Origin of the sequence: Pseudomonas sp. HB05 (assembly GCF_016756915.1) — a bacterium.
Taxonomy (GTDB): domain Bacteria; phylum Pseudomonadota; class Gammaproteobacteria; order Pseudomonadales; family Pseudomonadaceae; genus Aquipseudomonas; species Aquipseudomonas alvandae.
In genome coordinates, this window is the sequence record NZ_JAESPG010000016.1 from 113260 (window position 1) to 170670 (window position 57411).

Annotated in this window: 51 protein-coding genes (2 of these 51 cut by a window edge); 20 read left to right on the top strand and 31 right to left on the bottom strand. The window is 62.5% G+C overall.

Annotated features, from left to right (window positions below):
* Positions 1-350: the 3' portion of an MFS transporter gene (locus JMN22_RS15455; RefSeq protein ID WP_080628528.1), read on the top strand. 934 nt of this gene lie to the left of the window's left edge; 350 of the gene's 1284 nt are visible here — the last part of the coding sequence; its start codon lies beyond the left edge, outside the window; its stop codon occupies positions 348-350.
* On the opposite strand, the gene JMN22_RS15460 is transcribed toward JMN22_RS15455, so the two are convergent.
* The 7 genes from JMN22_RS15460 to JMN22_RS15490 form a co-directional block, all read right to left on the bottom strand.
* Complete coding sequence (locus JMN22_RS15460) at positions 247-678, bottom strand: DUF1810 domain-containing protein (protein WP_198796473.1); 432 nt, start codon at positions 676-678, stop codon at positions 247-249. The genes JMN22_RS15455 and JMN22_RS15460 overlap by 104 nt on opposite strands.
* Positions 679-747: 69 nt before the next feature.
* Positions 748-1440, bottom strand: coding sequence for a type 1 glutamine amidotransferase domain-containing protein (locus tag JMN22_RS15465; protein WP_030138911.1), 693 nt, complete (start codon positions 1438-1440; stop codon positions 748-750).
* Positions 1441-1719: 279 nt separating this feature from the next.
* Positions 1720-3042: an NTP/NDP exchange transporter gene (locus JMN22_RS15470; protein ID WP_030138912.1), complete on the bottom strand. Its 1323-nt coding sequence runs from the start codon at positions 3040-3042 to the stop codon at positions 1720-1722.
* Positions 3043-3104: 62 nt separating this feature from the next.
* Positions 3105-4055, bottom strand: a complete 951-nt coding sequence (locus tag JMN22_RS15475; RefSeq protein WP_407683746.1) for an SDR family oxidoreductase — start codon at positions 4053-4055, stop codon at positions 3105-3107.
* A 148-nt stretch (positions 4056-4203) separates the two neighbouring features.
* Positions 4204-4464: a DUF2790 domain-containing protein gene (locus JMN22_RS15480; protein ID WP_030138914.1), complete on the bottom strand. Its 261-nt coding sequence runs from the start codon at positions 4462-4464 to the stop codon at positions 4204-4206.
* 438 nt (positions 4465-4902) lie between these two features.
* Complete coding sequence (locus JMN22_RS15485; protein ID WP_198796472.1) at positions 4903-6276, bottom strand: heavy metal sensor histidine kinase; 1374 nt, start codon at positions 6274-6276, stop codon at positions 4903-4905.
* Positions 6276-6980, bottom strand: coding sequence for a heavy metal response regulator transcription factor (locus JMN22_RS15490; RefSeq protein ID WP_030138917.1), 705 nt, complete (start codon positions 6978-6980; stop codon positions 6276-6278). The genes JMN22_RS15485 and JMN22_RS15490 overlap by 1 nt, the downstream gene beginning before the upstream one ends.
* Positions 6981-7159: 179 nt before the next feature.
* Here JMN22_RS15490 and JMN22_RS15495 point away from each other — a divergent pair, with 179 nt between their 5' ends.
* A complete protein-coding gene (locus tag JMN22_RS15495) occupies positions 7160-7945 on the top strand; it encodes an SDR family NAD(P)-dependent oxidoreductase (protein ID WP_030138918.1) in 786 nt (261 codons plus the stop codon).
* A gap of 12 nt (positions 7946-7957) precedes the next feature.
* Here JMN22_RS15495 and JMN22_RS15500 read toward each other — a convergent pair whose 3' ends face one another.
* From JMN22_RS15500 to gabT, 3 genes are all read right to left on the bottom strand, one after another.
* Positions 7958-8446, bottom strand: a complete 489-nt coding sequence (locus JMN22_RS15500; protein WP_008146530.1) for an Lrp/AsnC family transcriptional regulator — start codon at positions 8444-8446, stop codon at positions 7958-7960.
* Positions 8447-8491: 45 nt separating this feature from the next.
* Positions 8492-9148: an HAD family hydrolase gene (locus JMN22_RS15505; RefSeq protein ID WP_198796471.1), complete on the bottom strand. Its 657-nt coding sequence runs from the start codon at positions 9146-9148 to the stop codon at positions 8492-8494.
* A 74-nt stretch (positions 9149-9222) separates the two neighbouring features.
* Positions 9223-10515, bottom strand: coding sequence for a 4-aminobutyrate--2-oxoglutarate transaminase (gene gabT, locus JMN22_RS15510; RefSeq protein WP_198796470.1), 1293 nt, complete (start codon positions 10513-10515; stop codon positions 9223-9225).
* A gap of 286 nt (positions 10516-10801) precedes the next feature.
* Here gabT and JMN22_RS15515 point away from each other — a divergent pair, with 286 nt between their 5' ends.
* The 3 genes from JMN22_RS15515 to JMN22_RS15525 all read left to right on the top strand — a co-directional run bounded on the left by JMN22_RS15515 (position 10802) and on the right by JMN22_RS15525 (position 13543).
* Positions 10802-11728 carry a 2-hydroxyacid dehydrogenase gene (locus JMN22_RS15515; RefSeq protein WP_198796469.1) on the top strand — a complete coding sequence of 309 codons (927 nt, stop codon included), beginning with the start codon at positions 10802-10804 and terminating at the stop codon, positions 11726-11728.
* Positions 11729-11938: 210 nt separating this feature from the next.
* Positions 11939-12796 carry a GNAT family N-acetyltransferase gene (locus JMN22_RS15520; protein WP_198796468.1) on the top strand — a complete coding sequence of 286 codons (858 nt, stop codon included), beginning with the start codon at positions 11939-11941 and terminating at the stop codon, positions 12794-12796.
* A 39-nt stretch (positions 12797-12835) separates the two neighbouring features.
* Complete coding sequence (locus tag JMN22_RS15525; RefSeq protein WP_198796467.1) at positions 12836-13543, top strand: cupin domain-containing protein; 708 nt, start codon at positions 12836-12838, stop codon at positions 13541-13543.
* A 569-nt stretch (positions 13544-14112) separates the two neighbouring features.
* Here the strand turns inward: JMN22_RS15525 and JMN22_RS15530 are convergent.
* The 6 genes from JMN22_RS15530 to JMN22_RS15555 all read right to left on the bottom strand — a co-directional run bounded on the left by JMN22_RS15530 (position 14113) and on the right by JMN22_RS15555 (position 23157).
* Positions 14113-16533 (bottom strand): efflux RND transporter permease subunit, encoded by a 2421-nt coding sequence (locus JMN22_RS15530; RefSeq protein WP_198796466.1) that lies wholly within the window; start codon positions 16531-16533, stop codon positions 14113-14115.
* A gap of 52 nt (positions 16534-16585) precedes the next feature.
* Positions 16586-17689, bottom strand: coding sequence for a WD40/YVTN/BNR-like repeat-containing protein (locus JMN22_RS15535; RefSeq protein WP_198796465.1), 1104 nt, complete (start codon positions 17687-17689; stop codon positions 16586-16588).
* A 67-nt stretch (positions 17690-17756) separates the two neighbouring features.
* The gene (locus JMN22_RS15540; RefSeq protein ID WP_030138926.1) at positions 17757-19118 is read right to left on the bottom strand and encodes a DUF1329 domain-containing protein; all 1362 of its coding nucleotides are present in this window, start codon (positions 19116-19118) and stop codon (positions 17757-17759) included.
* Positions 19119-19133: 15 nt separating this feature from the next.
* Complete coding sequence (locus JMN22_RS15545) at positions 19134-20783, bottom strand: DUF1302 domain-containing protein (protein ID WP_030138927.1); 1650 nt, start codon at positions 20781-20783, stop codon at positions 19134-19136.
* Positions 20784-20846: 63 nt separating this feature from the next.
* Positions 20847-21614, bottom strand: coding sequence for a coniferyl-alcohol dehydrogenase (locus JMN22_RS15550; RefSeq protein ID WP_198796464.1), 768 nt, complete (start codon positions 21612-21614; stop codon positions 20847-20849).
* A gap of 70 nt (positions 21615-21684) precedes the next feature.
* Positions 21685-23157, bottom strand: a complete 1473-nt coding sequence (locus tag JMN22_RS15555; protein ID WP_198796463.1) for a benzaldehyde dehydrogenase — start codon at positions 23155-23157, stop codon at positions 21685-21687.
* 285 nt (positions 23158-23442) lie between these two features.
* Here JMN22_RS15555 and JMN22_RS15560 point away from each other — a divergent pair, with 285 nt between their 5' ends.
* Positions 23443-25218, top strand: coding sequence for a sigma-54-dependent Fis family transcriptional regulator (locus JMN22_RS15560; RefSeq protein WP_030138930.1), 1776 nt, complete (start codon positions 23443-23445; stop codon positions 25216-25218).
* A 58-nt stretch (positions 25219-25276) separates the two neighbouring features.
* On the opposite strand, the gene JMN22_RS15565 is transcribed toward JMN22_RS15560, so the two are convergent.
* A complete protein-coding gene (locus JMN22_RS15565) occupies positions 25277-26188 on the bottom strand; it encodes an AraC family transcriptional regulator (RefSeq protein WP_030138931.1) in 912 nt (303 codons plus the stop codon).
* Positions 26189-26450: 262 nt separating this feature from the next.
* Between JMN22_RS15565 and JMN22_RS15570 the strand changes: the two genes are divergently transcribed.
* From JMN22_RS15570 to JMN22_RS15580, 3 genes are all read left to right on the top strand, one after another.
* Positions 26451-27764 (top strand): ABC transporter substrate-binding protein, encoded by a 1314-nt coding sequence (locus JMN22_RS15570; protein WP_198796462.1) that lies wholly within the window; start codon positions 26451-26453, stop codon positions 27762-27764.
* Positions 27765-27855: 91 nt separating this feature from the next.
* Positions 27856-28629 (top strand): L-iditol 2-dehydrogenase, encoded by a 774-nt coding sequence (locus JMN22_RS15575; RefSeq protein ID WP_030138933.1) that lies wholly within the window; start codon positions 27856-27858, stop codon positions 28627-28629.
* Positions 28630-28824: 195 nt separating this feature from the next.
* Complete coding sequence (locus JMN22_RS15580) at positions 28825-29676, top strand: CAP domain-containing protein (RefSeq protein ID WP_198796461.1); 852 nt, start codon at positions 28825-28827, stop codon at positions 29674-29676.
* A gap of 104 nt (positions 29677-29780) precedes the next feature.
* On the opposite strand, the gene JMN22_RS15585 is transcribed toward JMN22_RS15580, so the two are convergent.
* The gene (locus JMN22_RS15585; protein WP_030138935.1) at positions 29781-30647 is read right to left on the bottom strand and encodes a LysR family transcriptional regulator; all 867 of its coding nucleotides are present in this window, start codon (positions 30645-30647) and stop codon (positions 29781-29783) included.
* Positions 30648-30748: 101 nt separating this feature from the next.
* Here JMN22_RS15585 and JMN22_RS15590 point away from each other — a divergent pair, with 101 nt between their 5' ends.
* From JMN22_RS15590 to JMN22_RS15600, 3 genes are read left to right on the top strand one after another with little or no spacing between them, the layout of a single operon-like run.
* A complete protein-coding gene (locus tag JMN22_RS15590; protein ID WP_030138936.1) occupies positions 30749-32098 on the top strand; it encodes an acyclic terpene utilization AtuA family protein in 1350 nt (449 codons plus the stop codon).
* Positions 32098-32421 carry an AtuA-related protein gene (locus JMN22_RS15595; protein ID WP_030138937.1) on the top strand — a complete coding sequence of 108 codons (324 nt, stop codon included), beginning with the start codon at positions 32098-32100 and terminating at the stop codon, positions 32419-32421. Before JMN22_RS15590 ends, JMN22_RS15595 begins: the two co-directional genes overlap by 1 nt.
* Positions 32422-32472: 51 nt before the next feature.
* On the top strand, positions 32473-33780 hold the full coding sequence (locus JMN22_RS15600) for a CitMHS family transporter (RefSeq protein ID WP_198796460.1): 1308 nt from the start codon (positions 32473-32475) through the stop codon (positions 33778-33780).
* Between the two features lie 168 nt (positions 33781-33948).
* Here JMN22_RS15600 and mqo read toward each other — a convergent pair whose 3' ends face one another.
* The 10 genes from mqo to pedF form a co-directional block, all read right to left on the bottom strand.
* Complete coding sequence (gene mqo, locus JMN22_RS15605; protein WP_030138941.1) at positions 33949-35592, bottom strand: malate dehydrogenase (quinone); 1644 nt, start codon at positions 35590-35592, stop codon at positions 33949-33951.
* 432 nt (positions 35593-36024) lie between these two features.
* The gene (locus JMN22_RS15610) at positions 36025-37395 is read right to left on the bottom strand and encodes an ATP-binding response regulator (RefSeq protein ID WP_030138942.1); all 1371 of its coding nucleotides are present in this window, start codon (positions 37393-37395) and stop codon (positions 36025-36027) included.
* Entirely contained in the window at positions 37379-38536 is a 1158-nt protein-coding gene (gene ercA / locus JMN22_RS15615; RefSeq protein ID WP_030138943.1) for an alcohol dehydrogenase-like regulatory protein ErcA, read from the bottom strand. The genes JMN22_RS15610 and ercA overlap by 17 nt, the downstream gene beginning before the upstream one ends.
* 133 nt (positions 38537-38669) lie before the next feature.
* A complete protein-coding gene (gene pqqA / locus JMN22_RS15620) occupies positions 38670-38741 on the bottom strand; it encodes a pyrroloquinoline quinone precursor peptide PqqA (protein WP_003243383.1) in 72 nt (23 codons plus the stop codon).
* Between the two features lie 277 nt (positions 38742-39018).
* On the bottom strand, positions 39019-40539 hold the full coding sequence (exaC, locus tag JMN22_RS15625; protein WP_030138944.1) for an acetaldehyde dehydrogenase ExaC: 1521 nt from the start codon (positions 40537-40539) through the stop codon (positions 39019-39021).
* Between the two features lie 283 nt (positions 40540-40822).
* On the bottom strand, positions 40823-42598 hold the full coding sequence (locus JMN22_RS15630; protein ID WP_030138945.1) for a PQQ-dependent methanol/ethanol family dehydrogenase: 1776 nt from the start codon (positions 42596-42598) through the stop codon (positions 40823-40825).
* 284 nt (positions 42599-42882) lie between these two features.
* Entirely contained in the window at positions 42883-43821 is a 939-nt protein-coding gene (locus JMN22_RS15635) for a quinoprotein relay system zinc metallohydrolase 1 (RefSeq protein ID WP_198796459.1), read from the bottom strand.
* 15 nt (positions 43822-43836) lie between these two features.
* The gene (locus tag JMN22_RS15640) at positions 43837-44592 is read right to left on the bottom strand and encodes a quinoprotein dehydrogenase-associated SoxYZ-like carrier (RefSeq protein WP_198796458.1); all 756 of its coding nucleotides are present in this window, start codon (positions 44590-44592) and stop codon (positions 43837-43839) included.
* 9 nt (positions 44593-44601) lie between these two features.
* On the bottom strand, positions 44602-45477 hold the full coding sequence (locus JMN22_RS15645; protein WP_030140757.1) for a substrate-binding periplasmic protein: 876 nt from the start codon (positions 45475-45477) through the stop codon (positions 44602-44604).
* Between the two features lie 5 nt (positions 45478-45482).
* Positions 45483-45944, bottom strand: coding sequence for a cytochrome c-550 PedF (gene pedF / locus JMN22_RS15650; RefSeq protein ID WP_030140756.1), 462 nt, complete (start codon positions 45942-45944; stop codon positions 45483-45485).
* A gap of 252 nt (positions 45945-46196) precedes the next feature.
* Between pedF and exaA the strand changes: the two genes are divergently transcribed.
* Positions 46197-48053, top strand: a complete 1857-nt coding sequence (gene exaA / locus JMN22_RS15655; RefSeq protein WP_030140755.1) for a quinoprotein ethanol dehydrogenase — start codon at positions 46197-46199, stop codon at positions 48051-48053.
* A 149-nt stretch (positions 48054-48202) separates the two neighbouring features.
* Positions 48203-48847, top strand: coding sequence for a pentapeptide repeat-containing protein (locus JMN22_RS15660; protein ID WP_198796457.1), 645 nt, complete (start codon positions 48203-48205; stop codon positions 48845-48847).
* A 146-nt stretch (positions 48848-48993) separates the two neighbouring features.
* Here JMN22_RS15660 and JMN22_RS15665 read toward each other — a convergent pair whose 3' ends face one another.
* Positions 48994-49632, bottom strand: a complete 639-nt coding sequence (locus JMN22_RS15665) for a response regulator (protein WP_030140753.1) — start codon at positions 49630-49632, stop codon at positions 48994-48996.
* On the bottom strand, positions 49629-50885 hold the full coding sequence (locus JMN22_RS15670) for a HAMP domain-containing sensor histidine kinase (protein WP_198796456.1): 1257 nt from the start codon (positions 50883-50885) through the stop codon (positions 49629-49631). Before JMN22_RS15670 ends, JMN22_RS15665 begins: the two co-directional genes overlap by 4 nt.
* Positions 50886-51247: 362 nt before the next feature.
* Between JMN22_RS15670 and JMN22_RS15675 the strand changes: the two genes are divergently transcribed.
* The 6 genes from JMN22_RS15675 to JMN22_RS15700 all read left to right on the top strand — a co-directional run bounded on the left by JMN22_RS15675 (position 51248) and on the right by JMN22_RS15700 (position 56433).
* The gene (locus tag JMN22_RS15675) at positions 51248-52414 is read left to right on the top strand and encodes an ABC transporter substrate-binding protein (protein WP_198796455.1); all 1167 of its coding nucleotides are present in this window, start codon (positions 51248-51250) and stop codon (positions 52412-52414) included.
* 26 nt (positions 52415-52440) lie between these two features.
* A complete protein-coding gene (locus tag JMN22_RS15680) occupies positions 52441-53430 on the top strand; it encodes a YVTN family beta-propeller repeat protein (RefSeq protein ID WP_198796454.1) in 990 nt (329 codons plus the stop codon).
* The gene (locus tag JMN22_RS15685; protein WP_198796453.1) at positions 53427-54158 is read left to right on the top strand and encodes an ABC transporter ATP-binding protein; all 732 of its coding nucleotides are present in this window, start codon (positions 53427-53429) and stop codon (positions 54156-54158) included. Before JMN22_RS15680 ends, JMN22_RS15685 begins: the two co-directional genes overlap by 4 nt.
* The gene (locus JMN22_RS15690; protein ID WP_198796452.1) at positions 54155-54946 is read left to right on the top strand and encodes an ABC transporter permease; all 792 of its coding nucleotides are present in this window, start codon (positions 54155-54157) and stop codon (positions 54944-54946) included. Before JMN22_RS15685 ends, JMN22_RS15690 begins: the two co-directional genes overlap by 4 nt.
* Positions 54947-55179: 233 nt before the next feature.
* Positions 55180-55713: a PQQ-dependent catabolism-associated CXXCW motif protein gene (locus JMN22_RS15695; RefSeq protein ID WP_030140746.1), complete on the top strand. Its 534-nt coding sequence runs from the start codon at positions 55180-55182 to the stop codon at positions 55711-55713.
* A gap of 54 nt (positions 55714-55767) precedes the next feature.
* A complete protein-coding gene (locus JMN22_RS15700; RefSeq protein ID WP_039588789.1) occupies positions 55768-56433 on the top strand; it encodes a response regulator transcription factor in 666 nt (221 codons plus the stop codon).
* Between the two features lie 170 nt (positions 56434-56603).
* On the opposite strand, the gene nahK is transcribed toward JMN22_RS15700, so the two are convergent.
* Positions 56604-57411 carry the 3' end of a hybrid sensor histidine kinase/response regulator NahK/ErcS' gene (gene nahK / locus JMN22_RS15705; RefSeq protein WP_236010297.1) on the bottom strand. It continues 1835 nt past the right edge of the window, so 808 of the gene's 2643 nt are visible here — the last part of the coding sequence; its start codon lies beyond the right edge, outside the window — the gene reads right to left on this strand; its stop codon occupies positions 56604-56606.

Here is a 57411-nt window from a genome sequence, read left to right on the forward strand (position 1 = left end):
TCGGTTTCGACAAGATGTTCAACGTCTACATGCGCACCATTCGCCAACGGGTCATTCCGCCCCAGGACTTCGGCAAGACCGTCGGGGTGATCACGTTGCTCAACAACCTGTCGCAGCCACTGGCCGGTTTGCTGGTGGCCCTGCTGGCGGCGCCATTGGGGACGCAGCAGGTCATCCTGGTCCTGGCTGGACTGACAGTCCTTCTGGGAGTGGCCGCCCTGTGGTGGTTTGCGAACGTGGACCGCTTCATACCTGCCGAGCAAGCAGGTCGAGCGTCCGCCGATCTGGCTCGCCCGAATAAAACCGATCGAGCGCCTGTTGATACAGGGGAGATCCCGACTGGGCGCTGATAAACAGCGTAAGACAGGAGCGAAACTTCAAATCATCGGGTGAGCCAAATATCCGCTCGGCGCTGGTCCCGCTGTGCTGCAAGACCGTCATCACGGTCTCCTCCAGTCGGGGTCCGAGCACATCGTGTTGCAGGTATGCGCGAGCCTCGGCAAGGCCGGAAATCCCGAAGAGGCTGGCCATTTCGGAACGACCGAGCCCTTGCAGTTGCGGAAAGATGAACCACATCCAGTGACTCGTCTTCCGCCCGGCGCGCAGTTCGTCCATGACGCGACTGAATACCGGACGCTGCGCCTCGACGAAGCGCGCCAGGTTGAAAGGGTCTTGCATGATCGATCCTCCCCCGTCGTTGAGCGCGCTGGCAAAGGGCGAACCGGCTGGCCGCCCCACAAAGTCGCCTCAAGCGCTCAGTTCCTGCTTCAGCCGCTTGAGCAGCGCCTTGGCCGCCGCTTCCGACGAGGCAGGGTTCTGGCCGGTGATCAGGTGACCATCCTCGACGACGTAACTGCCCCAGTCCGCGCCTTTGGAATATTCGCCGCCTTTGGCCTTGAGCATGTCCTCCACCAGGAACGGCACCACCTGCGTGAGGCCCACCGCCTCTTCCTCGGAGTTGGTGAAGCCGGTGACTTTCTTGCCTTTCACCACGGGCTGGCCATCCGGTGCGTTGACGTTCTTGAACACTCCCGGCGCGTGACAGACGGCGGCGATGGGTTTGTTCGCGGCATAAAAGGCTTCGATAAGCGTCTTGGAGTCGGTGTCCTCGGCCAAGTCCCACAGGGGGCCATGGCCGCCCGGATAGAACACGGCATCGAAGTCATAGGGATCAACCTCGCCCAACGGCACCGTGCTTGCCAATGCGGCTTGAGCCTGGGTATCCGTGGCAAAGCGGCGCGTTGCGTCGGTCTGGGCACTCTCCTCGTCGCTCTTGGGGTCCAGTGGTGGCTGCCCGCCCTTTGGAGACGCAAGCGTGACCGTCGCCTTGGCGTCGACAAACACGTAGTACGGAGCGGCGAACTCTTCCAGCCAGAACCCCGTCTTCTTGCCGGTGTCGCCCAACTGATCGTGGGATGTAAGCACCATTAGAATCTTCATGTGAACTTGTCCTCCGAGCGGGAATGGGCGACGTGCGCTCGCCCTGCATTAGGGTTTGTACGAAAAGTCGCCGAGCGGCGATCAGGCAAGGCGAAAACAGGCGAGGAAGCGGAGTTGACTGGTTGTCAATGAGCATTCCGAGCCTGTTTTCAACGCAGCATGATCGTCGCGCAGGCACTTTTCGTACAAAGCCTAGTGTCAGAGGCTGCGCTGGTCCATACGTTCAAATGAGCGTAGCGAGCGTGAGGAAAATCATTCAGATGACGTTCTTCACGTTCTTCACGCTCTTGCCGAAATAGCCGCCAGGCGTAGCTCCCTTGAAGCGGCATAATCCGCCTGTCGTCCGAGTTGCCAACCCAGGTATCCCCACAACAACGCGCAGCACGCCCCCACCATCGCCGCCACGCCTGCACCTTGGCCGATCTGATCGAGCAGGCTCTTGGCCCAGCCACTCACGGCATCGCCGGCGCGATAGACCACGGTGTCGATGAAGTTCTTGGCTTTGTATTTGCTCTCGGCATCCAGGGGCGCAAATAACATTTCCCTGCCGGGCCGGACAAACGCGTACTCGCCGATTCGTCGCACGATCATCAAGGTTGCAAGCAGCGCAAAGCCCGGCGCCAGGGCGAGGCCCAGGAAACCGACGCACATGAGCAACGGCACGACCGCCAGCAAAGCACGCACGCCCAACCTCGGCGCGATACGACCGGTGATGAACAATTGGGACAGCAATGCGCCGGCCTGCACGATGATATCGAGGGTGCTGAAGATACGAACCTGCGATGCCCGGTCCGGGTAGTGCTCGGCTACCAGGCGCGCCTGCTCGAAATAGAGAAACGTGCTGACCGTCGCCAGCAGCACCACGAAGCCGGCGATTCCCACCAGATAAGGCGATCTGAACACCGCGACCATCCCGCTGAACGGATTGCCGGCCAGTGGCTGCCGCGGGTTTTGCGTGGGTGCTGCACCAGGTCGCCCCGCCCCGCCCTGTCCGCGCCAGCTCATCAAGGTCCGTTTCAACACCAGCGTGGCACCGAGCAACACAGCCGCGAGCAGCATCAAGCCTGACGCTCCCACCGCGTTGATCAACAGCGCGCTCAGCGCGGGCCCCAGCAGGCCGCCGACGCTGGCGCCGGCGGCGATGAATGCAAACAGGCGCTTGGCCTGCTCACTGTCGAACACATCCGCCATCAAGCTCCACGCCACCGAAACGACGAACAGGTTGTAAACCGATATCCAGACGTAAAACACCCGGGCGAGCCAGACACTGTCTGGAAGGAACTGGAAAAACTCGACGAACATCAGCAGATTGATGCCAAAGAAGCCATACACCCAATCGATCAGGCGCAGCCGCGGCACTCGGGAACTGAGCCAGGCGAATAACGGAACGGCTGCCAGCATCACCAGGAAAGTCGCGGTGAATAGCCATTGCAGGTTTTCCACGCCCGCCGCAATGCCCATCGACTCACGGATCGGGCGCAGCATGAAGTAACCGGTAAACAGGCAAAGAAACAGCAGGAAGCCACACAGCGCCGGACGCAGTTCACCGTCATGGGCGTTAAGGGCAAGGCTCAGCCGCTGTACGAACGTCATCGTACTCATGGGAACTCCAGAAAGAAGGCTACGGGACGGGCGCGAGGCCGATGCCCGCGCCCTGGATAGGATCAGCGATAGGTAACGCCGGTCAGGCGCTCGGAGGTCGCCCAGAGTCGTTCGGCATCCGCTTCGTTGGTCGCGGCCGGTGGCGTCTTGGCGAACCCCAGCGGACCGCGTTTTTCGTCATCGCCGGTCGGCCCGTAATAGGCGCCGCCAACGGCCTGCTCGGCAGTCGCCGCATACAAGGTGGGCAGCGCGCCTTGAGCCGCAGAGTGGTAGGCATCGCGATCCTTCGCCCAGCGCTGGCCGAACTCGCTGTTGACGCCCGGCCCCCGGGCGATCAGTTCAGTGACGGCCACGCCAGGATGTGCGGCGATGCTGCGGATCCCCCATTTCTGTTCGTCACTGCGCCGTTGCAACGCGAACGACCACTGCAAGATGGCCAGTTTCGACTGGGCGTAGGCGGCATAAGGGTCGTATTTCTGCTCGGACTGCAGGTCGTCGAAATTCACTGCGCCGCGCGTGGCCGCGATGCTGGAAAGGCTCACCACCCGGGCATCGTCGCTTTGCCGCAGGAGCGGAACCAGCAGGCCGGTCAGCGCGAAATGTCCGAGGTAGTTGGTTGCCAGCTGAAGCTCGAAGCCATCGGCGGAGGTGCCCCGCTCAGGCGGCGCCATGATGGCTGCATTGTTGATCAACACGTCCAGGCGCGGCAGCCGCTGGTTGAGACGCTCGGCCAGGCCGCGCACCGAAGACAGGTTGGCCAGGTCCACGGACTCGAACTGCAACTTGGCGTCGGGTACGGCCTCACGGATACGCTTGATGGCGTCCGCACCCCGCTCCGGGTTGCGCGCCGCGATGATGACCTCGGCCCCCGCCCGCGCAAGTGCCAGGGCGTCCTCATAGCCCATACCGCTGGTGCCGCCGGTTACCAGGGCAATCCGGCCCTTCTGTGAAGGCATGTCGTGGGTCGACCAGTCGGGTTTGGGCACCGCCCGGTCCGATGCTTCGGTGCTCATCGCACTGAGGAGTGCGACGCCGGCCGTCAACGTTCGGGTCCGCCTCATGAGCTGGCTGATGGTGTATAGAAAGCCGCCTGCGGGGGTGATTGCTCTGTTCCACATGATTTGAGTTCCTTGGTTGGATGGCAAACTGGTGCGACCGGGCTTACTGAATGGCGCAGGCGTCTGTCTGTTGAAGGAAGGTGACGTGACGAATCTGCCCGTGCGTGTCGACGTAAGTCATCGTTGCTTGCCCGACTTCGCATACGGTTGATTTCGGCTCATCGATACGAACCGCCTGCGCAATGTCCAGCGGCATACCGTATTCATAGGCCGGAGCCTGGGTCTGTTCCTTGGCAAACAGAGGCGAACCGCTCAACGTGATCACTGCCAGCAGGCTGGCGACCGAAAAGTTTTGAATATTCATGGTGTACTCCACTGTCCTGACCGGGATGGTGGTTGCACTCTAGGAGGGGGACGCTGACGTCAAGGTGACGGGTGACTGACAGGAACATGTCAAACGCGAGCGCGATGGCCAAGTGTGGGAGCGAGCTCGCTCGCGATGGTGGAGTTCCAGTTGAGGAAGATGTTGAATGTGCCGGCGTCTTCGCGAGCAAGCTCGCTCCCACAGGGGGTTGTGGCGGGCATGGGTTGCAGGTTCGCTGAAGAACCAGTGTGGGGGCGGGCTTGCTCGCGAAAGCGGTGGCTCTGTCACATCAATGCCGAATGTGCCGGCGTCTTCGCGAGCAAGCTCGCTCCCACAGGGGGTTGTGGCGGGCATGGGTTTCAGGTTCGCTGGAGATCCAATGTGGGAGCGGGCTTGCTCGCGAAAGCGGCGGTCCGGCCAGCGGGGACGCTGAGTTGATTAACGCGCTGGCTGGCTCGTCAGAGAGAACCCGAAGGTGTTGACCCCGTCCTTGCTATGGGCGAACACCCGCCCGCCGTGCATGGAGGCTACCGCCCGCACGATGGAAAGCCCCAGGCCATGATGTGCGTCACTCCTGGCCCTCGCGGCATCGGCTCGGTAGAAACGCTCGAACAGACGTTCCAGATGCACGTTTTCAATGGGCTCACCGGCATTGGAGACGCTGACCTTGGCCTGCATGCCATGGCTGACCAGGCTCACCGTGATCGTGCTGGTCGGCACAGCGTATCGCGCGGCGTTCTGGATCAGATTGGCCAGGGATCGATGGAACAGGCGTCGGTCAATACGCACCCGCATGTCGCCTTGGATCACCACGTTCAGTTGCTTGTCGTGCAAGACCGGTTCCAGGTATTCCACGGTCTTCGACGCCTCCTCGCAGAGCGAAACGTCGCTGAGTTCAGTGGCCCGCTGCCCGCTTTCCGCGCCCGCCAGGAACAGCATGTCATTGACAATGGTGCCCATCCGTTCCAGCTCTTCAAGGTTCGATTGCAGCAAGTCCTGAAGCTCATTCACGTCTCGTCCGTGGGCCAGCGCGACCTGGGTCTGGCCGATCAGGTTGGTCAAGGGCGTGCGCAGTTCATGGGCAACATTGGCGTTGAACCCTTCGAGCTGGCACCAGGCGGCTTCCTGGCGCGCCAGGGCACCGTTGAACGACACCGCCAGTTCCTGCAATTCCCCAGGCAGCGCCTCGGTGTCCAAGCGTTGTTTCGAATCCCCCGGCGGCAGGCTGTTGGCCTGGCGGCTCAAGCGCCGGACGGGTGCCAGGCCAAAACGCGCGATCCAATAGCCCAGCAGTGCGACCAGCACTACGCCTAGCGCCGACGTGAGGATCAATGTCTTGGTGAAATGATCCAGGGTCTTCATGAACGGCGTTGAGTCGAGCCCCACGATAAAACGCAACTCCGGGCGGCTTCCCATGGCGGCAATGGTCTCGACCAGCAGGACCATGGGGCGGTCCCGGCCAGGTATGGTGACGCTGGAAAATCCATCCGGGCGCGTCGACCAGTCCCGGCCATCCGGCATCGCACCGCCATAGCTGTACGTCGGATTGTCCACCAGGACCCAATAGCGCACGCGTTCGTCGGCGGGCGTCAGGCCGTCGAGCTTCTGCCGCAGCCCCACCCAGAATTCCGGAGAGTCATATTTCGCCAGCACCGGGTCGAGAACCGAGTGGCGCAGGGTCAGCTCGTTTTGCATCTGGTCTTCGAGCGATTGTTTCAAGGAACAGCGCAACAACGTCGCGCAGACGGCGGTGATGAGCATGACCGCGAGGGCAAACATCAGGGCGAGCCGCTTGGAGATCGAGCTTTTCATCACAGCGCACCGACTTGCCTGTCACTTGCTTCGCGGCTCTCCAGCACATAACCCATCCCCCGGACGGTATGTAGCAATTTGCGCGGATACGGCGCATCAACCTTGGCGCGCACACGCTTGATCGCCACTTCGACCACGTTGGCGTCGCTGTCGAAATTCATGTCCCAGACCTGCTCGGCAATCATCAATTTGGAAAGAATCTCGCCCTGGTGCCGGGCCAGCAGGCTCAACAGACAGAACTCCTTGGCCGTCAGGTCCAACCGCAACCCGGCACGTGTGACCTTGCGAGCCTGCAGGTCGACCTCCAGGTCGTCGATGCGCAGGTGCGTGGGATCGACCGCGTCATCGGCGCGCCGCCGGATCAATGCCTGGACGCGCGCGACCAGTTCGGCAAAGGAAAAGGGCTTGGCCAGGTAGTCATCGGCGCCCTCTCGCAACCCCCGGACGCGATCGTCTACCGTGCCCCTTGCCGACAACATGATGACCGGGGTTTTCTTGCGCAGGCGCAGCCCCTGCAACACGCCGTAGCCGTCCTTGCCCGGCAACATGACATCCAGGATCACCACGTCGTATTCCATTTCCAACGCACAGTGCAGGCCATCGATGCCATTCGTCGCGACATCGACAATGTAGCCGAGCTCGCTCAAGCCACGGTGAACATAGGAAGAGGTTTTTTCTTCGTCCTCGACAATGAGCAAGCGCATCAGGTATCTCCTCTCCGGAAGCGGGGCAACCTAAAGAGTCTAGACAGTGAAGGTGTCCGGAGACTGACCGCTGCCTGACATTCTTGTCAGAAATCGTTTCCGAGATGCCATACTGGCCGGCGGCTCTTGTCACCCGCTGCCTTGCTCCGTAGCCCTCACAAAAACAACTGGGAAATGCCATGCCAGACACACCCGGAAAGAACCCCGTGGCACTGATCAGCGGGGTTGGCAGCGAGATGGGAATCGGTATGGCGATTGCACGGAGGCTGGGCGCCGCCGGTGCCAGGCTGATCGTCACCGCCAGCAGCGCGCGCACTGCGCTACGTGTCGAAGAGCTACGGGGCGAAGGCTTTGAAGTCGAAGGACGGGCCCTTGACCTCACCGATGAACGACAAGTGCGTGAGTTCGGCCTGTGGGCCGAGTCAGTGTGGGGGCGCATCGATGTGCTGGTGAACAACGCGGGCATGGCCATGCAAGGCAGCCCGGAGTCGTTTGCCGAGGTGGCGACTTTGGACCTGGAAACGTGGAACCTGTCCCTGGCCCGAAACGTCACGACAGCGTTCCTACTGACCCGTGCCGTCCTGCCCGGCATGCAGACGCGCAATTACGGACGCATCGTCAATATCAGCTCCACCACTGGCACGCGGTGCAGCAACCCCGGCGAGGCCTCCTATAGCGCCGCGAAGGCGGCCATGGTCGGCATGAGCATGGGCCTGGCGCTGGAAGTGGCCCGCCAGGGAATCACGGTCAACTGCGTCGCGCCCGGCTGGATCGCTACCGGCTCGACCACCGCCGAAGAAGCCCATGCAGCGGGCTATACGCCAATGGGCCGGGCGGGACGCCCCGAAGAAGTCGCCGCCTTGGTGGCTTTCCTGGCATCCGCTGAGTCCAGCTACATCACCGGTGAGGTCATGGTGGTGGATGGCGGCAACTGTCTGGTGGAGAACAAGGCGCCCGGGCGCTGATTCACAAGCGAATCAGTGGCGCAATAGCCTGCGCAGCGGCACCCCGTCCTTGAGCACCGGGGATTTGATGACGATGTAACTGAAGTACTTGGAAATACCGATGTTCTTGTCCAGCAGCCCTTCGATCACTTCCTGATAATGCTGGATGCTGCATGTCATGAAACGCACCAGGTAATCGTAGCCACCGCTGATCAAATGGCACTCAAGTACCTCGTCGACCAGGCGAATGTTGGATTCAAACTTGGCGAAGTCTTCGCGTTTATGGTCGCTGAGGGTGATTTCGGTGAAGACCGTCACCGAATCGGTGATCTTGGCCAGGTTCAGGTGCGCTCTGTACCCGGAAATGTAGCCGGCCGACTCAAGGCGCTTGACCCGCTGCAGGCAAGGGCTGGAGGACAGCCCCACGGCATCGGCAAGGCTGACGTTGGTCATTCGACCGTCCTTCTGAAGTTCGACAAGGATACTGATATCAATTCGGTCTAGTTTGATTAAACCTTCCATCGGGTACCCCATTATTGCCGTTCAGTGACAGTGGTTTTAGCAAATTCAACGTCGCAAAGATAGCTGATGCTGGGCCACCAGATCCGCCATGCTGGTGATGTGGAAATCGGCGGATTGTTCTTCGGTGGGTTGTTCCGGGCCACGGCGGATCAGGCATAACCCCGCCGACTTCTGTAAGCGCTCGGAGGCCTTGGACACCTGCATGATGTGCTCAGGCTGGAGCGTGTTCGCCAGCAGCCAGGCTTCGTCTTCCAGCGGATTGATGGCCCGTGAATGCAGGTCCTCGGGTGGAATGCCCAAACGCTCGCAGAGGCTGTCACGGTCTTCGGCGTCGCGGTCGCAATACACCAGCAGTCGATAGAATTTGCGCAGGTACAACATGGCACCGGGTGCGTCTTCGAACAGCGACCAGGTACTGGCCGAACGGGCAAAACTCATGCCCTCCTCCCAGTTGGCCTTGAGCCCCAGGCGCTCGGCCAACTGACGGTGGGCAAAGCACAACAGGCCACTGAAACCCAGCTCGGAAAAACGCGGATAGAGCCCGCGCACCGCCGCGTCGAACTCTGCCAGCACCGCTTCCCTGGCAAGCGCGCCTGGGTGGCTTTCGAGCAAAGGTTGCAAGGCCGTCCAGATACCGGAGTCCCGATCGACCAGGACTTCGTCGCAATCAATCAGCAGCGCGCGATAATCAGTCAGGTGCATGTGTGTCGCCTCCCGTGATGCATCCATGTGCTCCAAAGGCCTTCGGTCGGCGCAGCGCCGACCGAGACCTGGAATCAACTCAACACCCGTGACAACGCGGCTTCAAGTATGACCAGGGCGTCGTCGATCTGATTTTCTTCAGTGACCAGGGGCGCAAGGAAACGCAGCACATTCCGGTACACCCCGCATTTGATCACCAGCAATCCGCCTACCCTGGCCTGATCGATCAGTTGTTGGGTGAGTTCGGCATCAGGACTGCGCGCTTCATCGTCCTTGATCAATTCGATGGCCAACATGAAACCGGTACCGCGCACGTCACCGATACGTGGGTAACGTGCCTGCAAGCGCAGCAGGCCCTGGCGCAAACGCTCGGCCAATAGCTGGCCGCGCTCGATCAACCGGTCCTGCTCGTAAGTGTCGATCACCGCCAACGCGGCCGCACACGCCAGGGCGTTACCGCCATAGGTGCCACCCAGGCCACCGGGCAACGGCGCATCCATGATCTGCGCACGTCCCACGACGCCTGATATCGGCAAGCCGCCGGCGAGACTCTTGGCGACGGTCACCAGGTCCGGCTGGATCCCGGCGTGCTGGAAACCGAACCAGGTGCCGGTGCGGCCGAAACCGGTCTGGATTTCGTCGAGAATGAGCACGATGCCATGTTGCTCGGTCAGGCGGCGCAGCGCCTGGAGAAATTCCGGCGGCGCGGAAAGGAAGCCGCCATCACCCTGCACCGGCTCGATGATGATCGCCGCGACCCGATCCGGGGCGACTTGGGTCGCCAGCAATTCGTTAAGGGCCTGCAAGGCCATCTCGCTGGTGAAACCGCGATAGGCGTTCGGGTACGGCGTATGAAACACCTCCGGAGCGAGAGGCCCGAAGTTCTGCTTGTACGGTTGGCTCATGCCGGTCAGCGTCGTGCCGAGCAAGGTACGCCCATGAAATCCGCCACGGAACGCAATCACCGCTGGCCGATTGGTGTGGGCGCGAGCGATCTTCACCGCGTTCTCCACCGCCTCGGCGCCAGACGTGAACAGCGCCGCCTTGTAGGCGTCCTGGCCACCGACCAATGCGCACAGGCGTTTCACCAAGTCGAGATAGGGTTTGTAGGCCACCACCTGGAAACACGCATGGCTGACCTTTTGCAACTGGGCTTGCACTGCGGCGACCACGTTCGGGTGATTGTGGCCGATGTTCAAGACGCCGATGCCGCCGACGAAGTCCAGATAACGCTTGCCGTCCACATCCCAGACCTCTGCGCCCTGAGCCCGGTCGATGACCAGCGGATGCGCGGTGACCAATCCCCTGGGCACGAATTGATCACGTTGACGAAGCAAGTTCGGGGTTTCTTCGACTTTACTGTTCATGGCATCTCCCACAGTGAACCAGGCAACCGGGAAACGGCTGCGATGTGTCCCACAGGTTAAGCGTTCGACGCAATTGTCTAAGCCGAACTTGGCCTCCGGGAAATTCGGATCGACTGTTTTCACCCCGCTAAACAGCAGATTCCATCATCCGGCTCCAGCCCCATGGAATCTGCCGATAAAAGCCTTCAACACCGCAGTGGCAGGCAGTTATGCCGGCGCTTTCGAAACATCCTGCTTCGCCACTCGGGCATGCTGGAGGTTCCCGATCCAGTGTGAGAAGTCATCCATGGCCCTGCTTTATAAAGCCGACCCGGTACGCGGTGAACAATGGAAACGTCTATTCGCCGAGCACGCTCCGGACATCGAATGGCGTGCCTGGCCCGACATCGGCGATCCGCATGATATTCGCTACCTGGCCGCCTGGCAGGCGCCGGACGACCTCGAAGCCCTGTTGCCGAACCTCGAGGTGTTGTTCGCGCTGTCGGCCGGGGTCGACCAGCTCGACCTCGACCAGTTGCCTGCTTCCCTGCCAGTGGTACGTCTACTTGACCCGGGCATCACCCAAGGCATGTGCGAATACGCCAGTTTCGCCGTCCTCGGGCTGCACCGGGATATGCTCCGCTATCGCCAGCAACAGTTGGCCCGGTGCTGGCAGGCTCATCTGCTGCAGCCGGCCGCCAAGCGCCGGGTCGGCGTGATGGGCCTCGGCACGCAGGCCCGGCAGATTCTCAGCACCTTGCAGACCTTTGGTTTTGCCTTGTCAGGCTGGGCGCGCAGCGAGCATCACATCGCCGGGGTGGACTGCTTTGCCGGTAGCGAACAGCTCCCGGCGTTTCTCGGCCAATGCGACATCGTGCTGTGCGTCTTGCCATTGACCGAGCAGACCAGAGGGATTCTCGATCACCGGTTGTTCCAGCATCTGCCCAAGGGGTCCGCCCTGGTCAACATGGGCCGGGGCGCACACCTGGTGGAAGCGGATCTGCTTGAAGCGCTTGCCAGCGGCCAGCTCAGTGCGGCGGTGCTCGATGTGTTGCAACAGGAGCCAGCGGCGCCGGATCACCCTTTCTGGGAACACCCGCAAATCTGGCTGACGCCGCATATCGCGGCGATGACCCAACCTGAAACTGCCTTTGGCGTATTGCTGGACAATATCCGTCGGCATCAACGCAATGAATCGATGCTCGGCGAGGTTGATCGCAAGCGCTGTTATTGATCTGGGCTTGCCTTTTTTTCGACGCAAGATCGCTGGAATTTATTGCCGTGCGTGCTGCGGATTTGAGCAAGAACTGCGGCCATGGACGACGCCACTCATGCAATCTGCCGAATCATTGCCGGCCCCTTGCCAGGCCAATTGGCAGGTGAGATACACACACTTTCAGCGGCGAAATCCCACCGGTTTCGGCCCTGTCCACGGAGCTAAGTCATGCCTAACTCGCAACGCCCCGCGTATACCTTTCGCCCCATGACCGGCGCCGACCTGGAATCGGCCCACGCCTTGTCCGTGCAATTGAAATGGCCCCACCGCCTGGAAGACTGGGCCATGCTGCAACGCGTCTCGCAGGGTTTCGTCGCGCAGGACGACGACCGCCTGATCGGTACCGCGTTCACCTGTGCGCAAGGTGACTACGCCACGATCGGCCTGGTGATCGTCAGTGACGAATACCAGGGCCAAGGCATCGGTCGCAGGCTCATGGAGCTGGCACTCGAGGCATGCGGATCGAAAATCCCGATGCTCAACGCGACGCTGGCCGGCGCCCCACTTTATGCCAGCCAGGGCTTCGTTGATTTTGGGCATATCCAACAGCATCAGGGCCACGTACTTGTCCCCGCCGTTCCTGCCCTGCCAACTGACGAACGCTGCCGCGAATTGACCAACGCCGATCGACGCCAGCAAATCGAACTGGCCAACGCGGGCAGCGGCTTGGACAGGCGCGCCGTGCTCAACGATCTGTTCGACAGTACCGAGCACGCCATCGGTATCGAGCGCGATGGCCAGCTACGCGCCTTCGCCCTCCTGCGCGCTTTCGGTCGTGGTCGTTATATCGGCCCGGTCGTCGCGGAAAATCCACAACAGGCCAAGCATTTGATCGCGGTGCTGTTGGCCCGGGCACCGGACGCTTTCCTGCGCATGGACATTCCGTCCGATTGCGGGCTGGGGCCCTGGCTTGAAGAAGCCGGACTGAAGCAAGTCGACACCGTCGCACAAATGGCCCGTGGTACCCCGCCGCAGGCCAGTGGCGGCGTCCATCAGTTTGCCCTGGTGACCCAGGCCATCGGCTGACCTCCCCTTCATCGTTATTACCCTCGGAGACACCGCATCATGCTAGAGCCCACCGCAGTGCTGCTGGCCCACGCCGACGGCCGCCCGGCCTCAACCGCGTTCACTTCCGGTTCATTGGGCGCCAACGACCCTTTCGACCGGCGCATTGCCTATGTCGCGGCGGATGACATCGCTGCCGGCGTGGTCCACGCGAGTGGCGAGTTCAGCGTCGATGAATATCCCTACAGCGAAACGATCGTGGTGCACGCGGGACAGGTCACCCTGCGGAGCCAGGAACAGACGCTCCGACTCAATCCGGGAGACAGCGCCGTGATTGCCCGTGGTACGTCGATCCGGATCGAGGCACAACCGGATTCTCTCTGGGCTTTCTGCGCCGATATCCAGCCTGTCGAAGTGGGCAATATCGGGCTGACGTTCCTTGCGCCACAAACATTGCTCTCGCCCTCGACGCCTCCGAGTGAAGAGATCCTGCTGGGGCCGACACCGCAATGCCGTTCGAACAATCTGTTTATCGAAGAAGCGACGAACCTGCGCATCGGCATCTGGGACTCGACGCCCTACACCCGCCGGGCGAGGCCGCATGCGATGCATGAGCTGATGCATTTGACCGAGGGCAACATCGTTCTTCAACTGGCGGATGGCACGGGGTTGGCGGTGGGGACTGGGGATACGGTGTTTGTCCCCCGGGGGGCTCCTTGCGCCTGGAAGAGCGGGGTTTATGTGCGCAAGGTTTATGTTTGCAAGTAGCGTTTTCCGCTTTTTGCCCTGTAAGAGCGAGCCTGCTCGCGAAGGCGGAGTGTCAGTCGATGAAGATGCTTCATGTACCGGCCTCTTCGCGAGCAAGCTCGCTCCCACAGGGGGCTGTGGTGTACATGATTTTTGTAGCTGCTGACGATCAAATGTGGGAGCGAGCTTGCTCGCGAAAGCGGTGGTTCAGCCAAATAAATCCTGGCTGATGCCCCGCTCTTGCTCTTGCTCTTGCTCTTGCTCTTGCTCTTGCTCTTGCTCTTGCTTTGGATCTTGATCTTGATCTTGATCTCAGCGCCCCGTTAAACCACGCTGGCCGAACGCAGGTCTTGCGCAGTGGGCATCCCGGCATGGATGCCGGGATAGCCGCGCCGGGCCATGGATGGCCCATCGCGGCGGGCCCACGGAGCAAGGCCGGAGTGAGGGCACACCGAGCCTAGGCGAGGTGCCGAGTGGTGGGGCAAGAGCGTTTTGGTTACTTTTGCGCTTCTCAAAAGTGACCCGCTGTAAGAGCGGAACCATAAGCCGCCGTTACGCAAATAACGGATATACACGCCATTAAAAACGTACTACCCCCGAACCCACCGCCCCCACCGACTCAACTCAAGCTTTTTTGCAAACACCTCCCGCGGCAACAACCACCAAGCCAACGCCGGCAACAGAATCAAAGCCCCCAGCATATTCACCAAAAACATGAACGCCAGCAGAATCCCCATGTCAGCCTGGAACTTGATCGGCGAAAACGCCCAGGTCGACACCGCCACAGCCAACGTCATACCGGTCAACAACACCACTTTCCCCGTGAACAGCAGCGCCTGGTAATACGCCTGGGCCAAGGTATCGCCGGCCCGCATCCGAGCCAGGATCACGCTCAACACATACAACGCATAATCAACACCAATGCCCACGCCCAGCGCGATGACCGGCAGTGTCGCCACTTTCACCCCCATGCCCAGCCCCACCATCAGCGCCTCGCACAGGATCGACGTGAGCATCAGCGGCAACATCGCACAAAGGGTCGCGCGCCAGCTGCGGAAGGTCAGCAGGCACAACAGACTGACCGCACCGTAGACCCAGAACAGCATCTCACGCATGGACTTCTTCACGACGATATTGGTCGCCGCTTCGATCCCCGCGCTACCGGCCGCCAGCATGAACTTGACCTCCGGCACCCGGTGCTCGGCGATAAATTGCTCACTGGCCTCCACCACCCGGCTCAAGGTGTCGGCCTTGTGATCGGCCAGGTAGATGTACAGCGACAGCATCGAACAACCCTGGTTGAACAGCTCTCGCGGCGCGCGGGTTTGCACGGCCCCCAGGGCGCCGTCATTGGGGATCAGTTCATACCATTTGAAGTTGCCCTCGTTATAGCCCGCCGTGGCGATCTTGCTCAGCGCCGCCATCGAAGTGGTCGATTCCACTCCGGGCAATTGCTCCAATCGCCAGGCCAGCGCATCGACCGCCGACAGGCTGGCGTAACGGGTGCATTGATCCTCCGGGGTCTTGATCATGACCACGAAGATGTCCGAGCTGGCCGCATAGTTCTGCGTCATGAACAGCGCATCGCGGTTGTAGCGCGAGTCGGCACGCAGCTCCGGCGCGCCAGGGTCCAGGTCGCCGATCTTCAGGTGCAGGCTCACGGCAAAACCAAACGCGGCCAGCAGCAAACCCGTCAACATGGCGCCAACGGCCCAGCGCCGTTGGGTGAACAGATCGAGCGCACGCCACAGTGGATGCTTGATCTGCGCCTGCTGTTCGGTGGTTTCCGCACTCAGGCTGCGTTGGGCCGCCGCCGGACTGACGCCGATGTAGCTGAGCAGGATCGGTAGCAGGATCAGGTTGGTGAAGATCAGCACCGCTACGCCGAGGCTGGCAGTGATCGCCAGGTCCTGGATCACCCGGATGTTGATCAGCAGCAGCACCGCAAAGCCCACCGCATCGCAGAGCAAGGCGGTAATGCCGGCGGCGAACAATCGGCGGAAGGTATAGCGCGCGGCGACCACCCGGTGGGTGCCACGGCCGATGTCCTGCATGATGCCGTTCATCTTCTGCGCGCCATGGCTCATGCCGATGGCGAACACCAGGAACGGCACCAGTGCCGAATATGGGTCCAGCTCATAACCGAGCAAGGCCAGCAGGCCCAGTTGCCAAAGCACGGCGGCCAGCGAACAGATCACCACCACCAAGGTGCTGCGCGCGCAACGTGTGTAGCCAAACAGCACCAGTACCGTCACCAGTACCGCCACCACGAAGAACAACAGGACTTGGGTCATCCCTTCGATCAGGTCGCCGACGATCTTGGTAAACCCGGTGATATGAATCCGCAGGTCAGCGGTTTGATACTTGTCTCGCAGTGCCTCCAGTTGCCGTGAGAACTCGCCATAGTCCAGCGCCTTGCCGGTCTGTGGATTGATCTCCAGCAACGGCACGAAGATCACACTGGACTTGAAGTTGCCGGCGACCAATTGACCCACTTCGCCGGAGCGGGCCACGTTGATCCGCACTTGTTCAAGGCTGGTCGCCGACCCATCGTAGTCATCGGGAATCACCGTGCCGCCGTCCAGCCCCTCTTCCGTCACGGCGGTCCAGCGCGTGGTCGGCGTCCACAGTGATTTCATGTAGGGCCGATCCACACCCGGCAGCAGGTAGAGTTCGTCGTTGAGCTTGGCCAAGGTGTCGAGGTAGTCCTTGGTGAAGATGCTCCCCTCCCTGACTTCCACAGCGATGCGCAGCGAGTTGCCCAGGCCGCTCAGTTCACTGCGATTCTCGAGGAAATTGGCAACGTAGGGATGCTCGGTGGGAATGGTCTTCTCATAACTGGCGTTGATACCGATGCGCGTGGCTTGCCAACCGAGCACCAGCGTCACCAACAGGCACAGGAGGACCACCAGCGGTCGATGGTTGAAGATCGCTCGCTCGGCGAAGTTGCCCGACGCCCGGTCGAAGTCTTCCTGGCGGCCGATCACGGTTTGGGTTTTGTCGTCTTTCAAGGTTGACTCCTGTTGCGCGAGCCGTGGCTCGATAGCGCTACACCGTGAAGTTTCAAGGTTTACCGGACGCCCGCGGGTCCTGGTCAGCGGCCACGCCGCTCAAGCCGACGCTGGCCAGGCTGCCGTCGACCGCCTGTTGCACGGCAGCGACAGTGCCACCGCTGCGAACCTGGCGTTTGTCAAAACTGCGGCCCTGGTCATGACTGAAGAGCAGCTCGCCACTCTGGCTGGCCAACAACAGGCTGCCGTCGCGCAGTTCCACGGCAGTCGCCAGCGTCGATTCGAGACCGGTATCAAGACGTCGCCAGCTGTTGCCACGGTCATCGGAGCGCCAGGCATTTCCCCGCAGGCCGTAAGCAATCAAGGTCCCATCGCGCGTCGCGAGCAGGCCGAAAAAGCTGCCCTCGTAAGGGGAATTCAGCGCCTGGAATGACTGTCCGGCATTGGTCGAACGCAACAGCAAGCCGCGCTCTCCCACCAGCAACAGATCGTTGCCCAGGGCGCGGATGCCATACAGGTTCAGCCCTTGGGGATTGTCGACATGTTGCATCCACGGTTGCCAGCTTCGCCCGCCATCGTCAGTGCGGTAGATCTGGTTGTAGGCGCCGACGACATAACCGTGCAGGCGGTCGCTGAAGTACAGGTCCAGGAACGGTTTATCCGGTCCGTCATCGAGCATGTGCCGGGCCTGGGCCAGGTTGCCGGCGCCGCCCGGTTGATGGGCGTCGCGCTCGGCAACGTGCACCGCCAGCGCGATGGCGCGCTCACCGTCGAGTTGTTTTTGCCAGGTTTCACCGCCGTCCTGGGTATGCAGCACCACCCCCAGGTGACCGACCGCCCAGCCCTGCTCGGCATCGACGAATTGCACCGCCGTCAGGCTGACGCTGACCGGCACCTGGGCCTGGCGCCAACTGACGCCAGCGTCATCCGAAAGCAGCACGATCCCACGCTCGCCGACCGCCACCAGGCGTTCGCCGGCCCGGGCCAGCCCGAGCAATACCGCGCGCTGGGCCTTGGCCGTCGGTATCGCCGGTTGCTGCAGCACGGTCAATGTCGTGGCCTGTGCGACCCAGGGCCCGCTCGCCAACAGGCACAACGCCAAGGCGCAAACGCTCCGTAGCGGACCGCACCACGCAAAGATTCTTTCAACGCTCATGTCTTTATCTCGCCTGGAAAATCACAAGCGGCCGCGGCGCATTTGCCGCGACACGGCCGCCACAGGTTCAGCGCATGTTTTCGTTGGCCATGGCGTCCGGCGTGAAATACGACGCAGAAGGCTTGGCGACTTTCTGGTACTGAACCGCCAAGTCGTTGCTCGATGAGTTGAGGAAATAGGCCCCGGTGTCGAGGTTGTAGCTGCCCCACATGACCTGTGCGGTCAGGGCCGGCAGGTCTGGCGCCAGCAGCGTCAACGAATACATCTGCCGACCGAGTTTGCCTTGGGCGTCATAACCGTCGGCCATCAGGATCTGCCAGGAGTCTTCGTCGACGTAGTAGGTGCGGCGCGGCACGACATGGCGCTTGCCGGATTTGAGCGTGGCCTCGACCACCCAGACCCGATGTTTCTCCCAGCGCACCAGATCCGGGTTGAGGAAATTCACCCTGACCAGATCGTCGCTCTTGGCCAGTGCGGCGCGGTTATTGTTGTAAGGGACGATCAGCTCTTTCTTGCCCACCAGCTTGAGGTCGTAGCGATCGGTCGGCCCGAACAGCATGAACGCTTCGTCGAACAGGCCGACGCCAGAGGTCACGAAGTCCGGCGTGTCATAGGCAATGTTCGGCGCCCGGCGAACCCGGCGCTGGCCGACCAGGTACTGCCAGGCCGCACGGTTGGCCGGGTCCAGGTCCCAATGGGTCATCAGGCCTTCGCCGGCCTTGGACGACGGCAACTCGGTGAACAGCTTGCCCAGCAGGTACTTGCCCGAATAGTTTTCCGGGCTGCCGCCTTCGACGTAGTAGGGAAACTGGTACGTGTATTGGGCCCGGGTCGCCTGGACTTTCTTGCCACCAGCGGTCATCAGCCAGGTATCGAACGGCGAGCTGATGGTGTCACCGCCCTGCCAGGACAAGCGGTAGTTCCACAACACTTGCGCACCGTTTTCCGGGATCGGGAATGGAATGCCACCGTAGGCGTTGGAGACTTTTTCGCTGTCCACGTCCAGCGTGGCGCGGGTGGCGTTCTTGCCGGTGTTGTCATAGACCCATTGCGGCGCGGCCGCCGACCGATGGGTCGGGTACACGTCGAGGCGATAGTCCGGGTATTTCTTCAGCAACAACTTGGTGCCTTCGGCCAATTCGCCGGCGTACTGTTCGATGTTCGAGGCCTTGATCGAGTACAGCGGTTTTTCCCCGGTGAATGGGTCCGGTCGTTTGTCTCCCGGTTTATAGCCGGGCGCAACCTGGGTGTAGCCGCCCTGCCAGGCCGGAATGCTGCCATCGGCATTGGCGGCACGCTCGGCGCCGAAGGGGGTCAAGTCGGTTTTCAGGCGCGCGGCCTGATCAGGCGCCACCGCCGCCTGCGCCAGGCCCGTGCTGGCCAGCGCCAGGGTCAGGAGGCAGGTGTTCAGGAATGTTGTGTTCTGCATGGCGAATCCACCTTATTAGAATGAGGTTTTCACGTAGAGCGAGACGAAGTCGCGGTCGGCCAACGACTGTCCGTAACTGAAATTGCCGTCCTCGCGCAGCCCGGCTTTCGGTGCGCCAAAGAAATTCACGTAGTTGAGGCCGACGTCCCAGCGTTGCAGATAAGTCGCCTTGAGCCCGACGCTCCAGTCGCCGGAGTGGGTATTGCCGAAGCCGGACTTGTTGACCGCCGAGGAGCGCCCATCAAGCACGATCCCCATCCCGATCGGCACGGTCAGGTCGATCCCATCGATGATCTGGAAGTACGCCGGCTCCATCAGGACGCGGAGCGCCGTGGCATCGCGGGTGGTGTTGGAGTCCAGCGCGGCCGCGTTTTCAGTCACGCTCAAGGTGCGGTTCCACGCCAGTTCAGCCAGGGCCGAGCCGCCGTCCCAGAACGCGGTGGGCGACAGCAGGTAAATCGCCGACAGGTTGGCGTGAGCGGTCTTGCCCCTGGCAAACAACGCGTTGTCGCCACCATCGGCTTCGACGCCGGGAGCCACCACTTGCAGGTTGCTCACCAGCGGCGCGTTCCAGCGCACCGAGGTTTCACCGGCGAAGTTGAACGGGCCGTAGGCCGTGGAGAAGCTCATGCCAGCGGTCTTGATGTCTTCGGCATAGACCTGGCGGTAGGACCCCAGGATCGGCAATCCGCTGGCCGCCGCTGCCGGGCCGTCCAAATAGGCGTACAAGCCGATTGGCGCTTTGTCATGGTACTGGGCCGCGTAGAAACCCAGTTCCAATTCAGTGCCGCTCGGTTTGAAGCGGATCTGCATACCGCCCTGCCCCGAGTTACGCGGTTTCAGGTCGCCGCCATTCACCGTGTCGTTGCCGAACACTTCGCGCAGCGGACCACTGCCGTAACCGATGGGATCGGCATCGCTCAGGTAGCTGCCGGCGCCGGGCAGGTTGGAACGTTCCCACTCGAACTGATAGTAGGCGCCCACCGACAACTGCGGGTTGATCTGCAACTGCCCGGAGATCTGATTGACCGGCCGCAGGATTTCCTTGAATTGTGTGCCCGGCACGCTGAGCAACTTGACCACATCGGTCGGCCCCTGGGCATTGGCGATGCCGTTGCCGCCGTAGAACAGGCTTTCGCCGTAGATCAGGCTGTGTCGGCCCAGGCGCGCGACGCCTTGGGAGTCTTCGCCCAGATCGCCGCGCAAGAACACGAAGGCGTCGAGGATTTCCGCGTCGCGACCATGAAGCTTGCGGGTTTCGCTGAGGAAATGCGGTTGTTCGCTGCTGTCGGTGTCCTGGTTGTAGATGTCGTCGTACCAGGCCGCGCCGCTCACCCGCAGCCCGTAGTTTTGCCGGCTGAGGTCCATTTCGGAAAACAGGTCCAGGCGGTTGGAGACCAGCCCACTGCTGAAATTCTTGTCGCCCTGGCTCTGGATCGACGGGTACAGGCCGTTGGCGGTGGGCGCGTTGGTCAAGCGACTGTCCTGCCCATGCAGGCGCCAGGCCTGGCTGTACTTGATGGTGTTGTCCCAGCGCAGTTTCCAGTCGGAATCGCCCAGGTCCATTTGCATGGCCTCGACCGTCTCGACCATCACACCGGCGCTGCATAACGCCAGGAACAGGGCGCACTGCTTGAAACCAAGGCAATCTTTGACGTTATCCATGGAGGTTTCTCATTATTGTTATTTTCGGATAGCGGCTTGCGCCGCGTGCTACGGATAAGCCCTTCAGACGTAGGTGGATGCCAATCCTCCATCGACCGGCAAGTTGACGCCGTTGATCCAGCGCGATTCGTCGGCACACAGGAAGGCGATCACCGCCGCCACCTCATCGGCGTAGGCAGGACGTTTAATGCGATGGGCATCGGCCTGGGTCCGGGCCTCGCCGAGCATGCTCACGAAGTCATCGAGAATGGGGGTGAAGACCGGGCCTGGCGCGACACTGTTCATGCGCACCGAATGTTCGAGGAACCAGGGCTGGGCCTGCACATAGGTCCAGACAATCAAGGCTTCCTTGAAGTACTGGTAACAGGTCGGGGCCGGCACCGGATGCTCGGCCAGCCAGGCTTGCCCGGCGGCGAAACTGTCGATGCGTGCCAGCGCCTTGTGCTGTTCCAGGCGCAATGGCCATTCGGCACCCAGGATCGAGGCGATGTTGACGATGCTGCCGCCCGCGTTGATGCGCGGCAGCAACGCTTGGCTCAAGTGACGCAAGCCGAGGTAGTTGACCCGCGCCAACAGTTGCGGATTGGCGGTGCCCGGCACCCCGGCGATGTTGCAGAGGCTGTCGAACCGCGCGGGTAGCTGCGGCAGCAGCCTGTCGATGTGCTCGGCGCTGCTCAAATCGCCCTGCACAAAACCGTCCAGGGTCATGTGCGGCGCCTTGAGGTCGACGCCGATCACCTGGGCGCCCTGGGCTCGCAGCAGGCTCGCCGTGGCGGCGCCGATGCCCGACGAGACGCCGGTTACCAGCACAATCTTGTTGTCGAGTTTCATGTTGAGTCCTCTTGTTATTGTTGTCTGCTCGCAGGGCCTTCAGCTCATCCGCCCCGATACAACCGGCTTGTCAGAACGGGTAGATGGGCGCCTTGTCCTTGACCGTCACCCACTGCCATTGGGTGTACTCATCCCAGTCCGCCGGACCGCCCACATTGCCGCCATTGCCCGAGGCGCCGCGCCCGCCGAACGGGTTGATGCACTCGTCGGCGACGGTCTGGTCATTGATGTGCAACAGGCCGCACTGCAAGCGCTCACCGATCGCCATGGCCCGGCCCACCGACGGTGAAATGACCGCCGCCGCCAAGCCGTACTCGGTGCGATTGGCCAATTCGATGGCTTCGTCATCGGTGGCGAAGCTGACCACCGTTGCCACAGGCCCGAACACCTCCTCGTCGAAGGCCCGCATGCCGGGCTTCACGCCGCTGAGCACGGTGGGCTGATAAAACAGCCGATCGTGATTGCCACCGGTTTCCAGTCGCGCCCCGGCGCGCACGCTGTCGCTGACGATGTCATGGACCCGTTGCAACTGGCGCTGATTGATCAGCGGCCCCAGCGCCGCTTCGCCCTGGGCGGCGTTGCCGACGGTCAAGGCCTGGGCCTTCTCCACGAGTCGGCGGGTCAGCTCTGCAGCGATGGATTCATGGGCAAGGATCAAGCCGGTGGCCATGCAAATCTGGCCTTGGTGCAGCCAGGCGCCCCAGGCCGCGTTACGGGCCGCAAGGTCGAGGTCGGCGTCTTCCAGAATGATCAGCGGGTTCTTGCCGCCCAGCTCCAGCGCGACTTTCTTCAGGTTGCGCCCGGCCACTTCAGCAACCTTGCGACCGGCACCGGTGGAACCGGTAAACGCGATCATGCGCACGTTGGGATCACGACACAGCGCCTCACCGGCGTCCGCCGCCCCGGGCAACACCTGCAGCAAGCCTTTGGGCAAGCCTGCGGCTTCGAACAACCGGGCGATAAGGAAACCGCCACTCACCGGGGTCTGCGGGTCCGGCTTGAGCACCACCGCGTTGCCCGCCGCCAGGGCCGGCGCGACAGAACGCATGGACAGCACCAGGGGAAAGTTGAAGGGCGAAATCACCCCGACCACGCCATGTGGCTGGCGACGCGCATAAGACAAGCGCCCGGCTTCGCTGGGCAGCACCACCCCGTGGGCCTGGGACAACATGCCCGCTGCCTGATGCAGTAACACAATCGCTTCGCGGACCTCATGCTGGCCCTTGAACAGCGCCGCGCCGGTTTCCCGGGCGACATACAGCGCCAGTTCGTCAAAGGCCTGCTCGGCCACGTCGGCGGCTTTGCGGAAGATCGCCGCGCGTTGCCGCGGGCCCAGTGCCGCCCATGCCGGTTGGGCCAAGGCAGCGTCGCGACTGGCCTTGGCTATGTCGGCGGTGTCGGCGGTGGCGCTGTACATCAGCCGCTCACCGGTGGCCGGTTCGATGATTGAACGCATAGGGCCCGACGCCTTCACCCAATCACCGTTGAAGACACATTCCGACTCGATCACCTGGGACAGCAGTTGGCTTTTGGATGCAGACATTTAAAACTCCCGGCTCTTTGTTGTTGTCATCGTTTGCCGCACCTGGAAGGTATCGAGGCAAACGCCGTACGGGTGCCTGAGCAAGCGCTGTGCCGATTTGTGCCAGGGCGCTGGATAAACCTGGCGCAAGGCTCTGGCCTGGGGATCTCCGCCTGATGCGGCGCGGATGGGTCATTCGGCAACCTGGCCGTTGGCCAGCCACCGCTTGTTCATTTGATAAAGTTATGCTTAATAACTATCTCGCCAGGTGATCATTTCGATCACCCCGCCATCAGGGGCATAACAATGAACAATCCCCACTGTCCGCTGCCGGATCACCGCTTCGCCGCCGAACCGTTTCGCCCAAGGGGCGACAGCAACTCGCTGGACGACAGCAGCTCACCCACCCCGGCGGAGTTGGCGGACTGCCTGTTCTTTTCTCCCGACGACGGGCGCATCTGGCTCAACGACCAGCGCATGTTGCTGCTGCACAGCTCGTCGTTCGGCGCCTTGCGCCGGGAAATCATCGGGCGCCAGGGGCTGGAGCAGGCGCGCGGCATGCTCACTCGCACGGGCTACACCTCTGGCGCGCGGGACGCCCGGCTGATTCGCGAGCGCTGGCCACGGGCCGATGCCGCCGCCGTGTTTCGCGCCGGCACGCACCTGCATACGCTGGAAGGCATGACCAAGGTAGAACCCCTGCACTTCAAGTTCGATGCGGACTCGGGGTTTTATGAAGGCGAATTTCTCTGGCACCACTCCTGCGAGGCCGACGAGCATGTCGCCGCCTTCGGCACCGGGCAGGATCCGGTGTGTTGGACTGAGTTGGGCTATGCCATCGGTTTCGTCAGTGGCCTGTTTGGGCAACTGGTGATCTTTCGCGAAGTGGAATGCCGGGGCATGGGGCATGAGCGCTGCCGGGTCGTTGGCAAGACCGCCGAGCAATGGGGCGACATCGAGCGCGACCTGAGTTACCTCAACGCGTCGCAACCGGCGGTGGCCCTGGAGCCGGGCGCACGGACCGAGGGTGTCGCCAGCAGCGTCCCGCTGCCGGACAGTGAACAGCCCTTGATCGGCGCGAGTGCGACATTCAATGCCGCCACCCAGGCCCTGCAGCGAGTGGCCCTGACCCCCGCCACCGTCCTGGTCAGCGGCGAGTCCGGGGTGGGCAAGGAAATGTTCGCGCGCCAACTGCACCAACTGAGCCGGCGCCGCGACGGTCCATTCATCGCACTCAACTGTGCGGCCATCCCGGACAACCTGATCGAAGCCGAACTGTTCGGCGTCGAGCGCGGTGCCTACACCGGGGCCACCCATTCTCGTCCCGGCCGGTTCGAGCGGGCCAACGGCGGCACGTTGTTCCTCGATGAGATCACCTGCCTGAGCCTGGCTGGCCAAGGCAAGCTGCTGCGCGCATTGCAAGAACGGGAAATCGAGCGAGTCGGCGGTGGACATGGGATCAAGGTCGATGTGCGGGTCGTCGCGGCAACCAACATCGACATGCGCAAAGCCGTGGCGCAGGGTGATTTTCGTGAAGACCTGTTCTACCGGCTCAACGTCTACCCCATCGCCCTGCCGCCTCTACGCGAACGCCGCGATGATGTCCCGCTGCTGATCAATGCCTTCCTCAAGCGATTTTGCCTGGAATATGGCCGTACCCCCGTGGGCCTGACCATGCGCGCCTTGAAGATGCTGCTGCGCTATGACTTCCCCGGCAACGTGCGGGAATTGCAGAACCTTATCGAGCGAGGCTTGATTGCCAGCGAAGAAGGCCAGGCCATCGACCTGGTTCACCTGTTTCGCGATGAGCGACTGCCCGTGGACGCGTATTCGGTCGATGGCAACGGCGGGCTCTCGCCATCGGCCAAGGCAGCGAGCGATGGCACGACCGGAACATCGCTGCTGCAGTCCCTACGCCAATCGGGAGCGGATTTCAGCATTGATGGCCTGGAATCACGCCTGATCAACGAAGCCTTGCAGATGAGCGACGGCAACCTCGCCGCGGCTGCTCGGTCGCTGGGGCTGAGCCGGGCGCAGTTCGCCTATCGGTTGAAAAAGCATCAGCTCGTGAGCGATGAATGAGCCAAGTCCAGGCATGTGGCGAGGGCGCTTGCTCCCTCGCCACGGATTTTGTTGAGGCTCAGTCCGTCGTGCCCGCCGCCATGACGCTACGGCGATAGTCGCTGGGCGTCTGGTTCGTTTCGATGCGGAAGTGCCGATTGAAGTTGGACAGGTTGTTGTAGCCGACTTCAAAACAGATGTCAGTCACGGCCATTTCACTGTGGGACAGCAATCGACAGGCACGCTGGACGCGGAGCTTGCGCATCAGGTCGATGAATCCGTGACCGGTGATGCGTTTGAAAAATCGTGAGAAGCCAGGTTCGCTCATGCCCAGTTGCCGGGCGATCACCGACACTCGAAGGTCGCCGGTGAGCTCGGCTTGCAGATATTCGAAGGCTTTCTGGATGCGCGCCGAGCTGCGGGCATCCAGGGCAGGCGCATAGCACGGGCTTGCCAGGCATTGGACCTCGCGCTCGCTGGCGCGGCCAAGGGTATCGAGCAGTTCGAAAAACAATGCCAGGCGCGCCAGCCCCTGGGCCGGTCCGATCGCTTCGAGCAGGTACGCCGCCTGGCGCGCTGTGTCGCCGCTGAAGGCCAGCCCTCGCCGGGCGCGCTCGAATAACCTGTGCAGATCACCCAGTTCCGGCAGCGTCTGACGCATCGACATCAGCGTGGCACCGTCGAACTGCAACACCACGTCGCGCCCAGCCAGGCACTCGCCCGGCGCCAGGTCCCCCATCCAGTCGTGGGGCAAATCCGGACCGATCATCGCCACATGGCCGGGGCCGAAGGGCCCGATGTAGTCACCTGCCAGGAGCCTGCCGCTGCCGTGGCGAATCAAGTGGATCTCGAATTCCGGGTGATGGTTCCAGCGCGCCATCGCGTAGGGATAGTCATGCTCGTACCAGCGAAAGCTGTGTTCGGGCTCGGGCAGGATGACTTCCAGTTCGGCCGGTCGCTGGTCGTACAGGAGCGTTCGGTGATCAGGCATGTCGCGCCTCTTTATCGTTATAGGCGGCACCTTACGTCGATCGCACAGCGGTACGCCAGCCTTGAACCGACCGGCCACTGATACTTTTTTAACAGTGCCCGCCGAGGTTAAAAAAGTACCTGCAGTCGATCCTTTTCGCATTTGTCGGCCTTTGACGGCGCTGATGTAATCGGCTTGCCATGGACGGCTGGCAGGTCGGTCCTGCCTCCATGGCTTTACAACAATAATAATCCTGCGCCCAGGCGCAGCTCTGGAGAAACCCATGAAAATGCTGCGCAAGGCGCTCGTCATGTCCGCGGGGCTGTCCTTCGCCCTGGCCGGCCACGCCGCCGAAACCATCACCATCGCCACCGTCAACAATGCCGACATGATTCGCATGCAAAGGCTTTCGAAAGCATTCGAGGCCGAGCATCCGGACATCAAGCTGAATTGGGTGGTGCTCGAAGAAAATGTCCTGCGCCAACGCCTGACCACCGATATCGCCACCCAGGGCGGGCAATTCGACGTATTGACCATCGGCACCTACGAAACCCCGCTATGGGGCGCCAAGCAATGGCTCGAACCGATGACCAACCTGCCCGCCGCCTATGACATGGAAGACATATTTCCTTCGGTGCGCCAGGGGCTTTCAGTCAACGGCACCCTTTACGCCCTGCCCTTTTACGGCGAAAGCACCGTTACCTACTACCGCACCGATCTCTTCAAGCAGGCCGGGCTCAGCATGCCCGGGCACCCCACGTGGGGCCAGCTTGGCGAATACGCGGCCAAGCTTCATCAGCCCGACAAGGATCAGTACGGCCTGTGCCTTCGCGGCAAGGCCGGCTGGGGCGAGAACATCGCCTTGCTCAGTACCCTGGCCAACACGTTCGGGGCTCGTTGGTTCGATGAGCAGTGGAAGCCGCAATTCGATAGCCCGGAATGGAAGGCCGCCGCGAGCTTTTACGTCGATACGCTAAAGAAATATGGACCGCCGGGGCTGACCAGCAATGGTTTCAACGAAACCCTGGCGTTGTTCAACAGCGGCAAGTGCGCCATTTGGGTCGATGCAAGCGTCGCCGGCTCGTTCATCACCGACACCAGCCAGAGCAAGGTGGCCGACCGCGTCGGCTTCGCCGCGGCTCCTACGCAAGTGACAGACAAAGGCGCGTCCTGGCTGTACGCATGGTCGCTGGCAATTCCAACCAGCTCCCGCCATAAGGACGCCGCCAAGTCTTTCGTCACTTGGGCCACCTCCAAAGACTACGTGCAATTGGTTGCCAAAGAGGATGGCATCAGCAACGTGCCACCCGGCACTCGTACTTCCACGTACAACGACGCCTACCTGAACGCCGCGCCCTTTGCGCGAATCACGCTGCAAATGATGCAGAAAGCCGACCCGGCGCACCCCACGGCCAAGCCAGTGCCTTACGTGGGCATCCAGTACGTGACCATTCCCGAGTTCCAGGCCATTGGTACATCGGTTGGCAAGCTGTTTACCGCCGCGCTCACTGGCCAGATATCCGTGGAACAAGCCCTGGCGTCGGCGCAATCGAGCACCGAACGGGAAATGAAACGGGCCGGATACCCAAAGAAATAATGGCATGGCCATTCCCGTGGTGAGGGAGCTTGCTCCCTCACCACAACGGTTCACAGACACACATTTTTTTATTCAGGACAGGATCTCCCCCATGAAACGACTGCAAGGAAAAAGCGCGCTGGTCACCGGTGCTGCCCGTGGCATTGGCAAGGCGTTCGCCCAGGCCTATGTCGATGAAGGCGCCACTGTGGCGATCGCCGATATCGACCTGGATCGGGCCCGGGAGACTGCCGCTGAATTGGGCGACAGCGCCTATGCCGTCAGGATGGACGTGACCGATCAGGCATCAATCGACCAGGCCATCGATTCCGTCGTGGCCCGGGCAGGCAAGTTGGACATCTTGATCAACAATGCGGCGCTGTTCGACCTGGCGCCCATCGTCGAGATCACCCGGGAGAGCTACGAGCGGCTGTTCTCCATCAACGTCGCCGGCGCACTGTTCACGCTGCAAGCCGCCGCCCGCCAGATGATCCGCCAGGGCCACGGCGGCCGGATCATCAACATGGCGAGCCAGGCCGGCCGCCGTGGCGAGGCCCTGGTGGCGGTCTACTGTGCCTCCAAGGCTGCCGTGATCAGCGTGACCCAATCCGCCGGGCTGGATTTGATCAAGCATCGGATCAATGTCAACGCCATTGCGCCAGGGGTGGTGGACGGTGAGCACTGGGACGGCGTCGACGCAATGTTCGCCCGTCATGAAAACCTGCCCTTGGGCGAAAAGAAGCGTCAGGTCGGGCAACAGGTGCCTTATGGCCGGATGGGCACCGCGCAGGATCTGGTTGGCATGGCGATTTTCCTGGCTTCGGCCGACAGCGAATATGTGGTAGCCCAGACCTATAACGTCGACGGCGGTAACTGGATGAGCTGACGATCCTGAAGTTTTATGGCCTTGAGACGACGAAAATGGACCTATTCGCCTGAAAATTGATCCCACTACTTGAGGATCATCCCGAACGGTACCCAACGGTGCCGTTCCAAGGGATTTCAAGAGAGCGTGAATACCGTTGCCCCAGCCGGGCAAAAATTGCGCATCATAGGCGCCGTCCGCTCAAGGGAGATTTACATGCGTGCCATTTTTTCCGTCATGCGTCTTGCCGCGCTGTCGCTGGGACTGGCCTTTGCCGCCAATGCCGCAGCCACCGAAGAGACGCAACTGGTCGAGTCCATCAATCTTTACCGCAGCCAATCCCAAAGCTGCGCGGGCCAGGCTTCCCTGGAGCTGCCGCCGCTGGCAATGGATTCACGGTTGATCCTGTCGGCCAATGGCATCGGCGATTTGCAGCAAGCGTTGGCGCGGGCGGCCTATCCGATGGTCAACGTGCAGGCCATCAGCCTGTCCGGTCCTCGGGACGCCCAGGCTGCGATGAAGGCTGTACAGGAAAGTTTTTGCCAAGTCGTGCTGGACCCGCAGTTCGTGGACATCGGCGTGAGTCGACTGGACCGGGAATGGCGCATCGTGCTGGCTCGCCCACTGTTGTCGGCGCGCCTCGGGGATTGGCAGGCCGAAGGCCAGAAACTGCTCAAGCTGATCAATAGCGCCCGCGCGCAGCCACGCCGCTGCGGCACCGAAGCGTTCGCCGCCACGACACCGCTGGCCTGGAACGCCGATCTGGCCCTGGCTGCGGTGAATCACACCCGCGCCATGGCCAACAACAATTTCTTCGACCACAAGGACCGCGATGGGCGCATGCCGGGCGATCGCGCCGAACTGGCCGGTTACCTGGGCCAAGCCATCGGCGAAAACATCGCCGCCGGGCAGGACACGGCGTTGAAGGTGGTGGACGGCTGGCTGGCGAGCCCGGGGCACTGCGCCAACTTGATGAATCCGCAATTTCGCGAGTTGGGGGCCGGGTATGCGATGGACCCGAAGAGCGATGCGGGGATTTATTGGACGGCGATGTTTGGTACTCAGTAGTTATGTTGACCGTGCTTTCGCCATCGCGAGCAAGCTCGCTCCCACAAAGGGATGCCGCAATCAGTGTGGGAGCGAGCTTGCTCGCGATGGCAGCGCATCGGGTCTTACTCCTGCCGCAATACCCGCCGCACATGCCCCATGAACTGGCTTAACGACGGTGACGGGGCCACCGGCTTGCGCTGCAGCAAGCCAATCGAGCGTTTTGCCGGTTGATCAATGGCAGTGACCGCGCACTGCTCACCGATGTTGAACACCGCCGTGCAACTGGCCGGCAACAAGGAAAACCCCAGCCCCTCGCGGACCAGCGCCGTGGCCGTGCTCATGTGCGCCACTTCCCAGGCGGGGAACGGATCGACATTCAAATAACGCAACGCCGCGTCGGCCAACGGCCGGATGCTGGTGTCCGGCGTCAGGGCGATATAGGGCTGCTGTTTCCAGTCGCGGTGATGATCCTTGTGGCTGAGCAGGACCAGGTTGTCATCCAGCAGGCGCTCGAAGCTCAAGCCAGACAAGTCGTCCGGCAACGAACTGATGCCGGCGTCCACCTCGCCGCGCTGCACCCAACCCATGATTTCCCCGGCGCGACCATCCAGAAGATGCACCTTCACGCCTGGGTGCTCACGCTGGAACGAGGCGATAACCACCGGCAGGAATGAAGCGGCGGCGGTCGGCAGCGCCGCCAGCCGGAGCGTGCCACGGCTCAAGCTGAGAGTGTCGCGGGCATCGCGCACGGCGTCGTCCATGTCCCGCAGCATGCGCCGGGCCTGGGGCAGGAAATGCTCACCGGCGGGCGTCAACTCGACGCTGCGGGTGTTACGCGCGAGCAACTGCAAACCCATGCTCTCTTCCAGTTTGCGGATGCTGTAGCTCAGCGCCGGCTGGGACAGGTGCAGTTGCTCGGCCGTGCGGGTAAAACTGGAGGTTTCAGCGATCAGGATGAAGGCGCGAAGCTGGCGGAAGGAGACGTTCATGGCCCACTCATAAAATTAATGGATCAATTGATTCTACCTTTAAAATTCACAGAACAATCCAGCGTCTCCACTATAGGGCCACCCTTCAGTGGAAAACGGACATGACAAAAACAATTCTCGTCGGGTGTGGCGCCGGTTTCGCCAATGACCGGCCTGACGCCGCCCTGCGCCTGGCCCAGGACCTGGCACAACGCAGCGGCCAACGCTACATCATGCTGGAGCTGTTGGCGGAACGGACCCTGGCCGAGGCGCAATTGCGCAAGCGTCTCGACCCGCAGGCCGGTTATTCCGCCCGATTGTTCGATTTTCTCGAGCCCATGCTGGACCTGTGCATCGAAGCCGGCATCCCGATCATCACCAACGGCGGCGCCGCCAATCCTAGGGCTGCCGCCCAGCGATTGCGCCACGCCCTGGCGGGTCGTTTCCCTGGGCTGAAGATCGCTTGCGTGCTGGGTGACGACCTCTTGGACGAAACACCTGCGCGCTACGCACGATGGCTGTCGTCCGATCCGCAGGAACAGCCTGTATCCGTAAACGTCTACACCGGCGCCGACGGTATCGTCCAGGCGTTGACCGACGGTGCCGGCATCGTCCTGTGCGGCCGTGTCGCCGACCCCTCGCTGGCCGTCGGTGCGATCCGCCACGGGTTGGGTTGGAAAGCCGACGATTGGCAGAAAATCGCGGTAGCGACGGCGGCTGGACACTTGCTGGAGTGCTGTACCCAGGTCACCGGTGGCTATTTTGCCCACCCCGGCATGAAAGACATTCCAGACCCGGCGAATCTCGGTTGTCCGATTGCCGAGATCCACGAGGACGGCCGCTTGATCATCGGCAAGACCCGCGACAGCGGCGGCCGGGTCAGCGAGCAGACTGTGAAGGAGCAGCTTCTTTACGAAGTCCACGACCCACGACGCTACCTGACGCCGGACGTTGTACTGGACCTTGGCGAAGCCCGCGTGCAGGACCTGGGCGAAGACCGTGTCGAGATCAACGGCCTGCTCGGCCATCCGCGCCCCGAGACCCTGAAAGGCTTGGCAGGCGTGCGCGGCCTGTGGTTTGGCGAGGCGGAAATATCTTATGCCGGCCCCGGCGCCTTGGCGCGTGCGGCCTTGGCGCGAGAAATTCTGCTGGAACGTTTCGACCGATTGGCGCCAGGCCTGCAGCCCTGGATCGATATTTCCGGCGTCGCCAGCCTGTTCAACGACCAGGGCGGTCGCTATCTGCAACAGCAACTCGCCCAGGCCCCGGCCCTGGAGGATGTGCGCGTACGCATCGGCCTGACCCACAGCGACCGACCGCTGGTAGAAACGCTGTTGGTCGAAGTGGAGTCGCTCTACACCAACGGACCGGCAGGCGGCGGTGGCGTGCGACGACATCTCGTCGAGGCCGTCACCACGCGAAGTTTCCTGCTGCCGCGCGATGAAATCCACACGACTCTGGAGTGGTACTGATGAACCTCGTTACCCTCGCCGATTTCGCTCACGCCCGTGCTGGCGACAAAGGCAACATCCTCAGCATCGCGGTGTTTCCCCACGACGCGGCCCACTACGCCTGGTTGCTACAGACGTTGACCTGCGAGCGGGTCGCCGAGCAATTCGCGACGCGACAACCCTCCAGGGTGCACCGCTATGAACTGCCGAACCTGAACGCACTGAACTTCGTCCTGGAGGATGCCCTGGAAGGCGGCGTGAACCGCAGTTGCGGCCTGGACCGCCACGGCAAGAGCCTGAGTTACCTGCTGTTGGCCTTGCGCCTGCCAGGTCCGCAAGACTGACCGATTCATTTGCCCGAACCAACCGACAACAATAAAAAGAGAGGCTGCAACATGATTACAACCCTGGGTTTCCTGATGATGCTGGCCATCATCGGACTGATATTGCTGCGCAGGATCAGCCCGGTGGTGGCGTTCACCACCCTTCCCGTGGTCGTTTGCCTGCTCGCCGGCTTCAATCTTGGCCAGATAGGCGAGTTCATCAAGGCCGGCCTGATCACGGTGGCCCCGACCGCAGCGCTGTTCCTGTTTGCCATCTTGTTCTTCGGCATCATGCGTGACCGAGGATTGTTCGATCCGCTGGTCAACCTGCTGATCCGCAGCACCGGCGGCAAGCCGCTGGCCGTGGCGTTGGTGACGGTTTTGGTGACGTCCGTGGTGCATCTCGACGGCGTTGGCGCCGCCACGTTCCTGCTGACTATCCCGGCGCTGCTGCCCTTGTACAAACGCCTGAACATGAGCCCGGCGATGTTGCTGTGCCTGGTGGGTACCACGGCGGGCGTCATCAACATGGTGCCTTGGGGCGGCACGACCGCCCGCGCCGCCGCCGTGTCAGGCCTGGATGCCACCGAGCTGTGGCTGGGCTTGTTGCCGGTGCAGATGGTGGGCCTGGCGTGCATGCTCGGGGTGGCGACGGTATTGGGCTTGCGCGCCCAACGTCGCCAACCGATGTCGCTGGGCGCCGCCGCGACGTGTGACATGGACAACCTGCAAACCCAAAACCGCGAATTCAGCCTTTCCCCACGGGAGCTGCGCTACTGGCTGAACGTCGGTCTCACCGCTGGGATCCTGGTGTGCCTGTTTACCGGCATCTTTCCGCTGTACGCCTGTTTCATGGTGGGACTGGGCATTGCCCTGCCGCTGAATTTCCCATCCCTGGACGCCCAGGCCGAACGCCTCAAGGCCCACGCGTCCGATGCGCTGCAAATGGTCCTGGTGATGATGGCCGCCGCCGTCCTGCTGGGAGTCCTCTCCGGCGCGAAGATGTCCGACGGCATGGCCTTGGCGCTGATCGATATCCTGCCCGCAGGTTCTGCCCAATACCTGCACGTGATCGTCGGTTTCTTCGGTGTGCCACTGGGCATGATCTTTTCGCCGGACGCCTATTACTTCGCGCTCCTGCCGGTGATCAAGGATGTGGCCGCCGCGGCCGGCGTTCCCCTTGAAGCCGTCGCCCGGGCCATGTTGATCGGCGAAAACACCGGATTCTCCATCAGCCCGGTGGTCCCCAGTGTGTACCTGGCCCTGGCGCTGTCCGGCGTGGAACTGCGCAAGCACATGGCCTATACGTTTTTCTGGGCCTGGGGCGTCAGCCTGGTGATGCTCGCCTTCGCCGTGGTGACCGGCGCGGTACAGGTCTGAGCGGCGTGGAGCGAGCTTGCTCGCGAAGGCGGTGACACAGTCGATGAGGATGTTGGATATGCCGGCCTCTTCGCGGGCAAGCCCGCTCCCACAGGGGTAACCGGGCGCACATAAAAAAACGCCGCTCAATTGAGCGGCGTTTTTTTACCTGACCAGATAGCGTCCGGTTTACAGCGCCATGTCAGCCGCTGGATTGGCTTCCCGAGCAGCAGCCGGCTTGGCCGGGGCTACAGGGGCCACTGCCTTGCCGATGGCCGGTGGTGGGTCCAGTTGCAGGACTTCGCTGGTGTAGGCCCATTCCTGCGCGACACGCTCAGGGCTGTCATTCAACTTGGTGCCGTAGCTCGGTACGATCTGGCGCAGTTTTTCCTGCCAGGCCGGGGTGGCTACCTTGTCCTTGAAGACCTTCTCAAGCACCGTCAGCATGATCGGTGCGGCAGTCGAAGCGCCTGGGGAAGCACCCAGCAGGCCAGCGATGCTGCCGTCCTGGGAAGCGACGACTTCGGTGCCGAGTTTCAGCACGCCGCCCTTCTCTTCGTCACGCTTGATGATCTGCACACGCTGGCCGGCTTGCCACAGGCGCCAGTCTTCCTGCTTGGCGTCCGGGAAGTACTCCTTCAGCGCGTTGAAGCGGTCTTCGTCCGACAGCATCAGTTGGCCGGCCAGGTATTCCACCAGCGGGTACTGTTCGATACCGACCTTGGTCATCGGCCACACGTTGTGGGTCGTGGTGCTGGTCAGCAGGTCAAAGTACGAACCGTTCTTCAGGAACTTGGTGGAGAACGTGGCGAACGGGCCAAACAGGATCACGCGCTTGCCGTCCAGCACGCGAGTGTCCAGGTGTGGAACCGACATCGGCGGTGCACCCACCGAAGCCTTGCCGTAGGCCTTCGCCAGGTGCATCTGGGCAACGGTCGGGTTTTCGGTCACCAGGAACGAACCACCCACCGGGAAGCCGGCGTATTCACGGGCTTCCGGAATGTCCGACTTCTGCAGCAGGTGCAGCGCGCCGCCACCGGCACCGATGAAGACGAACTTGGCATCGGTCTCGGTTTCGGTACCGTCTTTCAAGTTCTTGTACGAAACGCGCCAGGAGCCGTCTTCGTTGCGGGTGATGTCTTCCACTTCGCTGGACAGCTTGAGGGAGAAGTTCGGCTTGGATTGCAGGTAAGCCGCGAACTGGCGTGTGATTTCGCCGAAGTTCACGTCGGTACCCAGCGGGCTCCAGGTCGCCGCGACTTTCTGGCTCGGGTCACGCCCTTGCATCATCAGCGGAACCCACTTGCTGATCTGCGCCGGGTCTTCGGAGTACTGCATGCCGGCGAACAGCGGGCTGGCCTGGAGTGCGTCGTAGCGCTTCTTCAGGAACGCGATGTTGTCGTCGCCCCACAGGAAACTCATGTGTGGCGTGGAGTTGATGAACGAGCGCGGGTTCTTCAGCACGCCGTTCTTGACCTGCCAGGACCAGAACTGACGGGAGATCTGGAACGCTTCGTTGATCTCGATCGCCTTGGAGATATCGACCTTGCCGTTCTTGTCTTCCGGCGTGTAGTTCAGCTCGGCCAGTGCGGAGTGACCGGTACCGGCGTTGTTCCAGCCGTTGGAGCTTTCTTCGGCAACACCGTCCAGGCGCTCGACCATTTCCATGGTCCAGCCCGGCTCCAGCTCATTGAGCCAGACACCGAGGGTCGAACTCATGATGCCGCCACCGATGAGCAAGACATCGACTTTTTTCGGCTCGGCGGCGTGCGTGGTCGCAAGACCCATCGCCATCGCCAGGCCTAGCAGCGCCGTGTGTGTTTTCTTCAACATGTGTGTATCCCTAGGATAAAACGCCATTCCGTCCCACAGTCCCGTTCAAGAATAGACCTCGCCCAATGCCAGGTCGGCGGACGGGTATCGAATGGACTGGAGGAAGGACCTACAGGGGCCGAGCGAATCGGCCTCGCATTTATGTCTCTCCGGCGCTGACTTCTTGTAGGTCTTGGCTTCAGCTGGGTGAGGGACACTGCAAAACGGTCTAGATCGGGCCTGCCGTGGCCGTGCCCGATTGTCGCAGCGGGGGGAGTTTACAGAATGAACCAAACAGACCGAAGCGCATTTTTGCATTCCTGACAAAAACGCCGACAAAAGAACCTTGGGAGCGAGCCTGCTCGCGAAGGCGGCGTGTCAGCCGGATCTCATCGGTTGACCTGACATCTTCGCGAGCAGGCTCGCTCCCACAGAGGGCTATGCAAGGCTTGGCTAGCCGAGCAACTGGCTCAACACTGCCCGCAACTTGCCTGGTTTGACCGGTTTGTTCAGCAGCGGCGCGTTCAGTTTGCGCAGGGCGCGGCGGCACTGGTCGCTGCGGTCGGCGGTGATGATCACGGCGGGGATTGCCTGCTGGAAATGCTCGCGCAGATGCCTGACCACTTCGCAGCCGACCACCCCATGATCGAGGTGGAAATCCGCCAGAACCAACTCCGGGGCGCGGCCTTGCAGGGCGTCGAAGGCGGCCGCTTCATCGGTGGCGGTCAATACCTCGCAGCCCCACTGCTCCAGCAACGCCGCCATGCTTTGCAGGATGCTCACTTCGTTGTCGATGACCAGCAGCCGGCGTCCCGGCAGCGGATTACCGGCCACTGCCTGCACCGGAACCTGGGACATGGGCAGCGGCCGTTCGGCGGACAGCGGCACGTTGATGCTGAACACCGAACCGCGTCCAGGCCGGGAGCGCACCTGCACCCGATAGCCGAGGATATGGGCGATGCGTTCGACGATCGCCAGCCCCAGGCCGACGCCCTTGCGATCCGCCGCCCGTCCCACGTCCAGTTGATTGAATTCGAGGAAAATCGACTCCAGGCAATCGGCGGCGATGCCGCGTCCCGTATCCCAGACTTCCAGGCTCAGGTGCCCTCCCCGCCGCCGCGCCGCCAGGAGAATGCCGCCCTGGTCAGTATAACGACAGGCATTGCTCAACAGATTGCGCAGGATGCGGGTCATCAGCCGCAGGTCGGTCAGCACCGCTTCGTCGCCGAACCGCACGCGCAGTTCCAGGCCAGCGGCACCGGCCACCGACTGGAATTCGGACACCAGCGGCGCCAACAACTCATCCAACCGATAAGGCGCGAGGTCTGGCTTGACGGCGGCCTGATCCAACCGGGAAATATCCAGCAGGTCGGCGAGCAGGTCTTCAGCGCCTTCGAGCGCCTGGTGCGTGCGCTCCACCAGCACGTGCTCGGCATTGGGCAGTTGTCGCTCGCGCAAGGTCGCGATCAGCAACCGCGCGGCGTTGAGGGGTTGCAACAGGTCATGGCTGGCGGCGGCCAGGTATTTATCCTTGCTGCGGTTGGCCGCTTGGGCTGCGTCCCGGGCATCGCGCAACTGTTGCTCGACCAGTTTGCGCTGGGCGATCTGCTGCTGCAGGTTGTGGTTGGCCTCCAGCAGCGCATCGGTGCGCTCGGCCACCCGCTGTTCCAGTTGATCGTTGAGCTGTTGCAAGCGTTGCCGGGCCTGCTCCAGCTCATCGAGACGCGCCGCCAGTTCCGGATAGTGACTCTTGCGTGTCGAGTGGTTGCCCAGCCCCAGCAATCCGGCCAGGGCTTTTTGCTGCTCGTCAGAGGGCTTCGCCATAGACGACCTCGACATCCCGCTGGCTCGACTCCCGAGGGTTGGTAAGAATGCACGGGTCATGCATCGCATGTTGCGACAGGAACGGAATGTCCGAGGTACTCACACCGTGCAGCCCCAGGGTCTCGTGGAAACCGATGGTGCGCTTGAGGGCGATCAGGTGCTCCACCAGCCGGGTGCGGATCTGCCGATGGTTGAGCCCACGGCAATCGATGCCAAGGGTCTCGGCGATCACTTTGAAGCGGTCCGGCGCCGAGGTGTAGTTGAACGCTACCACGTGTTCCACCAGCACCGCGTTGCACAAGCCGTGAGGCAGGTCGAGAAAACCGCCCAGGCTGTGGGACATGGCGTGCACCGCACCGAGGATCGCGTTGGAGAACGCAAGCCCGGCCTGCATGCTGCCGAGCATGATCTTTTCCCGCAGGGCGACGTCCGCCGGATTGGCAATCATCTGCACCAGGTTGTTGTTGATCAGGCGCATCGCTTCCAGCGCGTGGGGATCGGTCAACGGTCCGTGGCCGGTGGAGACGAACGCCTCGATCGCATGCACCAACGCATCGATGCCGGTACAGGCCGACAGGAACGGGTCCATGCTCAAGGTCGTTTCCGGGTCGATCAACGACACGTCCGGCACGGCTGCCTTGCTGACGATGGAAAACTTCATGCGCTCTTGCTGGTTGGAGATGATGACGAACTGCGACACATCGGCAGAAGTGCCGGCCGTGGTGGGAATCAGGATCAGCGGCGGACTGGGCACATGCAGCGTGTCCACGCCTTCGAATTCAAGGATGTTGCGGCCATGGGCGACCACGATCCCGATCGCCTTGCCGCAGTCCATGGGGCTGCCGCCGCCAACCGCGACGATCACGTCGCAATGGTTCTCGCGGTAGGTCTCGGCACCGAGCATGACTTCCTCGACCCGAGGATTGGGCGAGACGTCGCTGTAGATGCAGTAGTCGATGCCCTGGGCTTGCAGGCTGGTCTCGACGTCGCCGACCCAACCGGCGGCGATCACTCCGGGATCGGTGACCACCAGCACCTTGCGGGCACCGAAAGTCTTGGCGTAGTTGCCAACGTTGTGCCGACAGCCGGCACCGAACATGATTTCAGGGGAAACGAACTTGCGCAGGGGGCTGAGGCTCATCTTTTCAGTTGCGGGGCTCATGGGTAAGCCTGTTGTTATTGTCGAGGGATACGTTGAGCCTAAAGCATCCCGCCGTTAATGCAATCCGACCAATGGGTAGCCCGGCCTGAACGCTTCAAGCCGGGCCAGGCACTCATCGGTTGGCGAAGTACATCGTCACTTCAAAGCCAATACGCAGGTCGGTGTACGCGGGTTTAGTCCACATGGGTCTTTCCTCTTCTTGTACCGGGCGATTCCGGCAGGTTCATTAATGCACGGGGCGGTCACGGCCCGAATGCTACTTTCGAAGCGGTGGGTGGGGTGCGTTGGTATTACAGGAACAGCGAGACTCCGTGGCGAGGGAGCTTGCTCCCGCTGGGCTGCACAGCAGCCCCAATTGAGCAGCCACACCATCAATATGGGCCTGAAAAGAAGGGCCGCTACGCGGCCCAGCGGGAGCAAGCTCCCTCGCCACAGGAGTCACTCGGTGAGTGCTTCGGGGGTCAGAAGAACCCCAACGGATTGACGTCATAGCTCACCAAGAGGTTCTTGGTCTGCTGGTAATGGTCGAGCATCATCTTGTGGGTTTCGCGACCGACGCCGGATTTCTTGTAGCCGCCGAACGCGGCATGCGCCGGGTAAAGGTGGTAGCAGTTGGTCCACACGCGTCCGGCCTTGATCGCCCGACCCATGCGGTAGGCGCGGTTGATGTCGCGGGTCCAGAGGCCGGCGCCGAGGCCGAACTCGGTGTCGTTGGCGATCGCCAGGGCTTCCGCTTCGTCCTTGAAGGTGGTCACGCCCACCACCGGGCCGAAGATTTCTTCCTGGAAGACGCGCATCTTGTTATGGCCCTTGAGCAGCGTCGGTTGGATGTAATAGCCGCTGGACAGATCGCCCTCAAGACGTTCGGCCGCGCCACCGGTCAGCAGCTCGGCACCCTCTTCCCGGGCGATGTCCAGGTACGAAAGGATCTTGTCGTATTGCTGCTGGGACGCCTGGGCGCCGACCATGGTCTCGGTGTCCAGTGGGTTGCCACGCTTGATCTTGGCGATTTTCTTCATGACCTCGGCCATGAACGGTGCGTAGATCGATTCCTGCACCAAGGCGCGAGATGGGCAGGTGCAGACTTCGCCCTGGTTGAAGAACGCCAGTACCAAGCCTTCGGCAGCCTTCTCGATGAACGCCGGCTCGGCTTGCATGATGTCTTCGAAGAAGATGTTCGGCGACTTGCCGCCCAGCTCCACCGTGGACGGGATGATGTTCTCAGCGGCGCACTTCATGATGTGCGAACCGACCGGAGTCGAGCCGGTGAAGGCGATCTTGGCGATGCGCTTGCTGGTGGCCAGGGCTTCGCCGGCTTCGCGGCCAAAGCCGTGGACAATGTTCAACACGCCGGCTGGCAGCAGGTCGGCGATCAGTTCGATGAATACGGTAATCGACAGCGGCGTCTGCTCCGCCGGCTTGAGCACGATGCAGTTGCCGGCGGCCAGGGCCGGGGCGAGTTTCCAGGCGGCCATCAGCAGCGGGAAGTTCCACGGGATGATCTGGCCGACCACGCCCAGCGGCTCGTGGAAATGATAGGCGGTGGTCAACTCGTTGATTTCGGCAGCGCCGCCCTCTTGGGCGCGGATGCAACCGGCGAAATAGCGGAAATGGTCAGCCGACAGAGGCACGTCGGCATTCAGGGTTTCACGCACGGCCTTGCCGTTGTCCCACGTCTCGCTGACGGCGAGGATTTCCAGGTTCTGCTCGATGCGGTCAGCGATTTTCAGCAGCACCAGGGAACGATCCTGAACGGAGGTCTTGCCCCACGCATCGGCGGCGGCATGGGCCGCATCCAGGGCTTTGTCGATATCGGCTGCGCTGGAGCGCGGGAATTCGCCGATGACTTCGCCGTTGACCGGCGACGTGTTGGTGAAGTATTCGCCGTTGACCGGCGCGACGAACTCGCCGCCGATGAAATTGCCATAGCGCGGCTTGAAGGAAACGACGGCGCCTGGGGTTCCGGGTTGTGCGTAGATCATGATGGGCCTCTGCCTGGTCGATGCCTGTCGCGGGACAGGCGATAGGCCGATGGTAGAGAGCCCCGCCTGCCGGACGAATGCGTCATTGGCAGGGGGCTCTCTCGTTATTTGGTCGTAGGTTTGGATTTTCAGGACACGAAGAGCGGGAACGAGCGCTGCCTTTGTGGCGAGGGGATTTATCCCCGCTGGGCTGCGAAGCGGCCCCAGAATCTCTGCGAGCGCTACGCACTCGAGCGGGGATAAATCCCCTCGCCACAAAAGCAGCACCCCGCTCAATGACAACTCAGCGCTTGGCCACAAGCTCCTTCGGCAACTTGAAGGTCCAGAGCATGCCGCCCTGGTTGAAGTCCTTCACGCGCTTGGCCACCTCGCCGCCCCACAGCGGCACCGCACCACCCCAGCCGGACACCACCGAGACGTACTGCTCGCCGTCCATTTCCCAGGTAATCGGCGAGCCGAGCACGCCGGAGCCGGTCTGGAATTCCCAGACCTTTTCCCCGGTCTTGGCGTTGAAGGCTTGCAGGAAACCTTCAGGCGTACCGGTGAACACCAGGTTGCCCTTGGTGGTCAGCACCCCGCCCCACAGCGGCGCGAAGTTCTTGTGGCGCCAGACTTCCTTGCCGGTCTTGGGGTCGATGGCCCGCAATACGCCGATGTAATCCTCGTTCAGCGGCTTGATGGTGAAACCGGCGCCGAGGAACGCCGCGCCTTTCTTGTAGGCGATGCCTTCGTTCCAGATGTCCATGCCCCATTCATTGGATGGCACATAGAACAGGCCGGTGTCCTGGTTGTAGGCCATCGGCATCCAGTTTTTCGCACCGAGGAACGCCGGCGCCACGAACACCGAACTGCCCTTGGCTTCGCTGCCCGGCGCGCCCGGACGGCTGGCCTCGTTGTAGATTGGTCGGCCATCCTTGTCCAGGCCGGTGGCCCAGGTGATCTTGTCGACGAACGGGAAGCCGCGGATGAACTTGCCGTTGGTGCGATCAAGCACGTAGAAGAAGCCGTTACGGTCGGCGGTCGCCGCGGCCTTGATGTCCTTGCCGCCTTCCTTGTAGTTGAACGAGATCAGTTCGTTGACGCCGTCATAGTCCCAGCCGTCGTGGGGCGTGCTCTGGAAGTGCCACTTGATGCTGCCGTCGTCCGGGTTCAGGGCCAGGCGCGACGAGGAATAGAGGTTGTCGCCAGGGCGCAGGTGGGAGTTCCAGGGCGCCGGGTTGCCGGTGCCGAACAGCAACAGGTTTGTTTCCGGGTCGTAGTAGCCGCCCAGCCAAGGCGCGGCACCGCCAGTTTTCCAGAGGTCACCCGGCCAGGTCTTGCCCGCCTCGCCGCCGGAAATACCGTTTTCCACGGCCTTGCCGTCCTTGTAGACGTAGCCCATGTGGCCTTCCACGGTCGGCCGGGTCCACAGCAGTTCACCGTTTTTCGGGTCGAACGCACTGATCTGGCCGACCACGCCGAATTCGCCACCCGCCACGCCCGTGATGAGCTTGCCGTTCACCACGAGCGGCGCGGCACTGATGGAATAGCCTTCCTTGTGGTCGGCGACTTTCTTGCTCCACACCACTTTGCCGGTGTCCTTGTTCAAGGCCACCAACTTGGCGTCGAGGGTGCCGAAGAACACCAGGTCGCCATACAGCGCCACGCCCCGGTTGATCACGTCGCAGCACGGGCGGATGTCATCGGGCAGGCGCGCGTCGTATTGCCAGAGTTTCTTGCCGGTGCGCGCATCCACCGCGAACACCCGCGAGTAGGACCCGGTGAGGTACATCACCCCGTCCTTGATCATCGGCTGGGCCTGCTGGCCGCGCTGCTTTTCGCCGCCGAAGGAAAACGCCCAGACCGGACGCAGGTCCTTGACGTTATTCACGTTGAGGGTGTCGAGCGGGCTATAGCGCTGGCCCTGGACCCCCAGGCCGTTGGTGACGATCTGTTGCGGGTTCTTCGGGTCCTGGAGAATTTCCTGGTCGGTCACGGCGGCCAACGCCGAGCCGGACAGCAGCATGGCACTGAGCAGCAGGTTCACGGCGAAGGGCTGGCGACGTGCGGGATGAATCATGGCGGCTACCTCTGCGGTTATTGTTATACCCGGGAAATTTTCCCGGTCTGCCACAGATTCTTGGCCCCGACGGCGCCGCCAACAATTGCCCGCTGTGTTGAGTTTTCTAGTTCCTTGGTACATGTAGAAGTAAGCGAATCCCCCCGTGGCGAGGGAGCTTGCTCCCGCTGGGGCGCGCAGCGGCCCTAAAAATGGGTTTGTCAAAACTGATATGGAGGTGAAAAACATAGGGGGCCGCTTCGCAGCCCAGCTGGAGCAAGCTCCCTCGCCACGGGGATCTGCGCTCAGTCAGGGGCGTGGGTGTCCACTCGCTTCATCCCCACCCGCTCATAACGCGGATAAAGATGACTGACACTGCGAATCAGCTCATACCGGCTCAGGCTGATCCCGGCGAAGCGCTCGGGGATGGGGCTGCGGATCATCTCGGCCATGTCGTCGCCCCGGGCCGCGCCGTCGCGCATCAGTTGGTCGAGCCAGCCCAGGTAGTCGCGCATCTGCGAGAAAGGCCGGGCATCGCTGGCCACCGGGCCGTGGCCGGGGACGACTTGCTTCCAGGGCAGCGCCTGGAGCGTGTCGAGGTCCTTGAGCCAGACTTCCAGGCCAGGGCTGTTCGGGGTGGTCAAGGCCCGTTCGTAAAACACCAGGTCGCCGGCAAACAGCACGCCGGTGGTTTCATCGAGGATCGCCAGGTCCGCGCCGGTGTGCCCGGCCAACGCCAGCAGGCGCAGTGAATGATCGCCGACCTTCAGCGTCCCGGGGCTCAGCGCCTGGGTCGGCAACACCACCTCGGTGCCGCGCATCCAGTCGCCTACCAGCCGGTACATGTTTTCCGCCAGCGCATCGCCCTGCTGTCGCAGCAGGTCGGTGGTGCCGGGCAACGCGCCGATGGGTACGTCGCTGAAGGCCTGGTTGCCCAGCACGTGATCCGGGTGATGGTGCGTCAGCAGCACCTGGATCACCGGTTTGCCAGTCGTCGCGGCTATGGCCTGGCGCAGCGCCTCGCCATAGCGCCTGGACGGTCCGGTGTCGATGACCACCACGCCCGCCTCGGTGACGATGAACCCGGTGTTGACGATGTTGCCACCGTTGGCCTTGGCGAAATTATCCGTGCTGCCTTCCAGCAACCAGGTGCCGTCGGCGATCTGCCGCGGCTTGAGGGAATAATCGGTGGCGGACCATGCCGGCAGGCACAGCCCAAGACAGACCAGCAACAACCAGCGCATGGTGCGCTCCTTTGATCAGGGGATGGCCGCCTCGAACTGGTTGCCGCTGTTGTCGCGCAGCACCAGGCGGGTCTGGCCCGGGCCTTGGATATCGAAGCCCAGGTTGGGGTTTTCGCTGACCGCCGGGAACAGCTCCAGGCGCGCCAGCAGCTTGCCGTCGGCGTCCAACAGTTGCGCCTGGTTGAGGAAGAACTCCGGGATGCCGCTCACCAGGCCGTTGTCCATGGGATGGGCGATCTGCAAGCGCAGGCGATTGGAATCCCCACGCGGGTAACGCCCGCCCAACACTTCGCCCAAGTGTTCTTCCCATCCCGGTTGGGTGCGCACCACGCTGGGCGCGGTGCAACCGCCACCCGCCGCATCGATCAGGGTCGAGCCAACGTGCCACAGGCCGTCGCGGGTCTGCACGGCGGCACGCAGCGGAGTCGCTTGCTCGATGCGAATACGGATCGACAGCCACGGCAGCACCCGCTCCGAAGGATGGAAATCAACGATTCTTGGCAGCGGGTTGAGCTCGGCCCAGGCCAGCACCCGCACGACGTCGCCCGTGAAGGCCCGCGCATCGATTTCCAGCGGCACCTGGCGCGCGTCTTCGGCAAAGGGCGGCGCCAGCACCCGCACCCGCTCGTCGAACACGAACGGCGCATCCGCCAGCAACTGTTTGTGATAGAAGGCCCACATCACCGACGGCACCGGGTCCTTTCCCGGCTCGATCGCGCTCGCCATCAACGGCAGGCAACCCAACAGCAGGCCGAACGCTCGCCAATTCATCCCGCGCTCCTATTGGTACATCTCGGGTACTTCGTAGCGCAGGCCATAGTGGGCATACACCGTCTTGAGAGTGCCATCGCGAATCAAACCTTCCAGTGCCTCTTCCACTGCGTAGGCCAACTGACGGTTGCTTTCATGCACCGCCATGCCGATCTCCCAGCGCTGCTTGCCCATGTTCGGGTAGGCGTTTTCAGCGAGGGCCAACTGCGGGTCGGCCGCCTGATGCACTTGCCAGTCGATCTCCCCGCGCATCGCCATGACCGCGTCGACTTCGCCGGCCTGCATGGCCCCGAAGGCTTTGGCGACGGTGGGGTAATGGCGGGTCTTGGCGCTCAGCATGCCGTTGAACACCGAGGTCAGGTAGAACGAGGGCACGCTGTCGACTTCGACGCCGATGGGGTGCTGCTGGAACACCGCGACGCTGCCCACCGACTCCAGTCGGCGACGGTCATACGCCACCTGCCAGCATTCCTGTTGATACGGCCCGAACATCACCACCTGGGCGTTTTCCAGCTCACCGATGTCGTTGCGCCGTTGCACATAGTCGTGATCGTACGGCACGCGCATCATCAGGTCGGCCAATTGCCGGTCGTGCAATGGACTGCTGCGCCAGATGTAGTCACGCAGGTCATCGTCGAGCTTCTCGCCGGGCGGCGCCCAGATCAGTTTCAGCCGCACGCCCATGGCCTTGGCCAGGGCCTGTGCCAATTCCACATCGACGCCCCGGGGCTGGCCCTGGTCTTCGAAACTGTAGGGAGCGAAATCCTTGTAGACCGCGACCTTCAATTCGCCGTCGGCGATCATCTGGTCATAGCTGCGCACCTGCGCCTGCACCGCCGGGCCCCACAGCAACAGGCCGCACATCACCCACGCGAACAAGCGCATGGCAATCACTCCTCGACGTGCACGCTGTCCAGATAAGTCCGCACCGCCCACAGCGCTTCCTGGCTCAGGTAATCGGCCATCTTCGGCATGTAGACGCGACCGTCGCGCACCGCGCCGTGGCGCACGCGCTCGACAAACCATTCATCGCCGGCTTCGGCGGCGTCGAGCATGCGCAGGTCCGGTGCGATCCCGCCGGACTTGGCTTCCAGGCCATGGCAGGCCGCGCAGTTCTGGTTGTAGGCCGAAGCGCCGATTTCCACGGCCTTGTCCCGCTCCGGAGAGTTGCGATAAGGGTTCTGTGCGACCCAACCGTCGGCGTCCACCGGCAGGTTGGCGTCCTTGATGGGCGTCAGCCCTTTGGTTTCCACTGCCTGGGGCACTACGTTGCCATGGGCCCATGCAGAGCCAGCGCCGGTCAGCCCCATCAGCAATGCGGTAGCGATGATGGCGTTGCGTTTTGTTGTCATTGTTATGCCCTCGAAATTGCACGCAAGACCTCTTTGCAGAGGCCGTGCCGTCATCTTAGGAACCGCGTGCCTACAGCCGAATGCTGCTTTGGTGGTCGCGGTCTAGTTCCTTGGTAGCAGGTCGTCCGACGCAAGTCGCAAAGACAGGCGGCCTGGGAAGTCTTCCCGGCAAGGGCGGGACTTTTTCCGTATCGGACGAGGCGTGCGAGCCCCGACCCTAGTCAGGCCAAAACCTCACTGGGAAATCCCACCATGACAATAAAAACCCGCCCCGCCCTCTCCTCCCTGGCCGTTGCCTTGCTGCTTGCCGGTGGCCTGTCCCTGGGCACCCAGACGCACGCCGCCGTGACCTGGGAAGACATCGCCAATGATCACCTGACCACCCAGGACGTGCTGCAATACGGCATGGGGACCAACGCCCAACGCTGGAGCCCGCTGGCCCAGGTCAACGACAAGAACGTGTTCAAGCTGACCCCGGCCTGGTCCTATTCTTTCGGCGACGAGAAGCAACGCGGCCAGGAATCCCAGGCCATCGTCAGCGACGGCGTGGTGTACGTCACCGGCTCGTATTCGCGGGTGTTCGCGCTGGATGCCAAGACCGGCAAGCGCCTGTGGACCTACAACCACCGCCTGCCGGACAACATCCGCCCGTGCTGCGACGTGGTCAACCGCGGCGCGGCCATCTATGGCGACAAGATCTACTTCGGCACCTTGGATGCCCGCGTCGTCGCCTTGGACAAGAACACCGGCAAGGTGGTGTGGAACAAGAAGTTCGGCGACCACGCCGGCGGCTACACCATGACCGGCGCCCCGGTGCTGATCAAGGACAAGACCAGCGGCAAGGTCCTGCTGATCCACGGCAGTTCCGGCGATGAGTTCGGCGTGGTTGGGCAACTGTTCGCCCGTGATCCGGACACTGGCGAAGAAGTCTGGATGCGCCCGTTCGTCGAAGGCCACATGGGCCGCCTCAACGGCAAGGACAGCACCCCAACCGGCGACGTGAAGGCGCCGTCCTGGCCTGACGACAAGACCACCGAGACCGGCAAGGTCGAAGCCTGGAGCCACGGCGGTGGCGCGCCTTGGCAGAGCGCCAGTTTCGATGCCGAGACCAACACCATCATCGTCGGCGCGGGCAACCCCGGCCCTTGGAACACCTGGGCGCGCACGGCCAAGGACGGCAATCCGCATGACTACGACAGCCTCTACACCTCCGGCCAGGTGGGTGTCGACCCAAGCACCGGTGAAGTGAAATGGTTCTACCAGCACACGCCGAACGACGCCTGGGATTTCTCCGGCAACAACGAGCTGGTGCTATTCGACTACAAGGACAAGGACGGCAAGGTGGTCAAGGCCACCGCCCACGCCGACCGCAACGGCTTCTTCTATGTGGTGGATCGCAATAACGGCAAGTTGCAGAACGCCTTCCCCTTCGTCGACAACATCACCTGGGCCAGCCACATCGACCTGAAGACCGGTCGGCCGGTGGAAAATCCCGGCCAGCGCCCAGCCAAGCCGCTGCCGGGAGAAACCAAGGGCAAGCCGGTGGAAGTCTCGCCGCCGTTCCTCGGCGGCAAGAACTGGAACCCCATGGCCTACAGCCAGGACACCGGACTGTTCTACGTACCAGGCAACCAATGGAAAGAGGAGTACTGGACCGAGGAAGTCAGCTACAAGAAAGGCTCGGCCTACCTGGGCATGGGTTTCCGGATCAAGCGCATGTATGACGATCACGTCGGCAGCCTGCGGGCGATGAACCCCACCACCGGCAAGGTGGTGTGGGAGCACAAGGAGCCGCTGCCACTGTGGGCCGGCGTGCTGGCGACCAAGGGCAACCTGGTGTTCACCGGCACCGGCGACGGTTTCTTCAAGGCCTTCGATGCGAAAACCGGCAAGGAGCTGTGGAAGTTCCAGACCGGCAGCGGCATCGTCTCCCCGCCCATCACCTGGGAGCAGGACGGCGAGCAGTACATCGGCGTGACCGTCGGCTACGGCGGCGCCGTGCCGTTGTGGGGCGGCGACATGGCCGAACTGACCAAGCCAGTGGCCCAGGGTGGTTCGTTCTGGGTGTTCAAGATTCCGAGTTGGGATAAGGCCACGGCGCAGAAATAACCCTGACCCACCTGGGCCCCAACCCACACCACCACCCCCTGTGGGAGCGAGCTTGCTCGCGATAGCGCAATGTCAGTCAACATCAATGCCGGCTGGACCACCGCCATCGCGAGCAAGCTCGCTCCCACAGTTAACACCGAGTTCCTGCCATGAAATTTTTGCCATTACTGCTTCTGTTCATCGGCGCCGTTGCCCATGCCGATGACCCCGACACCGCTCTGACAATCAACGGCTGCACCATCGCCGAATCCAGCCAATGCCCCGGCGCCAACCTGCGGGGCGCCAAGCTCGCCAACCAGGACCTGCGCAAGATGAACCTCGCCGGCGCAGACCTGCGCGATACCGACCTGCGCCACGCGCGGCTGGACCTGGCCAATCTCGAGAAAGCGCAGCTACAGGGCGCCAATCTCAATCGAGCCAGCCTGCAACAAAGCAATCTGCGCCTGGCGGACTTCAGCGGTGCCACGCTGAAGGCTATCCAGGGCTGGGGCCTGTTTGCCCAGGGTGCGCAGTTCCAGCAGGCCGACCTGACGGCGGCCTATCTTCAGTTCGCGCGGTTGTCCGGCGCCCGACTGCACGACGCCAACCTGCAGGCCGCCGACCTGGAAATGGCCTGGCTGAGCAAGGCCGACCTCAAGGGCGCTGATCTGCGCGATGCCAATCTGCAAGAGGTCAAGCTGGGTGAAAGTAATCTGGAGCAGGCCAACCTGATGGGCTCGCGGCAGCACTATGGGAATTTCCAGGATGCGAATATGCAGGGGTGTGTCGGGTGCCCGACTTCTTGGGAGCGCTGAACGCCCCGTGGCGAGGGGATTTATCCCCGCTGGGCTGCGAAGCAGCCCTAAAACCCGACAACTCGGTATGCCAGGTAGATCTAGGGGCCGCTTCGCGCCCCAGCGGGGATAAATCCCCTCGCCACAATTATCTTCATCGCCTGCTTTCACCCCGCCACCCGCACCACCCCCATATCAATCCCCAGATGCACCAACTCAGCATGGGAACTGACCTGCAACTTGCTCTTGAGCAACGTCAGGTGGTTGGAAACGGTCTTGGCGCTGATGCACAGCCGTTCGGCAATGGTTCGCGCGGGGGTGCCCTTGGCGAGCATGACGAAAATCTCCAGCTCGCGTTGGGTCATCGATTGCAGGCGCGGATCGCTGTCGTGGCGGGTGGTCGCGCAAGCCAATTGCGTCGCCAGGGCCTGTTCGATATAGGCATGACCGGCCAACACCCGCCGCACCGCTTCCACCAATACTTGCGGTGCCGAATTCTTCGTCAGGTAACCTGCCGCGCCGGCCTCCAGCGCCTGGCGAACCAATGGCAATTCATCGTGCATGCTGAAAAACAACACCCGCAGTTGCGGCAGGCGCTGCCGCAGGCGCCGGGTGGTTTCCAGCCCGCTGATGCCCGGCAGCCCGAAGTCCATGATCACCAGGTTCGGTACCTGCTCCTGCACCTGGCTCAACGCCTCTTCACCCGAAGCGGCTTCGCGAACCTGCAGCTCCGGCATCATTGCTCGCAACAGGCTGGCGTAGCCTTGCCGGACCACGGCGTGGTCATCCACCAACAAAATGTTCATGACGCCTCCAGGGGAATGTTCAAGTCCAGCGCCCAACCCGCGCCGGGCCGGCTCATGACCCGCAGCTCACCGCCGAGGCTGCGGGCCCGTTCGGCCATCGAATGCAAGCCCACGCCGGCCCGGGCGGGCTGCTGGGCACCGCAACCGTTATCGCGCACCCATAGCCGCAGGCGCCCGGCGCGGTGCTGCATGCGGATGCGTACCTGGCTGGCGTCGGCATGCCGGGCGATGTTGGTCAGCGCCTCCTGCAACAGGCGGTACAGGTGGGCTTTGTCCGGCCCGGCCAATGCCGGTAGCGCGCCATCGACCCGCAACTGACAGGCGATGCCGTGGTTGTCCTGCCATTGCCGGGCCAACAGCTCGATGGCCTCGCCCAGCGGCAGATGCTGGAGCACGACGGGGTACAAATCGTTGACCAAGGCGCGAAAACCTTGCTGCAAATGATCGCAGTGTTCTTCCAGTTCGCTGGCGGTCTGCTCCAGCGCAGGCGGCTGGTGGATCACCAGCCGCAGCAGGCAGGCCCGCGCTCGAATGCCTGCCACGTACTGGCCCAAATCGTCGTGCAGGGTTTGCGCGAGGGACCTGCGCTCCTGCTCTTGCACAGCCAGCAATGCCTGGGTCAGCCGAGCATTGTCCGCCCGGGTCTGGGCCAGGGCGGCAGTCATCCGATTGAAATGCTCCGCCAACCGCTGGGCCTCCGAAATGCCTGCTGCCCGCAGGTTCACCTGCAGATCCCCGGCGGACACCTGATGCAGCGCCTGCAGCAATTCGTCCAGCAAGCGCATGCCCCGGCGCACCGCCCAACGAATCGCCAGCAAGCTGAGCAGCAAGGCCATCGCGCAAACGCCGAGCAGTTGCACCAGGGAATCGAGGATCTCATCCACTTCATCCACGGGGTCAACGGCGATCCAGGCCCGACGTCCGTCCTGCAATTCAACGACCTGGGCGGCAGGACCATCGGCCAACAGTCGACGCCCCAACCAGGCGTTCAAGCCAGGCTCTTGCGCTGGCGAATTTTCCCCGAGTGCCGACCAGCGCACCCGTACATGACGCAGGCTGCCAGTCAGCCTCGATTGGAGGCTGGCCGGGTCGCGCTGGGCGGTCTCGCGCAGGTAATGCACCACCGACTCGGCCGATTGCAGTTCCCGTCGCACATCCGCCGTGGCCTGGTGCAACAGCAGGGTTGCACAGGCCAGGGTGACCAGGGCGAAGAACGCCGTGACCCACAGGTTGATTCGCCAGAGGGCTGACATGGCTAGTGCTCCGCCCCCTGACTCACGCCGATCCCCCGTGGGAGCGAGCTTGCTCGCGATAGCGGTGGGTCAGCCGGCCTCAATATTGAATGTGCCGCCATCATCGCGAGCAAGCTCGCTCCCACAGGGGTCGGGGCACGCCAATCCACTCCGATCAAACTCAGGATCAGTAACAACGGCAACAGCAGCGTCTTGAAAACTCGCATGCCTGTCCGCTCCCTGATGAATGACGATACAGGGCATCCTAAAACCCTGGCGCCCGGGGCGAGCTACTACCTTGGTACTGCCCCGGTGGTACTTTCTGCATATTTCCCCGGGACCACGGCCTTCCTATGCTGGGGCTACCTGCAATGGAGGACGTCATGCGCCGGCTTGTCAGTTACGCCCTGGTTTACCTGTTGGCTGCGGCGACCGCCCAGGCAGGCGACGCCGTGCCGTTGCAGGTGCGCATCGGCTACCTCGGCTACCGGCCCGACCCTGGCCCGCTGTTGTCCAACGTCATCGCCGAACCCTCCGATGCCGGGCTGCGCGGCGCCGAACTGGCGATCATCGACAGCAACAGCACCGGACGATTTCTCAAGCACGACTACCGCCTCGAAAGTGCCAACGTCGACAGCCCCCAGGCATTGCTGGAGGCCGCCCGTGCCCAGCATGCGCAAGGCCTGCGTCTGTTCGTGGTGAATGCGCCGGGCGAAAGCCTGCGCCAGCTCAGTGCCGCCCTCCCCGACAGCCTGCTTTTCAACGCTGGCAGCCCTGATGACAGCCTGCGCACCACCGAATGCCCGGGCAACGTCTTGCACACCCTGCCCGACCGCGCGACCCTCGCCGATGCCCTGATCCAATTCAGTGTCGTGCGCAAATGGCAGCGGGCCTTGCTGATCGTCGGCCAGACACCCGAAGACCAGGCCTACGCCGCCGCATTGCGCCGGGCCATGAAGCGCTTCGGCATGAAGATCGTTGCCGAGAAGGCCTGGCAGTTCGACAACGACCAGCGCCGCAGCGCCCAGGCCGACATGCCGCTGTTCACCCAGACCGCGGAATACGACGTGGTGCTGGTGGCCGACGAGCGCGGCGACTTTGGTGAATACGTGCCCTACCAGACCTGGTATCCGCGCCCGGTGGCCGGCACCCAGGGGCTGACGCCCACCGGTTGGCACAAGACGGTCGAGACCTACGGCGCGGCGCAACTGCAAAAACGCTTCGAAGCCTTGGCCGGGCGCTGGATGAACGACCGCGACTTCGCCGCCTGGATCGCCGTGCGCAGCATCGCCGCCGCCGTCAGCAAGTTGCGCCAGGACGACCCGTTCGCGATTCGCCAACTGGCCCTCGGCGATCAGTTGCCGCTGGATGGATTCAAGGGCCGCAAGCTCAGCTATCGCCCCTGGAACGGCCAGTTGCGCCAACCGATTCCCCTGGTTCAGCCGCGAGCCTTGGTCAGCACCTCGCCCCAGGACGGTTTCCTGCATCCGTCCAACGAAATGGACAGCCTGGGCTTCGACCAACCCGAAGTGAGCTGTCGCTACCCCTGATCGATAACAACAATAAGGAAAACGCCATGCGCCGCCCCCTGCTCAACCCGGCTCTGCTTTGCCAAGCCCTCGCCCTGGGCGCCTCGCTGCTCCTTGCCGGTCCCGCTGCGGCCAGCATTGCCTGGGTCTCCAATGAAAAAGACAACAGCCTCAGCCTGATCGATCTGCAGAGCCTTGAAGTCGTCGAAACCTTGCCGGTCGGCCAACGCCCCCGGGGCCTGTTGCTGTCCCATGACAACCGCCTGTTGTACATCTGCGCCAGCGATTCGGACCGGGTCCAGGTGATGGACGTCGCCACCCGCAAGATCATCAAGGAGCTGCCGTCCGGCAAGGACCCGGAACAATTCGCCCTGCACCCCAACGATCGCTGGCTCTATGTTTCCAACGAAGACGATGCCCTGGTCACGGTGATCGACACCCAGACCTCCGAAGTGCTGGGCCAGATTGGCGTGGGCGTCGAGCCCGAAGGCATGGCCGTCAGCCCCGACGGCAAGTGGGCGGTCAACACCAGCGAGACCACCAACATGCTGCACTGGATCGACACCAGCACCCAAACGTTGGCGGACAACACCTTGGTCGATCAACGGCCGCGCTTCGTCGAGTTCAATCGCGAGGGCACGCAGCTCTGGGCCTCGGCGGAAATCGGCGGCACCTTGACTATCCTCGACGTTGCCACGCGCCAAGTCCTGAAAACCCTGACCTTCCAGATCAAGGGCGTGCATCCGGACAAGGTACAACCGGTGGGCATCAAGCTCAGCGCCGACGGCAAGCTCGCGTTCGTCGCCCTGGGCCCGGCCAACCATGTCGCGGTGATCGACGCGAAGAACTTCGAAGTGCTGGATTACCTGTTGGTGGGCCGGCGCGTCTGGCAACTGGCGTTCACCCCGGACCAGAAGCAATTGCTGGCGACCAATGGCGTCAGCGGCGATGTCTCGGTCATCGACGTCCAGAGCCGCAAGGTACTCAAGTCGGTGAAAGTCGGGCGCTATCCCTGGGGCGTAGTGGTGACGCCATGAACGCCTTGGAAGTCAGCGACCTGAGTTTCGCCTACGGCGCCAGGGAAGCCTTGCGCCAGATCCATTTCAGCGTGCCCGCCGGACACTTCGCCGCGCTGCTCGGACCGAACGGTGCGGGGAAGTCGACGCTGATTGCCCTGCTGACGCGCCTGTATGACGTCCAGCTCGGCGAGATCCGGGTCGGCGGCCATTCGCTGCGCACGTCACCGCGCCAGGCCTTGCGCCAGCTGGGCGTAGTGTTCCAGCAAAGCACGCTGGACCTGGACCTGAGCGTCGAGCAGAACCTGCGCTATCACCTCGCGCTGCACGGTATTTCGCGGCGCCAGGGCAGCGCGCGGATCGACGCCGAGCTGGCCCGCCAACATCTGACGGAGCGGCGCCACGAGCGGGTGCGCAACCTCAACGGCGGCCATCGACGCCGGGTGGAAATCGCCCGCGCATTGCTCCACGAACCGCGCCTGTTGCTGCTGGACGAGCCGAGCGTCGGGCTCGATCCAGCCAGTCGCCAGGCCTTGGGGCAGCATATTCGCCAATTGTGCAATGAACACGGCATCAGCGTGCTCTGGACCACTCACTTGCTCGACGAAGTGCAGCCCAGCGATGACCTGCTCATCGTGCATCAGGGCCGGCTCGTCGCCAGCGGTCGGGCCGAGGACGTGAGCGAGGAACACGGCGGCAGCCTCGGCTCGGCCTTCCATCGTCTGACTGCCTCGGGGGTGGCCGCATGAATGCTTATTGGCAATGTTTCAGCGGCATCGTGATGCGCGAATGGCTGCGCTTCGTCTTGCAGCGCACGCGGTTGCTCAGCGCGCTGGTGCGACCGCTGTTGTGGTTGCTGGTGTTCGCCGCCGGTTTTCGGGCGGCGCTGGGCATCGCCATCATCGCGCCCTACGACACCTACATCCCCTACGAGGTATACATCGTGCCGGGGCTGGCCTGCATGATCCTGTTGTTCAACGGCATGCAAGGCTCGCTGTCGATGGTGTACGACCGGGAAATGGGCAGCATGCGCGTGTTGCTGACCAGCCCCCTGCCCCGGGCCTTTCTACTGGCGAGCAAGTTGCTCGCGACCTCGCTGATTTCCTTGCTGCAGGTCTACGCCTTTCTCGCCATCGCCTGGGTCTACGGCGTCCAGCCTCCGGCGATGGGCCTGCTGCTGGCATTGCCGGCCCTGTTGTTGGTGGCGCTGATGCTCAGCGCCCTGGGCCTGTTGTTGTCCAATGCGATCCGGCAACTGGAGAATTTCGCCGGGGTGATGAATTTCGTCATCTTCCCGATGTTTTTCCTGTCTTCGGCGCTGTATCCGCTGTGGAAAATGCTCGAGGCCAGCCCGTGGTTGTACTGGTTGTGCGCGGTGAACCCCTTCACCCATGGCGTGGAACTGGTGCGGTTCGCCTTGTACGGGCAATTCAACCTGCTGGCGATGACCGTGTGTGTGGGGCTGACGCTGCTGTTCGCGCTGCTGGCGGTGTGGACGTTCAATCCGCAGCATGCGGCGTTGCGCAAGGCCAATTGAACGGTCCAGCAACACACGGTCCCTGTGGGAGCGAGCTTGCTCGCGAAGGCGGTGGACCAGACACATCAATGCTGACTGAATCACCGCCATCGCGAGCAAGCCCGCTCCCACAGGGGATTGGTGTGATTCGTGATGAAAATTACTACTTTAGTAGCGGTTTTCCTGTCTATGGTCGCATTCACAAGACCTCGACCCTGGCATGTAATGGGCGCATAACAAAAAGGATAAATCCCATGCCCCGTTTGCTGGCGATCGTCTTGCTGGGCCTGGCGCTGAATGTCGCCCAGGCCGACACCGCGCTGTTTTCCCCGCAGGGCTACCGCATCACGCAGTACCGCAGCCCGACGCCCGCCTCCGCCGACGGCGCGCAAACCCTCGACACCGAATCCTTGCAGCGCCTGCTCGGGCAGACACCTGCCCCGGTACTGATCGACGTTTACCGTCGCCCGTGGGTCCAGGGACAGTTCATCGACACCGAGCCCCACGCCAACCTTCCCGGCAGCCTGTGGCTGGCCAACACGGGCGATGGCGAGCTGGATCCGACCTGGCAGGACTACTTTACTTTCCACCTGCGCAAAGCCACCGCCGAACGCCTGGATCAACCATTGGTCTTTTACTGCCGCTCCGATTGCTGGTTGAGCTGGAACGCGGTAAAACGCGCCGCGACCATGGGCTATAACCATTTGTACTGGTACCGCGACGGCCTCGACGCCTGGGAGGCGGCCAACCTGCCCCTGCAAGCCGCCCGCCCCGAACCTTTTCCCTGATGTGAGCGACCTGCGTGCAACTGCCCCAACACGACAATAACGAGGTGAATGGCCATGTATAAAATCCTGATAGCCGACGATCACCCACTGTTTCGCGAAGCCATCCACAACGTCATCAGCGACGGTTTCGCCGGCAGCGAGGTGATGGAAACCGCCGACCTGGACAGCGCCCTGGCGCTGACCCGCGAACACGACGACCTGGACCTGATCCTGCTGGACCTGAACATGCCCGGCATGCACGGCCTCAATGGCCTGATCAACCTGCGCAACGAGGCGCCGACCATCCCGGTGGTGATCGTTTCCGCCGAGCAGGACAAGCAGATCGTCCTGCAGGCCATCACCTATGGCGCGGTGGGCTTCATCACCAAGTCTTCGCCGCGCTCGCAAATGACCGACGCCATCGAGCAGATCCTCAATGGCAACGTGTACCTGCCGCCTGACATCATCCGCACCCAGAAGAGCCCGACGGGCCGGCGCCTGAACGAAACCCCGGCGTTCCCGCCCGAACTGCTCCAGGCCCTGACGCGCAAGCAACTGCTGGTGCTCGAACGCATGACCAAGGGCGAATCGAACAAGCAGATCGCCTACACGCTGGACATCGCCGAAACCACGGTCAAGGCCCACGTCTCGGCGATCCTGCGCAAGCTCAACGTGCATAACCGGGTGCAGGCGATTCTCAGTGCGGGGGATATTGATTTCGGGGCGTACTTGCGCCGGTAGCTGGCTACCCGCGCTCCGTGGCGAAAAGAGATCAACTGTGGCGAGGGGATTTATCCCCGCTGGGCTGCGAAGCAGCCCCCTGGATCTTTCTGTGGAACCGAGTAATCCGGAATTAGGGCCGCTTCGCGCCCCAGCGGGGATGAATCCCCTCGCCACAAAAGCGGTTCGACTTATCGGCTGGTTGTTTGGCCCAGCAAGTGACTCATCGCAATCTTCAACTTCATTGGCCGCACCGGCTTGTGCATCAGCGTGTGGCCAAGCTCGCGGATCTGCTGCTTGAGTTCGTTGCTGTAATTGGCCGTGATCATCATCGCGGGAATCGGTGAGGTTCGGCAGGCGTTGATCCGCGCCACGGCGTCCACGCCGTTCTGGTCGTGATCCAGGTGGTAGTCGGCAATCAACAGGTCCGCGTCGGCACGATAATCCTCCACCTGCCGCGCGAGGTCCTGTTCCGACAATGCCGTCACTACCCGGCAGCCCCAACCTTCCAGCAAAGTGCGCATGCCTGCGCAGATCGCCGCGTCGTTATCCAGTACCCAGATCCGCGCGCCACGCAGGCGTTCGAGCATCGGTTCGCTCATGTCCAGGCACGGCAGCGGCTTGGGCGCGGTGGCGCTGAGGGGGACTTCGATGGCGAATACCGAGCCTTTGCCCGGCCATGAACGCACCTGGATGCGATGCCCGAGGATCCCGGCGATCTTCTCGACAATCGCCAACCCCAGGCCCAAGCCACGATCCTGGTCCGGACGCTGGACGTCACCGCGCTTGAACTCTTGGAAAATCTCCTCCAGGCGATCCTGGGCGATGCCGATGCCGGAGTCCCACACTTCGATCGAGACACGATTGCCGTGGCGCCGGCATCCCAACAGTACTCGCCCGTTCGGGGTGTAGCGCAGCGCGTTGCTCAGCAGGTTGCGCAGGATCCGCGCCAACAGTTGGATGTCGCTGCGCACCAGCACCGAGCAAGGTATGAATCGC

Excerpts from the sequence above, each read along its gene's own strand:
- JMN22_RS15700 (WP_039588789.1), top strand. The coding sequence starts at position 55,768 with ATGTATAAAATCCTGATAGCCGACGATCACCCACTGTTTCGCGAAGCC.
- JMN22_RS15670 (WP_198796456.1), bottom strand. The coding sequence starts at position 50,885 with ATGTCAGCCCTCTGGCGAATCAACCTGTGGGTCACGGCGTTCTTCGCC.
- JMN22_RS15550 (WP_198796464.1), bottom strand. The coding sequence starts at position 21,614 with ATGAAACTCGACAACAAGATTGTGCTGGTAACCGGCGTCTCGTCGGGC.
- JMN22_RS15490 (WP_030138917.1), bottom strand. The coding sequence starts at position 6,980 with ATGCGCTTGCTCATTGTCGAGGACGAAGAAAAAACCTCTTCCTATGTT.
- JMN22_RS15520 (WP_198796468.1), top strand. The coding sequence starts at position 11,939 with ATGCCTAACTCGCAACGCCCCGCGTATACCTTTCGCCCCATGACCGGC.
- JMN22_RS15660 (WP_198796457.1), top strand. The coding sequence starts at position 48,203 with ATGAAATTTTTGCCATTACTGCTTCTGTTCATCGGCGCCGTTGCCCAT.
- JMN22_RS15475 (WP_407683746.1), bottom strand. The coding sequence starts at position 4,055 with ATGAGCACCGAAGCATCGGACCGGGCGGTGCCCAAACCCGACTGGTCG.
- JMN22_RS15460 (WP_198796473.1), bottom strand. The coding sequence starts at position 678 with ATGCAAGACCCTTTCAACCTGGCGCGCTTCGTCGAGGCGCAGCGTCCG.
- JMN22_RS15635 (WP_198796459.1), bottom strand. The coding sequence starts at position 43,821 with ATGCGCTGGTTGTTGCTGGTCTGTCTTGGGCTGTGCCTGCCGGCATGG.
- gabT (WP_198796470.1), bottom strand. The coding sequence starts at position 10,515 with ATGAACAGTAAAGTCGAAGAAACCCCGAACTTGCTTCGTCAACGTGAT.
- JMN22_RS15595 (WP_030138937.1), top strand. The coding sequence starts at position 32,098 with ATGAACCTCGTTACCCTCGCCGATTTCGCTCACGCCCGTGCTGGCGAC.
- JMN22_RS15665 (WP_030140753.1), bottom strand. The coding sequence starts at position 49,632 with ATGAACATTTTGTTGGTGGATGACCACGCCGTGGTCCGGCAAGGCTAC.
- JMN22_RS15555 (WP_198796463.1), bottom strand. The coding sequence starts at position 23,157 with ATGTCTGCATCCAAAAGCCAACTGCTGTCCCAGGTGATCGAGTCGGAA.
- JMN22_RS15585 (WP_030138935.1), bottom strand. The coding sequence starts at position 30,647 with ATGAACGTCTCCTTCCGCCAGCTTCGCGCCTTCATCCTGATCGCTGAA.
- JMN22_RS15480 (WP_030138914.1), bottom strand. The coding sequence starts at position 4,464 with ATGAATATTCAAAACTTTTCGGTCGCCAGCCTGCTGGCAGTGATCACG.
- ercA (WP_030138943.1), bottom strand. The coding sequence starts at position 38,536 with ATGAGCCTCAGCCCCCTGCGCAAGTTCGTTTCCCCTGAAATCATGTTC.
- JMN22_RS15690 (WP_198796452.1), top strand. The coding sequence starts at position 54,155 with ATGAATGCTTATTGGCAATGTTTCAGCGGCATCGTGATGCGCGAATGG.
- JMN22_RS15685 (WP_198796453.1), top strand. The coding sequence starts at position 53,427 with ATGAACGCCTTGGAAGTCAGCGACCTGAGTTTCGCCTACGGCGCCAGG.
- JMN22_RS15505 (WP_198796471.1), bottom strand. The coding sequence starts at position 9,148 with ATGCACCTGACTGATTATCGCGCGCTGCTGATTGATTGCGACGAAGTC.
- JMN22_RS15570 (WP_198796462.1), top strand. The coding sequence starts at position 26,451 with ATGAAAATGCTGCGCAAGGCGCTCGTCATGTCCGCGGGGCTGTCCTTC.
- JMN22_RS15600 (WP_198796460.1), top strand. The coding sequence starts at position 32,473 with ATGATTACAACCCTGGGTTTCCTGATGATGCTGGCCATCATCGGACTG.
- JMN22_RS15515 (WP_198796469.1), top strand. The coding sequence starts at position 10,802 with ATGGCCCTGCTTTATAAAGCCGACCCGGTACGCGGTGAACAATGGAAA.
- JMN22_RS15495 (WP_030138918.1), top strand. The coding sequence starts at position 7,160 with ATGCCAGACACACCCGGAAAGAACCCCGTGGCACTGATCAGCGGGGTT.
- JMN22_RS15640 (WP_198796458.1), bottom strand. The coding sequence starts at position 44,592 with ATGAATTGGCGAGCGTTCGGCCTGCTGTTGGGTTGCCTGCCGTTGATG.
- JMN22_RS15465 (WP_030138911.1), bottom strand. The coding sequence starts at position 1,440 with ATGAAGATTCTAATGGTGCTTACATCCCACGATCAGTTGGGCGACACC.
- exaA (WP_030140755.1), top strand. The coding sequence starts at position 46,197 with ATGACAATAAAAACCCGCCCCGCCCTCTCCTCCCTGGCCGTTGCCTTG.
- JMN22_RS15590 (WP_030138936.1), top strand. The coding sequence starts at position 30,749 with ATGACAAAAACAATTCTCGTCGGGTGTGGCGCCGGTTTCGCCAATGAC.
- JMN22_RS15565 (WP_030138931.1), bottom strand. The coding sequence starts at position 26,188 with ATGCCTGATCACCGAACGCTCCTGTACGACCAGCGACCGGCCGAACTG.
- JMN22_RS15630 (WP_030138945.1), bottom strand. The coding sequence starts at position 42,598 with ATGATTCATCCCGCACGTCGCCAGCCCTTCGCCGTGAACCTGCTGCTC.
- JMN22_RS15525 (WP_198796467.1), top strand. The coding sequence starts at position 12,836 with ATGCTAGAGCCCACCGCAGTGCTGCTGGCCCACGCCGACGGCCGCCCG.
- JMN22_RS15470 (WP_030138912.1), bottom strand. The coding sequence starts at position 3,042 with ATGAGTACGATGACGTTCGTACAGCGGCTGAGCCTTGCCCTTAACGCC.
- JMN22_RS15560 (WP_030138930.1), top strand. The coding sequence starts at position 23,443 with ATGAACAATCCCCACTGTCCGCTGCCGGATCACCGCTTCGCCGCCGAA.
- JMN22_RS15680 (WP_198796454.1), top strand. The coding sequence starts at position 52,441 with ATGCGCCGCCCCCTGCTCAACCCGGCTCTGCTTTGCCAAGCCCTCGCC.
- JMN22_RS15575 (WP_030138933.1), top strand. The coding sequence starts at position 27,856 with ATGAAACGACTGCAAGGAAAAAGCGCGCTGGTCACCGGTGCTGCCCGT.
- JMN22_RS15540 (WP_030138926.1), bottom strand. The coding sequence starts at position 19,118 with ATGCAGAACACAACATTCCTGAACACCTGCCTCCTGACCCTGGCGCTG.
- JMN22_RS15500 (WP_008146530.1), bottom strand. The coding sequence starts at position 8,446 with ATGGAAGGTTTAATCAAACTAGACCGAATTGATATCAGTATCCTTGTC.
- JMN22_RS15675 (WP_198796455.1), top strand. The coding sequence starts at position 51,248 with ATGCGCCGGCTTGTCAGTTACGCCCTGGTTTACCTGTTGGCTGCGGCG.
- JMN22_RS15580 (WP_198796461.1), top strand. The coding sequence starts at position 28,825 with ATGCGTGCCATTTTTTCCGTCATGCGTCTTGCCGCGCTGTCGCTGGGA.
- exaC (WP_030138944.1), bottom strand. The coding sequence starts at position 40,539 with ATGATCTACGCACAACCCGGAACCCCAGGCGCCGTCGTTTCCTTCAAG.
- JMN22_RS15545 (WP_030138927.1), bottom strand. The coding sequence starts at position 20,783 with ATGGATAACGTCAAAGATTGCCTTGGTTTCAAGCAGTGCGCCCTGTTC.
- JMN22_RS15695 (WP_030140746.1), top strand. The coding sequence starts at position 55,180 with ATGCCCCGTTTGCTGGCGATCGTCTTGCTGGGCCTGGCGCTGAATGTC.
- JMN22_RS15535 (WP_198796465.1), bottom strand. The coding sequence starts at position 17,689 with ATGAGCGTTGAAAGAATCTTTGCGTGGTGCGGTCCGCTACGGAGCGTT.
- JMN22_RS15610 (WP_030138942.1), bottom strand. The coding sequence starts at position 37,395 with ATGGCGAAGCCCTCTGACGAGCAGCAAAAAGCCCTGGCCGGATTGCTG.
- pedF (WP_030140756.1), bottom strand. The coding sequence starts at position 45,944 with ATGACAACAAAACGCAACGCCATCATCGCTACCGCATTGCTGATGGGG.
- mqo (WP_030138941.1), bottom strand. The coding sequence starts at position 35,592 with ATGTTGAAGAAAACACACACGGCGCTGCTAGGCCTGGCGATGGCGATG.
- JMN22_RS15485 (WP_198796472.1), bottom strand. The coding sequence starts at position 6,276 with ATGAAAAGCTCGATCTCCAAGCGGCTCGCCCTGATGTTTGCCCTCGCG.
- JMN22_RS15645 (WP_030140757.1), bottom strand. The coding sequence starts at position 45,477 with ATGCGCTTGTTCGCGTGGGTGATGTGCGGCCTGTTGCTGTGGGGCCCG.